Raw genomic sequence first — 55,692 nt, forward strand, 5'->3', positions numbered from 1 at the left:
GTGTTCTGTGGCCCGAACCGGGCGGCGACCGCACGTTGCGCGTCGTGCAGGTCGACGGCTCCGTCGTCGGCCTCGGTGCCGTCGACGTCGTGCTCCCGATCCTGCACGGTCAGCACGGCGAGGACGGCACGATCCAGGGGTACTTCGACACCCTCGAGGTGCCCTACGCCGGCGGCGGCGTCCTCGACTCCGCGCTGTGCATGGACAAGCACTTCATGAAGATCGCTCTGCAGGCCGCCGGCATCTCGGTGGCGCCCTGGGTGACCGTGCGCCGTGCGGACTGGGAGCGGGACGCGGCGGACGTCCGCGTACGCGCCGCCGCCCTCGGCCTGCCGCTGTTCGTGAAGCCTGCTCGTGCGGGCTCGAGCGTCGGCGTGTCCAAGGTCGAGGTCGCTGACGAACTCGACGCTGCGCTGGCTGTGGCGTTCGCCGAAGACGACAAGGTACTCATCGAGACCGGAGTGAGCGGCCGTGAGATCGAGGTCGCCGTGCTCGAGACCGCGGAAGGGGTGCGCGCCTCCCTTCCGGGAGAAGTCGTCCTCACCTCGCGGGGATTCTACGACTTCGAGGGCAAGTACCTCGGGGGCGACGGCGTCGACGTCATCTGCCCGGCCGAGTTGACCGAAGCGGAGACGGCGGCGATCCAGGAGGCGGGCCTCCGCGCGTTCGAGGCCGTCGACGGCCGGGGGCTCGCCCGCGTCGACATGTTCCTGACCCCCGAGGGCACCCTCGTCGTCAACGAGCTCAACACGATGCCGGGCTTCACCCCGATCTCGATGTTCCCGAAGTGCTGGGTGGCATCCGGCCTGAGCTACGGCGAACTGATCACCGAGCTCGTCGAGGCGGGTCTGCGGCGCTGACGCCGGCCCACCCGCCTGCGGTCAGCTCGCGGGGAACTCGACGCGGTCGGTGCACTTCGCCGTCGCCGGCGCCAGTCCGGACTGGATGCTCGTGGAGATCGAGTCCACGATGGACTGGAAGTCGATCTGCTCACCCCGACGGATGTTGACCTCGACCGCGGGCTCGCGCCCGTAGGTGACCAGGCGCTGCCGCTCGTCCTCCTGCTCGAGGACCAGCCAGTCGACGCCACCGAGCGTGGTGCAGACGAGTGCGGAGGGGGCCGGCGGCTCGACACCGCAGCGCAGCGCGACCGTGGTGGGTTCTCCCCACGCGCCGGTGGCCTGGGCATCCGTCCACACCCGGTCGAACCCGGCGACGCTGTCCGGCAGCAGCACCGAGACCGAGGCGCACGCCGGATCGTTCGCATCGTCGGCCGGTTCGAGGTGCACGGTCGTGGAGCATCCGGCGAGGACGGCGGAGAGGATCGCCGCGCCTGCGAGGGCAGCGAGGCGACGGGAACGGAGCATGCATCCAGGCTACCTTTGACAGCATGCCCTCCCGACCCGAAGCCGATGATCCGCGCCTGGGCGATGTCTCCGAAGGACGCATCCTGCAGGCGATCCTCACCCGCACCGCGCCGGCCGCGCATACCCTCGTCGGGCCGGGGGACGATGCCGCCGTGATCGCGACGCCATCGGGCAGCGTGGTGGCGACGACCGACACGCTCGTGCACGGGCCGGACTTCCGTCTCGCGTGGTCCAGCGGTTACGACCTCGGTTGGAAGGCCGCGGCCGTGAACCTCGCGGACGTCGCGGCGATGGGGGCGCGTCCGACGGCTCTTCTCGTCGCACTGGCTGTTCCCCGGGATCTGCGTCTCTCCTTCGTCGAGCGTCTCGCTGACGGCTTCCGCGAGGCATGTGCCGCATTGGCGCCGGGCTGCGCGGTGGTGGGTGGTGACCTCACGGTGTCGGATGTGCTGACCATCGCGGTGACGGCGCTCGGAGATCTCGAGGGTCGGGCTCCGGTCACCCGCGACGGCGCTCGTCCCGGGGACGTCGTCGCGGTCGCCGGTGAGCTGGGCAACGCTGCACACGGACTCGCCGTGCTGTTCGGACGTTTCCGTGACGGCGATGCGCCCGTACCGGTCGACGTCGCGAAGCTGGCGGCCGGCGAGTCCGCTGCGCTGGCCGCCCAGCTGCGCCCGTCGCCCCCGATCGGTCTCGGCGCGGTGGCGGCGACGGCCGGTGCGACCGCGATGATGGACATCTCCGACGGGCTCGCTCTCGATGCCCGCCGGATGGCGGCCGCGTCCGGGGTCACCATCGCTCTCGACCGCGCGGCGCTGGGCACTGATCCGGAGCGTGCGATCGCCGGGGGAGAAGACCACGCGCTGCTCGCCACTTTCCCCGAAGGAATGCTCCCGCCGGGGTTCCGCGTGATCGGACGGGTCATCCCGAGCGCAGACGAGGATCTGCTGTGCGACGGCCTTCCGGTCGACATCAGCGGATGGGATCCCTATCGGGACTGGGATTCGGTCTCGGGCTGATCGTCCGCTGACGAACCCTCGTCGGCCGCCGGCTCCGCCCACCAGAGCGTCGTGTCACCGTAGGACTTCTCGCGGAACAGCTCCAGACCGGCGGCACCGAAGTCGGGAGGAGTCGCGCGGCGCGCTCGTTCGACGACGACGACCGCGTCCGGAGAGAGCAGTGGGGCGAGGGCGACGAGGTCGGCTGTCATGGCCGCATCGTCGAGATCGTAGGGCGGGTCGGTGAAGACCAGGTCGAAGGGCCCGGCCGCGCGCTGCAGGTAAGTATGGACCGCGCCCTCGTGCACCCGACCGGCCGACCGGCCTGCGGCCTTGGCGACGACGGCGGCGTTGCGGCGGACGATGGCTGCCGCCTGCCGGCCACGCTCGACGAGATCCGCGCTGGCGGCGCCCCTGCTCAGCGCCTCGAGGCCCAGGGCGCCGGAACCGGCATACAGGTCGAGGACACGCGCGCCGTCGATGGCGCTCAGCGCCTCCAGCGCGCCGAAGAGCGATTCCCGCACCCGGTCGCTGGTCGGTCGCGTGCCGACACCCGGCACTTCCAGGCGTGCGCCTCTGGCGGCGCCTGCGATGATCCTCGTCACCTCTTCACGATACGACAGCCCGCGTGGCGGCGGTGTCGGTAGCGTTCCCTAGACTCGGAGCATGTCGCTCACGCTCGATTCCTCGTTGGAGGATGCGCTCGGTGCGGCGTCTGCCAAGACGCTGGGACGAGCTTTCGGCATGCAGAACGTGGGCGACCTGCTCTCGCACTATCCGCGTCGCTACGCCGATCCGGGCGAGCTGACACCGATCCGCGACCTCCCCCTCGGCGAGACGGTGACCATCGTCGCCGAGGTCCTGTCCTCGAGCTTCCGACGGATGCGCAATCGGCCGGGCGCGATGGTCGACGTGGTCATCGGCGATGGGATCGGACGCATGTCCCTCACGTTCTTCGCGAAGAACGTCGGTGCGGCGGAGTGGCGTTCCAAAGACCTGGCAGTCGGCCGCCGCGGAGTCTTCTCCGGCAAGGTGGGGGAGTTCAACGGCGTCACCCAGTTCGCGCATCCAGAGTACGAACTGTTCGACGATGAGGATTCCGCCCGGCGCAGCGCGGATGCGCGTGCGGCGGTTCCGATCCCGATCTACCCGGCGACCTCGGCGATCCAGACGTGGCAGATCGCTCGCCTCATCGGGCGGGTGCTGGACGATCTGGACGAGGTGCCCGACCCCCTCACGACCGCCATCAGGGAGCAGGAGGAGCTGCTCACGGCTGGGGAGGCGCTCGAGCGGATCCATCGACCGCGCACGCGCAACGACATCGATCCGGCCGTTCGCACCCTCCGGATGCATGAGGCGCTCACGCTGCAGACCGCGCTGCTGCAGCAGCGGGATGCGGTGCGCGCTCTCTCCGCCACCTCGCGGCCGGCTGGACCGGGAGGCCTCCTCGAGCGGTTCGACGCGGCGATGCCGTACACGCTCACTCCGGATCAGGAGACGGTCGGGGCGCAGATCGCCGCAGACCTCGTCGGATCGTGGCCGATGAACCGGCTCGTCCAGGGGGAGGTCGGTTCCGGCAAGACGCTGGTGGCGCTACGAGCGATGCTGCAGGTGGCCGAGAGTGGCGGGCAGGCGGCGCTGATCGCTCCGACAGAGGTGCTGGCCGGCCAGCATCTGCGCTCGATCGCGAAGATGCTCGGTCCCGATCTCGCCCCGCTGCTGATGCCGACGCTGCTCACCGGCCAGCTTCCGGCCGCGGAGCGACGCAAGGCTGCGCTCCGCGTCGCCTCGGGTCAGGCGCTCATCGTCGTCGGCACGCATGCGCTGCTGGGCGAGAAGACGACCTTCGCCGACCTCGGTCTCGTCGTGGTCGACGAGCAGCACCGCTTCGGGGTCGAGCAGCGGGAGGCGCTCCGCGCGAAGGGATCGAGCCCGCACGCGCTGGTGCTCACGGCGACGCCCATCCCGCGAACGGTGGCGATGACCGTGTTCGGCGACCTCGACACGTCCGTCATCCGCACGATGCCGGCCGGACGTGCGGGCATCGAGTCGTTCGTCGCGCCGTTGGCCGAGCACCCCGGATGGTTCAACCGCGTCTGGGAGCGCGCCGCAGAGGAGATCGCCCAGGGTCGGCAGGTGTTCGCGGTCTGCGCCGCGATCGACACGACGAAGAAGACCGCAGAAGCGGCTGAGCCCTCCGCGTTGGTCCCCGAGGGTGCGTCGGGTCCCCGGTGGGGCGTGGTGCAGCTCGACGAGGCTCTCGCGACCCATCCCACTCTCGGTGGGATCCGTCGCGCCGTGCTGCATGGTCGGATGCCGTCGGACGAGAAGGATGCCGTCATGCAGGCCTTTGCCCGCGGCGAGATCGATCTGCTGCTGGCCACCACCGTGATCGAGGTCGGCGTGGACGTCCCCAACGCCTCCACGATGATCGTGCTCGACGCCGATCGCTTCGGTGTCTCCCAGCTGCACCAACTGCGCGGACGCGTGGGCCGGGGTGGCGTTCCTGGACTCTGCCTCCTGGTCACCGAGGCGGAGTCCGGCTCCCTCGCTCGGGACCGTGTCGACGCTGTGGCAGCAACGCTCGACGGTTTCGCCCTCGCCGAGGTCGATCTCGAGCTGCGGGGTGAGGGCGATGTGCTCGGTGCCGCACAGGCCGGCGTTCGCTCGTCGCTCAAGCTGCTGCGTGTCGTCAAGGATGCAGCCCTCATCACGCGTGCCCGCGAGGTGGCCGAGAAGATCCTCACCGACGACCCGATGCTCCAGCAGCACCCCGGTCTTCGGGAAGCCATCGCTCGGCGCGTGACCGATGAGGATAGAGCGGCGCTCGCGAAGAACTGAGTTCGGTTCCTGCCCTAGGCTGGTGGCATGAGCAGCCGGATCGCCGTCGTCCCGGGTTCCTTCGATCCGCCGACCCTGGGTCATCTCGACGTGATCCGCCGGGCAGCAGCCCTCTATGACGAGCTGCACGTGCTGGTGGTGCACAACCCCGGTAAGGAGGCGATGCTCCCGATCGCACAGCGGCTCTCCCTCCTCGAGCGTTCGATCGCCGAAGACGGCATGCCGGGCAACATCGTGATCGGCTCGTGGAGCATGGGACTGCTCGTTGACTATGCCCGCGATGTCGGCGCCGGGGTCCTCGTGAAGGGCATCCGCTCGCAGATCGACGTCGCCTACGAGTCGCCGATGGCGATCGTCAACCGCCACCTCGCCGACATCGAGACCGTGTTCCTCCTGCCGGATCCGTCGCACGCGATGGTCTCGAGCTCGCTGGTACGTCAGGTCGCCTCGCTCGGCGGCGACGTGACACCGTTCGTTCCGCCTGCGGTGGCAGACTTCCTCGACACCGGTGGACGCGGGATCTGAGTCCTCCTCGGGGCGACGGTCAGCCCGGCCGCAGGTGCAGCCGAGTAGCATGGAACCGTGCGCTCTCGAATGAACGGCCCTTTCGTGCTCCCCGTCCGTGACATCGTCCGACGTCCGGGAGAGATGCGGGAACACGAGTTCACCGTGGCTCTCAAAGAGACCTGGGGGGAGGGCATCGTCACCTTCGAAGCGGGCTCGGACATCGATCTCGATGTGCGTCTGGAGTCGGTCCACGAGGGCATTCTGGTCTCCGGAACGGCCGACGCGGAGTACGTCGGCGTGTGCGGCAGATGCCTGATCGACATCGCCCGGCCCGTCGAAGTCGAGTTCCAGGAGCTTTTCGCGTATCCTGGTGAGGAAGAAACTGACTTCGAGGTTCAAGACGACCACGTGGATCTTGAAACTCTCGTCAGGGATGCGGCCGTATTGTCGCTTCCTTTTCAGCCGGTGTGTCAGCCGGATTGCCCGGGTCTCGACCCGAAAACGGGTGAACGACTGGCCGTGAGCACCGGAACGGAGCAGGTGGCTCCCATCGATCCTCGGTGGAGTGCGCTCCAGAACATCACAGACCAAGACGGCACGGAAGAATCTCGTGCCGCCGAGAAAGAAGAGAGCTAGTCATGGCTGGTAACCCCCCGAAGCGCAAGGTTTCCCGTTCGAACACCCGCTCGCGTCGCGCGCAGTGGAAGGCGGCTCCCGTCGCCCTCGTGAAGACCATCGAGAACGGTCAGGTCGTCTACAGCCGTCCTCACCAGGCCAAGGTCGTCACCGACTCCCAGGGCACCGAGCTCTTCCTCGAGTACAAGGGCCGCAAGGTCGCCGACGTCTGAGTCGCGTACCGTGACGGAGGTCCCCGGGGGGACGAGGCCTCTCCCAGATAAGCTCCGCGTCGATATCGACGCGGAGCTTCTGGAGTTGGCCCTCACTCACCGCTCTTACGCGTATGAGCACGGCGGGATCCCGCACAACGAGCGCCTGGAGTTCCTCGGTGATTCGGTCTTGGGTCAGGCCGTGACCGTGATGCTCTTCACCACGCACCCCGACCTCGACGAGGGCGAGCTGGCGAAGCGGCGTGCGAGCGTCGTGTCCACTGTCGCTCTTGCGGAAGTGGCTCGCGGCATCGACCTCGGCAGCCATCTGCTGCTGGGGCGCGGTGAGGAGCAGACCGGCGGTCGCGACAAGGACTCGATCCTGGCGGACACGATGGAGGCCGTGATCGGTGCCACGTACCTGTCGGCGGGTCCTGAGGCCGCCACAGCGCTCGTGCTTCGTCTGACGGAGCCTCTGCTCGCGGATCCGGAGCGCTACGGCGCGGCGATGGACCCGAAGACCAGTCTGCAGGAGCTTGCTGCCCGTGTCGGCGCGACGCCGCCGCAGTATTCGGTCGAGGCGAGCGGCCCGGATCACGACCGCCGCTTCACCGCCACGGTATCGGTCGGCGACGTCCGCATGATCGGCCACGGCAGCAGCAAGAAGACCGCAGAGATGGCGGCGGCCCTCAGCGCCTGGCGCACGCTCAGCGAGCGTGCCTGAGCTTCCCGAGGTCGAGGTCGTCCGCGCCGGTCTCGAACCGGCTGCGGTCGGATCGGTCATCACGTCGGTGAGCGTGTTCGACGAGCGTGCGCTCACGCGGCATGTCGCCGGGGCCGCGGATTTCGTCGGCAGGCTCGAAGGCCGAACCTTCACTGCCGCATCCCGCCGGGGCAAGTTCCTCTGGCTCCCTCTCGACGACGAGGATTCCGCGCTGATCGCGCACCTCGGTATGAGTGGTCAGATGCTGCTGCGGACTTCGAATGCCGACGCGGAACGTCATGAGCGCGTGCGGATCGGCATCGAGCATCCCGTGCACGGCGAGCTCGCGATCGTGTTCGCGGATCAGCGGACGTTCGGCTCGCTCGCCGTCGATGCGCTGATCGATGACGACGGATCGCGGATCCCCACCCAGGTCGCGCACATCGCTCGCGATCCTCTCGATCCCTCCTTCGATGACCGCGCCTTCCGTGTCGCGCTCGCACGGCGGGGAAGCGCGATCAAGCGTGTTCTCCTCGACCAGGGCGTCGTGAGCGGGATCGGCAACATCTACGCCGACGAGTCTCTCTGGGCTGCGCGCATCCATCCGGAGACACCTGCCGACCACCTGTCCACGCAGGCCGTGCGTCGACTGTTGGCGGAGGTGCGGCTCGTGCTCGCGAAGGCCCTCGCGGAGGGTGGAACCAGCTTCGACGCGCAGTACGTCAACGTCAACGGTCAGGCGGGCTACTTCGCCCACTCTCTCAACGCCTACGGCCGGCAGGGCAAGCCGTGTCCGCGCTGCGGAACGGCGATCGTACGGGAGAGCTTCATGAACAGGGGCTCGCACTTCTGCCCGTCCTGCCAGCGACGCCGCTGACCTGCACCGGAACGAGCAGGTCAGCGGCGTCGCGGCCGGTCATGCGGTCTGGAACGCTCCCCGCAGCAGCGGACGCGTGGCCCACGTGGTCGCCCAGACGATCCCGATCCCCACACCGACCACCGCCGCGATCGTGAGGAGCGAGAGCGGCGCCGTGATCAGTGCGATGCCGAGCAGGGGGATCACGAGGACGGCCGCGACCAGTGCCGACCCGATCGCCGTGATCAGCAGCGGGGACATGATCGCACGTCTCCGGGCACGGTCCACGGTCTCCAGCGGCATGCCCAGGTGGTGGAGGCTGCGGTGCAGTTCGCGCTGGTCGAGCACGTCGGACGCCTGGTTCACGCCGACGGATGCCGCCACCATGAGGAACGACCCGATCAGGGTGATGACGAGACCCGTGCGGATATCGGTGGCCAGGGCGATGTCGGCCTCGGCCGCCTCCGATCCGGTCATCACGTTCATCAGTGCCACGCCCGTTCCGGCGAAGACGGCCATGAAGCTCGCCATCGCGATGCCACCGACCTGCCGCCACGCGGCTTTGGGAGAATCCAGGACCACGCGCGCGGCGAGCAGCCGCTCCGGCTGTTCGGCCCGGCGAAGCTGTCGCGATGCCGACACCTTGAGGACCCACGGGCCCACGACGTTGAGCACCGCGAGCGCGGCACCGAACAGTCCGGCCAGCACGACGATGGTGGTGACCAGCCCGCCGATGGACGGGAAGACTTTGATGAGCACGACTGCGATCGCGATTGTGCCCGCGGCGATCAACGCGCGGATCCAGTGCACGTTGGTTGTCGTGGCACGGGTGCGGACCCCGAGGGGCGAGATCACCACGCGCCGGAGCCCGACGACCGCACTCGCCGAAGCGAGGACGAGCACGCCAGCGAGCACCACGGCGATCTGGGCCGGAGGTAGCACGACCGCACCGAACCCGAGAGCTTCGCCGCGGAACGGGATCAGTCCGATGAGCGGACTCAATGCGACGTGTCCGACCACGCCGGCGAGGGCTCCTGCAGCGGCGACGAGAACGGACTCGGTGACGGTGGCGACCGTGACGCCGGCAGGGGAGACCCCGAGCAGCCGAAGGGTCGAGAGGCGCTCGTCCCGGCGACGGGCGGAGAGCCGCGCCGCTGCCCCGCCGAGCGACATCAGCGGGACGACCAGGAGGACGAGCGCGATGGCGGCGAGCGCCTGATAGATGGGGGCCTCAGGGTCCGTCCAGCCCCAGAATGACTGGGCGCCTCCGATCACGGTCAGCACCAGTGTGGTCACCACGCCGAACGCCACGACAGGAAGGGCGAGCACGCTGTTCTGCTCGGGCGCGGGGCGCAGCAGCAGAGCGAGGACGTGCCGGTTCACGCGGCCACCGCCGAGGAGCCGATTCGTCCGTCGCGGACGGCGACCGTGCGGGTGCAGCGACTGGCCACCTCGGGGTCATGGGTGACCACGACGAGGGTCCGGCCCTGGGCGGTGGTCGACCACAGCAGGGCATCCATGACCTCGGACGACGTGTGCGAGTCGAGAGCACCGGTCGGCTCGTCGGCGAAGACGAGCTCCGCGCCCGTGGCCTGCGCACGCGCGATGGCGACGCGCTGGGCCTGACCGCCGGAGAGCTCGCCGATCCGGCGATCCTCCATACCCGCGAGACCGAGGGCGGCGAGCCACGACGCCGCATGCTGGATGGCATCCTGACGTCGGATGCCGTTGATCATCGACGCCAGCGCGACGTTCTCCACTGCCGTCAGCTCCGGGATGAGCAGCCCCTGCTGGAAGACGAAGCCGAACCGCTCGCGACGCAGTCGCGACCGCGCGGATTCACCGAGCGCGGTGACCTCGATGGGAGCGCCTTCAGTCGGCCGGAAGACAACGCTGCCCGCATCCGGCGTGGTGATTCCGGCCAGTACATGCAGCAGGGTCGTCTTGCCGGAACCTGAGGCGCCCATGATCGCGACGGACTCACCGCGATGGATCGCGAGATCGACTCCGGCGAGGGCGCGTGTCATCCCGAAGGTCTTGGTCAGGGCATGGGCTTCGATCACGGGGATGTTCATGTTTCCACTCTCGTCAGCAGAACACCCGATGTCGTCGATCCGGCGGATGACGGAGCGGGCCCGACCTCATCCCGGAGAATGAGATCGGGCCCGCACGTGCCTCAGAGCTTCTTCTGCCACCCGCCGGCGTACGAGACCGGCCGGAAGCCGATCTTCTCGTTGATGCTGAGCATCGGGCGGTTCTCCTCCGCGTTGAACGTGGAGACGACGGGCGACTCCGGCATCAGTGCCTGCCACCGCAGCAGGTTCGCGCACTTCACGATCGTCCCGAGCCGATGACCGCGGTGGTCCTTCGACACCAGGGTGCCGTACTGATGGGTGACGCCCGTGTGATCGGTCCCGATCAGCAGCTCGTTGTAGGCGACGATGTCGCCGGTGGGGACGTGCTGCACGGCGGCGACCGAGACGACACGTCCGGAGTCGGCGATTCGCCCATCCCGCCGTGCGACACGATCGGCGTCCCACACCTCGGCGACGAAGTCCATCTCCCCGCTCGGGGCGTCTGTCGACAGGCGTGCGAGGATGCCGGCGTATGCCGCGCGCAGTTCCGGCGGCGTCGGCAGCATCCACTCCACGATCCGGTACTCCGAACCGGCATGAGCGTTCGCCTCCGCCAGCGCCGTGCGCAGGAGCGCCGGGTCGGAGCGCAGATCGAACTCGCTGTTCCGCTCGACCTGCTCGAGCGTGTATCCGGCGGATTCGGCCAGATCGCTCAGGGGCGTGGCCGGCACGCGGCCCCACCCGGTCCTCGGCACGAGCATGCGCTCGGTCTCTTCCGGCCGGTGCAGGCTCCACAGCTGCAGAACGGTGCGACCGCGCGACCTGGCCTCCTCCTCGGCGCGCGCGAGCAGCGCGTTCTCGATGCCATGACCCCAGTGCGCCTCCGGCACGAGCATGTCGATCTCGCCGGCGTTCGCCTCCTCCTCCTGCGCGAAGGAGATCGTCACCATGCCGACGATCTCACCGTCGACACGGGCGACGAAGCCGCGGTCCAGCGAGTCGGTGTCGTCCTGCCAGCCGGGCAGAACCTGCGCCGCCTCCAGGGCGAGGCCCGGAAGTCCGACCTGCTCGTCGCAGATCTGGCGGTTGAGTTCGCCGTACGCCCGGAACTCCGCCGCCGTGTCGTCATCGATCGAGGTCGGGACGATCAACGGCGTGATCGTCGGTTCAGCGATGGTCATGTCAGGTCCTTACTGTGTGGGTTCAAGAGGGATGTGGGACTCGGCGTCCCTCGGGCGACGGAATCAGCGGATACCGCGCTGCAGGGCGAAGGCCGTGAGGACGCCCAGCTCATGTTCGGCGCGGCGACGTTGCTCGGAGATCAGCAGCTCCGCCGACTCGATGTGGACGGCGCGGCGTTGCCGACGCGGGCGCTGAGACCGTTGGAGCAGCCAGAGGCCGATCCGGAGAGAGAGGCGATCCGTGAGCGCCAAACGGCGGAGCTCATCGTCGCGGGGGATCTGGACGACCTCGCGGTCCTCGGTATCGGGCGGGTGGGTGATGTTGCGGCGCAACGTGGTATTCACGAGAGAGTCCTTCGAAAGGGAAGTGGGCGTGCGGGTGCAGGAGACGTCGCACCTCGATGGCGAGCATGGCCGCCAGAGGCGCGGACGACGGCGGCTCCTCGGACCACGGAGCGTGGGAGCCGAAGGCGGCGAGATCCATGTTCCGGTTGCGGAACAGAGGGTGGGGCGCGGATGCACCGACCGGAGAGAGGAGGCCCACTACGGGCCGTGATTCTCGGGGTGCGCTGCTACGAGAGCGCGCTGATGCGGACGCCGGCGGTCACCGAGAACGCAGGGCGCAGCGCAGAGTGCGCGGGCGCGGCATGGCCAGTGGCCTGTGCGTTGAGCTGAATCATCATCATCGGTAACCTCCTTTCGTGTGGCGATCCGGAGGAAACGGTAGCGAACACGAGCGGGCAGCGTCAAGCGTTTCCGTATCTTACGGCGTGTCGTCGAGCGGTATCGGTTCGACGAACGCCCGCGCGGGATGACGGCTGAAGCCCGTGATTCCGGTAGCGTAGCGGCGTGATTCTCCCCGGACGAGCGGTGCCCGCATGCATCTGAAGAGCCTGACGCTCAAAGGGTTCAAGTCGTTCGCGCAGCCGACGAGCTTCGTCTTCGAGCCCGGCGTGACCTGCATCGTCGGCCCCAACGGGTCGGGCAAGTCGAACGTCGTCGACGCCCTTGCCTGGGTGATGGGGGAGCAGGGCGCGAAGACGCTCCGCGGCGGGAAGATGGAGGACGTCATCTTCGCGGGCACCTCGACGCGGGGCCCGCTCGGGCGCGCTGAGGTGCAGCTCACGATCGACAACGCCGACGGTGCCCTCCCGATCGAGTTCGCCGAGGTCACGATCAGCCGCACGCTGTTCCGCAACGGGTCGAGCGAGTACGCGATCAACGGCGAAGGATGCCGGCTCCTCGATGTGCAGGAGCTTCTCAGCGACTCCGGACTGGGCCGCGAAATGCACGTGATCGTCGGGCAGGGGCGCCTCGACACGGTGCTGCAGGCTTCTCCCGAGGACCGGCGGGGCTTCATCGAAGAGGCGGCGGGAATCCTCAAGCATCGCCGCCGCAAGGAGAAGACCCTCCGCAAGCTCGATGCGATGGAGGCGAACCTCACCCGTCTCAGCGACCTGGCGGGGGAGATCCGCCGTCAGCTCAAGCCGCTCGGGCGCCAGGCGGAGATCGCGCGCGAGGCGCAGACGATCGCTGCCGTCGTGCGTGATGCGAAGGCCCGGATCTTCGCGGACGACGTCGTCGCGCTGCGTACGGCTCTCGCCGACCACACGCGTACCGAGCACGAACGCCACACCGAGCGGCTGGTCCTGTCAGACCAGGCCGAAACGGTGCGAGCGAGTATCGCTCGGCTCGAACAGGATCAGAACTCGGTCGCCGTCGATCAGGCCCGGAGCGTGGCCTTCGGTCTGGAGCAGGTGCAGGAGCGGATGCGCGGACTCTACACGCTCGCGAACCAACGCCTGGCGCTGCTCGGATCCGAAGATGACGACGCTGCCGTCACCGCCGTCACCGTGACCCAGGCCACTATCGATGAGGCGAAGGACGAGATCGACGTGATCTCGGCCGGTCTCGGCGACGCGCAGGATGCGGCGGCGTCGGCGAGCCGTGACGTCGTGCACGCCAGGGCTGAGCTCGACACGCTCGATGTGGACATCGCCGAGCAGAGTGCGCTGGTGTCGGAATACGACATGCGCCTCTCAGCGCTGCGCGGTACCGCTGACGCTGCGGCCTCGGCTCTCGCCGCCGTGCGAGGCGCGGTGCTTCGTCAGGAGAACGCGCTCGAGGCGGCGGACGCGCGCAGGCGGGAGGCTGCCGAGGCGCTCGAGGCGATCGACGATGCCGAAGCGCCCGAGGGCACCGCCGTCGAACATGCGGCCGCATACGAGAGCGCGCAGCGGGCGGCGACAGCCGCGGAGGCCGAGCGGGAGACTCTGCGTGAGCGACTGCATGCGGCCGAGCGTGAGGTCGACTCCCTGACCGCGAAGGCCGCGGCCCTGAGTAGTGCTCTGGCCCTGTCGGGCGGCGCCGCCGAGATCGTCAAAGCCGGCGGAAAGGGCATTCGCGGACTCGTCGGAGACGCCGTGCAGGTCCGTGCCGGCTTCGAAGCGGCGATCGCGGCGGTCCTCGGTCCGCTCACAGAAGGCGTTCTCATCGACACTGCGGCCGACGCTTTCGCCCAGGCGGCAGAAGCTGCCGAGAACCGCAGGGGAGTCGTCGACTTCGTCGTCGCCGACGCGCTTCGTCCAGAGCCCGTCGCCGCCCCGATCGAGGGCGTCACACCCGCGGTCGAGACTGTGACGGCACCCGACGGCGTGCTGGGCATCCTGTCGCACGTTCTGATCGCAGACGATCTGGGCGCCGCCCGTGTCGCGCGCACGGCGCTCGACGGAGCCGGGGACACTTCGACGACGATCGTGACCGTCGGGGGCGACGTGATCACCGCCCAGACGCTGCGCACCGGGTCCGGTGGCGAACGATCGCGACTGGAGCTCGCGGCGGAGCGGGATGCCGCCGCCGAGCGCCTGGCGGAGATTCAGATCGTGGTGGACTCGCTCCGCGAGGCGCGCGAGGACGCGAACGAAGCAGTCGAGACGACCAGACGCCAGGCGAAGGACGCGCTCCGTGCTCTGCGCGAGCATGATGCAGCCCTCGCCACCCATGCCGAGCAGGTGAACCGGGTCACCGTCCGCCACGAATCCGCGGTCGCCGAATGCGAGCGACTCGAAACCGGCCTGGCCCAAGCGCAGGCCGCCGTGTCCGATGCGGAGGCGAAAGCGGAAGCCGCCAAAGCTGCGCTGGACGAGGCGATCGCGGCTCCGCGTCCGGTCCTCGACGCCTCTGCGCGAGACGGGCTGCTCGAGACGCTCGAGCTGGCCCGTGAGGGCGAGGTGCGAGCGCGGCTGGAGATCGAGACGCTGCGGGAACGCGTGCGCGCGGCCCAGGCGCGGGTCACGAGTCTCGAGCGGCAGCGCGAGCAGGAGCGCGATGCCGCGGCCGAAGCGGCGCGGCGTGCGGTGATCCGTCGTGCCCAGCGCGAAGCGGCTTCGGGCGTCGCGGAGGAGCTGCCGCGGATCCTCGACTCCCTCGACCGCTCGGTCACCGAGGCGCGCCTGGCCCTGGCCGAGGCGGAGGCCGCGCGTTCGGCGCAGAACGAGGAGCTCGTCGGGCTCCGCGCCCAGGAGACGTCGCTGCGAGAGCGCCTCGCGGGTCTGACCGAGAGCGTGCACGGTCTCGAGCTGCAGATCCACGAGAAGAAACTCCATCTCAACAGCCTGCTCGAGCGGGTCTCCTCTGAGCTGGCCCTCGACGAAGATATTCTCGTCGCGGAATATGGCCCTGATCAGCTCGTACCGCGCGACCCGGGAGTCGAGCACCCCGCAGACGAGCTGCTCGATGACACGGCGATCCCCTTCGACCGCCGCATCCAGCAACGCCGTCTGGCCGATGCCGAGCGGAAGCTTGCGCAGCTCGGACGCGTCAATCCGCTGGCGCTCGAGGAGTTCGCCGCGCTGGAGCAGCGCCATGCCTTCCTCACCGAGCAGCTGGCCGATCTCACGCAGACGCGTCAGGACCTCCTGACGATCATCGCCGACCTCGACGAGCGCATGCAGACCATCTTCGCGAGCGCCTTCGAGGACACGAAGGAGGCGTTCGGTCAGGTCTTCCCGCTGCTGTTTCCCGGTGGCACGGGGAGCATCTCCCTCACCGACCCGGAGAACATGCTGACCACCGGCATCGAGGTGTCGGTGCGTCCGGTCGGGAAGAAGATCGAGCGACTCTCGCTGCTCTCCGGTGGTGAGCGTTCGCTGGCCGCGGTCGCCCTGCTCGTGGCGATCTTCAAGGCGCGGCCGAGCCCGTTCTACATTCTCGACGAGGTCGAGGCGGCGCTCGATGATGCGAACCTGGGGCGCCTGCTCACGGTGTTCGAGCAGCTGCGAGAGAGCTCCCAGCTGTTGATCATCACGCACCAGAAGCGCACGATGGAGATCGCCGACGCCCTTTACGGAGTCTCGATGCGCCAGGACGGCGTGTCGGCGGTCGTCGGTCAGCGCGTGGGAGACCGGGCCGCAGCCGCGGTGTGACCTCCCAGGCGGGGAAGCGATGAAAGGCGGATGAACTCGTGGCCGACGTGACCGAGCCCCTCGCCGCACACAGCGCTGCGGTGCTCGACTACGGCGCGGCCGGTCCATACGCTGTCGCCTTCGGCTCCAGCGGCGAGATGTGGATCACTCTCGTGAACACCGGAGAGCTCGTGCGGCGGTCCCCGGACGGGCGCGAGCACCGGTTCACCATCGGCGAGCGGCCGGGTCAGCTCGCCGTGACCTCCGAAGCGACGTGGTGCGCGGTTACCGGCGCAGATCGGATAGCCCTCATCGCGAGCGACGATCGGCTGAACTTCATCGACGTTCCGGGTGGGCCGTACGGCATCGCGGCTGTCGGCTCCGATGCGTTGGTGACCCTTATGCAGGAGAACAAGCTCGCCGTGGTCAGCCGGGACGGACTCCGCAGCGAGGTCGCCGTCCCCCTGGAAGGCGCATACCCGGCGATGGCCACCGCCCACCGGGACGGCTCTGTCTGGGTCTCGCTCAACCAGCGGGGGGTGCTCGAGCGATGGGATGCCGCAGGCGGTACCGAACTCATCACGCTGCCCGATGGCGCAGCCCCCGTCGGCATCGCGGCAGCAGGGGAGTATGTCTGGTCCGCCGACATCGCGCGGGGGAGCATCCTCCGGGTCGACGGCGATCGGCACGTCCGCGACTTCGTCCTCGCACCGGACAGCCGACCGCACGCGGTGATCGCCGACGACACCGGGTGCTGGTTCACGGAGTGGGGAGCGAACAGGCTGGGCAGGATCACCACGGAGGGCGATCTCGCCGAGTTCGATCTCTCCGGCATCGGAGAGGAACCGCACGGTCTGGCTCTCGATGGTGACGGCGTCGTGTGGGTTGCCTTCGAAAGCGGGGTCGTTGCCGGCATCGGGCTGTAGAGGGCGGTTCGAACCGCCGCGCCGCTCTGTTCGGAAGCGGAGTTCATTCCCCGGTGCTACCCGTAGGCTGGAGGGATGGCGGAGAAGTCCTGGTCTCTCGGTCGCGCACTGCGCGGCATGTTCGTCAAGCCCACCATCGACGAGACGACGTGGGAGGACCTCGAGACGGCGCTGATCACGGCCGACTTCGGGCCTGACATCAGCGAACGCGTCGTCGAGGAGCTGCGTGCCAAGGTCGACAAGTACCGCACGACCGATCCTCGGGACCTCCAGCGCATGCTGCGCGAGACCCTCGAAGAGCACTTCGCGAAGTTCGACACGACACTCAAGCTCACCGAGCGTCCGGCCGTCGTGCTGGTCGTCGGCGTGAACGGCGTTGGCAAGACGACCACCATCGGCAAGTTCACCAAGTTCCTCCGCGGCTATCAGCGCAGTGTCGTCGTCGGTGCAGCCGACACGTTCCGCGCAGCGGCAGTCGATCAGCTCGCGACCTGGGCGCAGCGCGGGGGAGCGGCGATCGTCCGTCCGCAGCAGGAGGGCCAGGACCCCGCTTCCGTCGCCTTCCAGACGGTCGAGTACGCCAAGCGGGAAGGGATCGAGATCGCGATCATCGACACCGCCGGCCGCCTGCACACCAAGGGCGGGCTCATGGATGAGCTCACCAAGGTGCGCCGTGTCATCGAGAAGCAGGCGCCCATCAGCGAGGTGCTGCTGGTCCTCGACGCCACGACGGGCCAGAACGGCGTGATGCAGGCCGAGGCGTTCCTGGAGCACGCGGGCGTCACGGGCCTCGTCCTGACCAAGCTCGACGGATCCGCGAAGGGCGGGTTCGTGCTTGCGGTGCAGGAGCGCACGGGTATCCCCGTGAAGCTGCTCGGACAGGGCGAGGGGATCGACGATCTCACCGGATTCACCCCCCATGTGTTCGTCCAGTCATTGGTCGGTTGATGACGGGACTACCGCAGTGAGCACGAGGCTGGTTTCATAGCGTTATGGCGATCGAACACGACTACTTCGGACTCCTGTCCTCGGGCCCCGACGGCTCGATCTTCTGGTCGGAGACCGTCGAGCTCGGTGACCAGAGCGTCACCGTGGATCTGACCGCACCGGACCAGGACGACGTGTCCGCGGACGCGCTGGACATCGCCGCGGGTCTCATCGCCGGACTCGAGAACGTCGACGACACCGCCCGTCGGGGCATGCTCGCCGAGGTCGATGACCGCACCAGCGAGGTGACCGAGTACATCCTCCAGCAGCAGGAGGCGTACGGCGACGATCTCCCCGAGGTCCTCGTGGACGTGTCAGGGGATGCGGCCGTGGACATCATCCGGTCGCTGCGCCTGATGAGCATGACCATCCTCGCCGACGAGCACGGCGGTTCGGAGCCCTTCGCCGTCCTCGAGTACGCCCTGGACGACAGCTCATCCGACGACGTCCTCCTCGTGAATCTCGGCTCGGACGGCACAGTGCAGTCGGTGATGAGCGCCGACTGAACCACCGCCCGGGCATATACCCGGGGCGGCGGTCGTTCAGACGGCCTGCGCGAAACCGAGGTCGGCGCTCTCGGCGATGTGCGACAGGTGGTCGGGGATATCGCGTCCCTTGGACACCATTGACTGCGCCCACAGACGTCCCGCACGGTACGATGACCGCACCAGGGGACCTGCGAGCACGCCCAGGAAGCCGATCCGCTCGGCCTCTTCCTTGAACTCGACGAATTCCGCCGGCTTCACCCATCGCGCGACCGGCAGGTGACGGGGCGTGGGCCGGAGGTACTGCGTGATCGTGATGATGTCGCAGCCGGCCTCGTGCAGGTCGTTCAGGGCTTGCACGACCTCTTCCGGCTCCTCGCCCATGCCGAGGATCAGGTTCGACTTCGTGATCAGGCCGGCATCGCGTGCCTGGGTGAGGACGTTCAGCGAGCGCTCATAGCGGAACGCGGGGCGGATGCGCTTGAAGATGCGGGGCACCGTCTCTACGTTATGGGCGAACACCTCGGGCCGGGCGTCGAAGATCTGGCCCAGGAAGGCCGGGTCGGCGTTGTGCTCGTTCGCGAGCAGCTCGACTCCGGTGTTCGGGTTGAGCTCATGGATCTTCCGTACGGTCTCCGCGTTGAGCCACGCGCCGGTGTCGGGCAGATCGTCGCGGGCGACGCTCGTCACCGTGGCGTAGCGGAGGTTCATCCGTGCCACGCTCTCGGCGACGCGCCGGGGCTCGTCGGTGTCGTACGCATCGGGCTTTCCCGTGTCGATCTGGCAGAAGTCGCATCGACGGGTGCACTGGGAGCCGCCGATGAGGAACGTCGCCTCGCGATCCTCCCAGCACTCGTAGATGTTCGGACAGCCCGCCTCCTGGCACACCGTGTGCAGGTCCTCGCTCTTGACGAGGGAATGGAGTGCCGTGTACTCCGGGCCCATCTTCGCCTTGGTCTTGATCCACTCCGGCTTGCGCTCGATCGGCGTCTCCGCGTTCCGGATCTCGAGACGGAGGAGCTTGCGGCCATCGGGGGCGGCGGTCATGCGGGGACTCCTGTCAGTTCGGTGCGACCGTATTCGGTGACGAAGGCCTGGGTCACCGCTTCGACGAGATCGAGCGGGGAGACGGCGGCGCCGACGACCTCGCTCGCGGTCGTGACGCCGGCGTCTGTGATGCCGCACGGGACGATGTCGCGGAATCCGGCGAGCGTGTTGTCGCAGTTGATCGCGAAGCCGTGCATCGTCACCCCCTGCTGCACCCGCACGCCGATCGCAGCGACCTTGTCCTCGGAGAGCGGGCGTCGCACCCACACTCCGCTTCGACCGTCGACCTGATAGCCGTCGATCCCGAACGGTTTCAGGACTTCGATGAGGAGGCGCTCCAGACGACGCACATGCGCGACGACGTCGATGGGCTCGATCAGCCGCACGATCGGATACCCCACCAGCTGCCCCGGGCCGTGCCAGGTGATCTTGCCCCCGCGGTCGACATCGATCACCGGGGTGCCGTCTTGCGGACGCTCGTGCGGCTCGGTGCGCTTCCCCGCCGTGTAGACGGCCTCGTGTTCGAGGAGGATCAGCGTGTCAGGGCGGAGGCCCGCGACCACGTCGGCATGGACACGTCTCTGCAACTCCCACCCTTCGATGTACGGCACAGGCGTCGGAGCGAACCCCGGAGTGAGGATCTCGAGCATCACGCTCTCCTTCTCTGGTTAATTGGACTGAGGGCAACAATACTCCTCCTGTGGTTGCCGGGTGCCGGCGCTTCGCGTCGCGGTAGCGTGAGGGCATGAGTTCCACCGGCAGGGCAGGGCGCCCGAAGGCGTCTTCGCGAGAGACTCTCGCGGAGGCGGCATGCGAGCTCTTCCTGGAGCGCGGGTACGACGCGACGTCGGTGGCGGACATCACCCAGCGAGCCGGCGTGAGCAGATCGAGCTTCTTCAACTACTTCACGTCGAAGAGCGACGTGCTGTGGTCGGGCATGGACGAGCGCATCGGTGAAGCGATCCGATCGCTCGGCGGGCTGGGGAGCGGGGCATCCGGAGAGGCGGTTCGCCGGATCCTGCTGCTCGTCGTGCACGGATTCGAACCGGATCCGCTCGCCCTCGCACTCCGCAACGCCGCGGCGATGGGATTGCAGGATGAGCTCGTGAGGGACACGGGCCTCCGTCTGGCGCGGCTTTCCGATGCCGTTGCTGTCGCGGCGCGGAGTGCCGGAATCGACGTCGTCCGTGCCGACATCGTCGGAGCCGCCTACGCCGCTGCCGTGCTTTCGGCGCTGCGTGTCTGGACTGAGCAGGGGGCGGGGCGAGGAACGCCGGAGGCCGTGTTGCACGAGGCGCTCGGCGTGATCAACGACCTCCCCTGGAAAGAATGATCGCCGCGGACGAAACGTCGTGAACCGGACAGGTCATGAGTGAACCCACCCCTGAGGAGGAACTCATGATTCGAGACCAGTTGGACGAGCTGCTGGACGCGTCGGCACCGCCGCCGCGCGTGACGATCGAGTCGGCGGAACTGCGCGCGATGCTCGCCGCGGCGAAGACCGTCGTGCAGCCGCCACGGAAGAAGCGTCGCACCGTGGTGCTGAGCGGAGCGCTGGGGCTTCTTCTCGCCGGCGGTGCCGGCATCGCGACCGCGTCGTCGGATTGGCTCTGGGTCCCGGGGCTGGAGAACCCCGACCGCAGCTACTCCTACACGTCGCCCACCTGGGGTGAGTGTGAGATCCGTTACAGCGGCTGGGATACGCACGACCCGCTGACGCAGGGACAGGTCGATCGGATCATCGACGAGTGGTTCGCGAACACGGATGTCGAAGTGGCCGCAGAACCGTATGTGGCGGAGCAGCTCGCTGCCGTCGAGGCTGATCTGGCTGCGTCGGAGGAGACAGCCACGGATCCGCGGCAGCCTGACCTGAACGCGTGGCGAGCGCACGATCAGGCCCTCTCCATGGCGCTGTACGAGGAGCTGAAGGCCAACGGCTTCGACACTGGACGCGGCGACCTGGCGGGCTCGGACGCGCACAGCCAGCTGCACTGCGAGGACGAGGACTGGGGCGGCGAGGGTGGCACTCCGTGAGCCGGCACCCGGAGGATGCGGCGCTCATCGTGGTCTTCGAGGCGAGTGCTTCGGACCTGCTCGCCTACCTGTCTCGCCGAGTCGGCCCCGACGACGCCGCAGATCTCCTGGGGGAGACCATGGTCGTCGCGTGGCGACGGGTTCGTCAGCTTCCGACCGACCCGGAGCGCGCACGCATGTGGCTCTTCGGCGTCGCGCGTGGAACGCTGCTCAACCATGCGCGAGGGGAGCGGCGGCGGTGGGCACTGGCCGACCGCATCCGCTCTCACGCCGCGGAGGAGCTCTCCACGGCACCGGCCGATACCGGCAGCGAGGTCCGCGACGCCATCGCACGGTTGGGCCCCGACCTGTCCGAACTCGTCCGTCTGGTGCACTGGGACGGCTTCTCGCTGACGGATGCGGCGGAGCTGCTGGGCATTCCTGCCTCCACGGCGCGGGGGCGCTACCAGAGGGCGAAGGTCGAGCTCCGCGCCGCGCTGAGCGTGGAGGCTCCACTCGCGTAGAATCGACAGCACCATGGCTACCTTTGGCACGCTCTCCGATCGACTCACCGAGACCTTCCGCAATCTGCGCACGAAGGGAAAGCTCACTGCTGCCGACGTCGACGGCACCGTGCGCGAGATCCGCCGCGCACTGCTCGACGCCGACGTCGCACTCGTCGTCGTCAAGGAGTTCACCGCGAAAGTACGCGAACGCGCCCTCGGCGACGAGGTCAACAAGGCGCTGAACCCCGCACAGCAGGTCGTCCAGATCGTCAACGAGGAACTCGTGCAGATCCTCGGCGGCGAACAGCGACGTCTGCAGTTCGCGAAGACCGCACCGACCGTCATCATGCTCGCGGGCCTGCAGGGTTCCGGTAAGACGACCTTCGCGGGCAAGCTCGCGAAGCAGCTCGAGGGGGAGGGGCACACCCCTCTCCTGGTGGCCGCCGACCTCCAGCGCCCGAACGCCGTCAACCAGCTGCAGGTGGTGGCCGAGCAGGCGGGTGCCGCGGTCTACGCGCCCGAGCCCGGCAACGGTGTCGGCGATCCCGTGAAGGTCTCGCGCGAGGGCGTCGAGTACGCGCGTCGTCAGCAGCACGACGTCGTGATCATCGACACCGCGGGTCGTCTCGGCGTCGATGCCGAGCTCATGAAGCAGGCCGCCGACATCCGCAAGGCCGTCGACCCCGATGAGGTCCTGTTCGTCATCGACGCGATGATCGGTCAGGATGCCGTCAACACGGCGAAGGCGTTCCAGGAGGGTGTCGACTTCACCGGCGTCGTCCTGTCCAAGCTCGACGGCGATGCCCGCGGTGGGGCGGCGCTGTCGGTGGCCTCGGTCACCGGTCGTCCGATCATCTTCGCCTCCACAGGAGAGCGTCTCGAAGACCTCGAGCCGTTCCACCCCGACCGCATGGCGAGCCGCATCCTCGACCTCGGCGACATCCTGACCCTCATCGAGCAGGCCCAGCAGGCCTTCGATGAGGAAGAGGCCATGAAGATGGCCGAGAAGCTCGCGACCGAGGCCTTCACCCTCGAGGACTTCCTCGACCAGCTTCAGCAGATGAAGAAGATGGGTTCGATGAAGAAGATGCTCGGGATGCTCCCGGGCATGGGGCAGATGAAGCAGCAGCTCGAAGACTTCGACGAGCGTGAGATCGACCGCACCGAGGCCATCATCCGCTCGATGACCCCGGGGGAGCGTCGCAACCCCAAGGTGCTCAACGGCTCGCGTCGTCTGCGCATCGCGCGTGGTTCCGGCATGACCGTCACGGACGTGAATCAGCTGGTGCAGCGCTTCGAGCAGGCCGCGAAGATGATGAAGACCGTGGCCCGCGGCGGCACGCCGAACATTCCCGGTATGGGTGCTGTCCCCGGAATGGGGCGCCCCGGCGCGTCGTCGAAGCGGGGCAAGAAGGGCAAGTCGTCGAAGGGATCCCGCTCGGGGAACCCCGCCAAGCGCGCGGCGGAGAACGCCGGAATCACCGCGACCTCGACGCCGACCGGTTCGGGCTTCGGCCTCGGTGGTGCTGCAGGCCAAGCGCCGAGCGAGGCCGACCTCGCCGAGATCCAGAAGCTGTTCGGCAAGGGCTGAACCGCGCTCAGCGCGGAGCGGCCAGGGCGGCGGCGGATGAGGTCTCCCGCGATCTCCCGATGTCTGCGGTTGGCCGCCGGGCGACGATCTGTCCCAGGACGAGCGCGCCGATCGTCAGGACGAGGCCGATCGCTTGGACACCGGTGAACCGCTCGCCCGCGACCAGCACCCCCAGGATTGTCGCGACGATGGGGGAGAGCAGTGCGAGCAGGCCCGGCGCGATCACCGGGAGTTGCTGGACGCCGCGGAACCACAGGGTGTACGCGACGATCCCGCCGGCGGTGCCGAGCCAGAGATAGCCGAGCGCGGCTCCACCGTCGATCGCGGCGGGCACGCCCTCGACCGCGAGTGTGAGCGGGAGCAGCAGCAATCCGCCAGCCGACAGCTGCCATCCGGCGTACGCGATCGGGCCGACCCCCTCAGGTCGCCCCCAGCGCTTGGTGAGGATCATCCCTGCTCCGGTGGCGGTGACGCCTCCGATCGCGGCCAGCACGCCCCAGAAGTCGAGTTCCGCGGCCGGCCCCAGGACGACGAGCGCCACGCCGCCGGCTCCGATGACTGCCGCCGCTGCGGTGAGGGGTCTGATCCTCTCCTGCAGGACGAGGGCGCCGAGCATCAGCACGATGAGCGGTTGAGCTCCCGCAACAGCAGCGGCGACTCCGCCGGGAAGCCGCTCGGCCGCCAGGAACAGGAGGGGGAAGAAGGCGCCGATGTTGAGTGCGCCGAGCACGAAGGACTTCCACCACCACGACCCGTGGGGCAGTCGTCGGCTGATGAGCACGGCCAGCAGCCCGGCCGGGAGGGCGCGGAGCAGGCCGGCGAAGAGCGGATGACCCGGCGGAAGCAGCTCCGTGGTGACGAGGTATGTGGTCCCCCAGGCGATGGGGGCGAGTGCGGTCAACAGCACGAGCGTCAGGCGGTTCATATCTCCAGCGTGCCCCCCGCGATCATATGAGTCCAACGCATGCTTGTCACGCCACCCATGAGGTGAAATCATCGACGGATGGAACTCCAACAGCTCCGGTATGTCGTCGAGGTGGCCGCGGCCTCCAGCTTCACTCGTGCGGCCGAACGGTGCTTCGTCACGCAGTCCGCGTTGAGTCATCAGATCGCCGCTCTCGAGCGTGAGCTCGGTCAGCGACTGTTCGTGAGATCGAGTCGCAGCGTTCGTCTGAGCGAGGCGGGGGAGGCGTTCCTGGAGCACGCGCGGACGGCGCTCCGGGCGGCAGAGCAGGCGCGGGAGAGCGTAGCCGCAGCGGTGGGCGTGGTGACCGGCACGCTCCGGATCGGCGTCATCCCGACGGTGACCGCCGTCGACATCCCGGAGGTGCTGGTCGCGTACCGGGCCGCGCATCCGCTCGCGCGAGTCGAGCTGCAGGTGGGGAACAGCGACGTGCTGATGACGCGCCTGCGTCACGGGGAACTCGATGTCGCTCTGCTCGGCCTGCGCGAAGGAGCGGAACCACTCGGGGTGGCTTCGCGTGTACTCTCTCGTGACCGGCTGATGGCGGCATTCCCTCGTGGGCATGAGCTCTGCGAGACAGGCGCGCTGACGCTCCATGACCTCGCCGGTGCGACGTTCGCCGACTTCCCGGCGGGCACCTCGGGGCGCGCGCAGAGCGATGCCGCCTTCGCATCCGCGGAACTGTCGCGGGATGTCGCCTTCGAGGCGGACTCCGCCACCCTCCTCCTCGGTCTGGTCGCCGCCGGGCTGGCGGTGACTCTGCTCGCACCGGGGACGATCGAACGATCTGCGGCAGATGTCGCGACCGCCGAGGTCCGCGACGGTCCCGTACGCGTGGAGCACCTGGCGTGGGACCTCGCGGCACCACGGAATGTGGCGAAGGCCTTCCTCGCCGTCATTGACGACGTCGTTCCCGGGAACGCGAAAGCGGGCCCGGAGGAGCACTCCGGACCCGCTTTCCTGTGACGTCAGGTCACTTCACGTCGTCGTCGACCCAGTCCATCGACTTGGTGACGGCCTTGCGCCACAGGCGCAGCTGACGGTCGCGCTCCGCGTCCTCCATGGAGGGCTCCCAGCGCTTGTCTTCCTGCCAGTTCGCGGACAGGTCATCCAAGCCGTTCCAGAATCCGACGGCGAGGCCGGCTGCGTACGCTGCGCCGAGTGCCGTCGTCTCTGCGACGACCGGGCGCACCACCGGCACGCCGAGCACGTCGGCCTGGAACTGCATGAGCGCATCGTTGGCGACCATGCCGCCATCGACCTTGAGCTCGGTCAGGTCCACTCCGGCGTCGGCGTTGACCGCATCGAGCACGTCGCGAGTCTGGAAGGCCACGGCCTCCAGCGCAGCGCGCGCGATGTGGTTCTTGTTGGCGTAGCGGGTGAGGCCCACGATCGCGCCACGGGCGTCCGAGCGCCAGTACGGCGCGAACAGACCCGAGAACGCCGGGACGATGTACACGCCGCCGTTGTCCTCGACCTGCTCGGCCAGCTTCTCGACCTCGGGGGCCGAGGAGATGATGCCGAGCTGGTCACGCAGCCACTGGATGAGGGACCCGGTGACGGCGATGGAGCCCTCCAGCGCGTAGTGCGTCGGGCCGTCGCCGAGCTTGTACCCCACAGTGGTGAGCAGCCCGTTCTTCGAGTGGACGATCTCCTCGCCCGTGTTGAAGATCAGGAAGCAACCCGTTCCGTAGGTGTTCTTGCTCTCGCCGGTCTGGAACGCGGCCTGCCCGAACGTCGCCGCCTGCTGGTCGCCCAGGATGCCGGCGATCGGCGTCTCGCGCAGCAGCGACGAGCTCTCGGCGGTGCCGTATACCTCGGACGAGGAGCGGATCTCCGGCATCATCGAGCGCGGCACGCCGAACGCCTCGAGGATGTCGTCGCGCCACTCGAGCGTCTCGAGGTCCATGAACATCGTGCGGGAGGCATTCGTGACATCCGTGACGTGCACGCCGCCATCGGCTCCACCGGTGAGGTTCCAGAGGACCCAGCTGTCGGTGGTGCCGAAGATCAGGTCGCCCGCCTCCGCCTTCTCGCGCGCACCCTCGACGTTCTCGAGGATCCAGGCGATCTTGGTGCCGGAGAAGTACGTCGCCAGCGGGAGGCCGACGACCGGCTTGAACCGCTCGACGCCGCCGTCAGCCGCCAGGCGGTCGACGATGTCCTGCGTGCGGGTGTCCTGCCAGACGATCGCGTTGTAGGCCGGCTTCCCGGTCTTCTTGTCCCACACGACGGCGGTCTCGCGCTGGTTCGTGATGCCGACGGCGGCGATGTCGTGACGCGTCAGATCGGCCCGGCCGAGGGCCAGCCCGATGACCTCCTGCACGTTGCGCCAGATCTCGGCCGCGTCGTGCTCGACCCAACCGGCCTTCGGAAGGATCTGTTCGTGCTCCTTCTGGCCGGTCGCGACGATGCTGCCCTTCTTGTCGAAGATGATCGCGCGACTCGACGTCGTTCCCTGGTCGATGGCGATGATGTAGTCAGCCACTTGTGCTCTCCTTTGAATTCAGTGCGATGGGGTGTGCGTCAGGCGGCGAGGCCGAGCAGCACGGGTGCAGCAAGGGCGGCGATCACACCACCGATGAGGGGGCCGACGACGGGGACCCACGAGTAGGACCAGTCGCTGGCGCCCTTGCCCTTGATCGGCAGGATCGCGTGAGCGATGCGCGGACCGAGGTCACGGGCGGGGTTGATCGCGTAGCCGGTCGGGCCACCGAGAGAGGCGCCGATGCCGACCACGAGCAGAGCCACCGGAAGCGCGGTGAGCGGGCCGAGGCCCCCGGGAACGCCGACCTCGATGTCGCCGTAGTCGGCGAACGCGAAGATGCCGAACACGAGCACGAAGGTGCCGATGATCTCCGTCACGAGGTTCCAGCCGTAGGAACGGATGGCGGGGCCGGTGGAGAAGACGCCGAGCTTGTTGGCAGCCTCCGGCTCCTCGTCGAAGTGCTGCTTGTAGGCGAGCCAGACGACGATCGCACCGAGGACGGCTCCGACGAGTTCCGCCGCCGTGGCGGTGAGGAACATCACGACGCTGATCTTGCCGGCGACCATGAGGCCGATACCGACTGCAGGGTTGAGGATCGCACCGGAGTACGCGGAGACGAGCACACCGGCGAAGACCGCGAGGCCCCATCCCCAGTTGACCATCAGGAAGCCTCCGCCGAAGCCCTTGTTCTTCGCAAGTGCCACGTTGGCGACCACACCACAACCGAGGAGGACCAGCATCGCTGTGCCGACCAACTCCGAGAGGAAGTAGAGACCGAGATTCACATCAGCCATGTCTTCTTTGACCTTTCTTGTGTGTCGGGGCCCCTCTGCCCCGACACGTTATGAGGGGTTGCGCCGCGAGGAGGGCGGCAGTTCGAAGTCCGATCAGCCGCGGGTGCGGGATCGGATATCGAGTCCGTGTCGATCGTTCAGCAGCTGGCGCGTCTGGTCGAGCTCGGCGTCGTGGCGCGAGCGGTCCCAGCCGAGCATCGGTGCGAGCGCATCGGCGATCTCATCGAGCACCTCGGCGTCGGCGTTGCCGGTGAAGGCGATGCTCGTGCGGCGGAGCACGATGTCCTCCAGGCGCGCCACCATCTCGTTGTGCACCATCCACTCGAGTTCGCGGGTGGAGAGGTCGCCGCCGGCAAGGGGGGAGTCCGGTCCCTGCTCGACGTACGCCCACACGTCCGCCGCGCGGGTTCCGTATCTCGCGAGCAGCTGGTCGGCACGTGCCCCGGCGCCGGGGAGGTTCTCCTGGATCCAGATCCGTCGTGCCTTCTCAGTGCGCGGGAACTCGCGGCCGCCGCCGATCGCGCGTCCGGCGGTGGAGACTGTCCTGGTGCGGTCGATCAGGCTCAGCACGGTGTCGGAGAGCGACTCGCCGAGCGCGCGGAACGTGGTCCACTTGCCGCCGACGAGGCTGACGAGCGGGACGGCACCCTTCTCATCGACTTCGATGCGGTAGTCGCGTGACACGAACCCGGGGGCGGTGTCCTCGTGACGCGGCAGCGGACGGATACCGGAGAACTTGTAGACGATCTGATCGCGGGAGACCGGAATCGTCGGGAAGACGTGGTGGATCAGTTCGAAGAAGTAGTCGACCTCTTCCTCCGTGCACACCGGGACCTCGCGCGGGTCGGCGTCGATGTCGGTGGTGCCGACGAGCACTCGTCCCTTGAGCGGGTAGATGAGGACGATGCGGCCGTCGGAGTGTTCGAAGAAGATCTCCCGGCCCTGCGTCGCCTCGAGAAGCTCCGGGTGGTCCAGCACGATGTGCGAACCCTTGGTGCCTCCCATGAACCGGGTGTCCTCGCCGAGTGCGTCGTTCGTGAGGTCCGTCCAGGGGCCGGAGGCGTTCACCACCACGTCGGCGTGCACGCGGAATTCGGTTCCGCTCTCGCGATCGCGGAGGACGACCTCATCGCCCTCGCGCGCGATCGCCTCGACGTAGTTGAGTGCATGCGCTTCGGGGTGCGCTGCGCGACCATCCTGGAGCACGTCGAGCGCGAGACGCTCGGGGTCGTGCATCGAGGCGTCGTAGTAGGTCGCCGTGTACTTGATGTTCGGGTCTAGCGAGGGCAGCTCTGCGAGTGACTTCTTCCGACCGAGGAAGCGGTGTCGGGGCACCATCCCGCCGTCACGCGAGAACGTGTCGTAGATCGTCAGACCGACCTTGATCAGGAACGCGCCGCGCTCCTGGGGCTTGCCGCTCTTGTGCGTCAGGAACCTCAGAGGCGCGGAGAGGATACCCGAGAACGTGGAGTAGATCGGGATGGTCGTCTGCAGTGGCTTCACGTAGTGAGGGGCGATCTTGAGCAGTCCGTTGCGCTCCTCGACGGACTCGCGCACGAGCCGGAACTCGCCGTTCTCGAGATAGCGGATGCCGCCGTGGATCATGTGGCTCGATGCGGAGGATGCGCCGGAGGCGAAGTCTCCTCGTTCGACGAGCAGCACGTCGACTCCCTGGAGTGCCAAGTCACGGAACGTGGAGATCCCGTTGATCCCGCCGCCGATGACGAGGACGCTCGTGCGTCCGGATTCGCGCACGGCGCGAACCTCCGCGCGCTCCGCTGACGAGTGTGTGGAATCGATCATCGTCGACCCTCTCTTCCTTACTTGCCAACCAGCATCGACCTGTGTGGCATCCCGCGCAAGCCCACTGCACATATGTGCAAGGATCGAGGGTGAGGAGGTCACGATGGCCGGTCAGAGTGCGGAAACCCGCGACAGCAAGCTGATCGCGGCGCTCACGGCCGCGCAGCTCTACTACATGCAGGACAAGACGATGGAGGTGATCGCGCAGGAGCTCGGTACCTCCCGTTCCTCGGTCTCACGCCTCTTGAGCTTCGCGCGGGAGAGCGGCCTCGTCGACATCCGCATCAACTCGCCGCTGGAGCGGCTCGGCATGCTCGAACAGCGCATCCGCGACCGGCACCGCGTGGCCGCACACGTCGTTCCCATGCCCGAGATCCTCAGCGAGGTGGAACGACTCGAGCGCGTCGCGCTCACGGCCGGCCGCCTGCTGTCCCAGTTCGTCGACTCCAACATGATCATCGGTGTGGCCTGGGGATCGACGATCAGTGCGGTGAGCCGCGGCCTCACGCAGAAGGAGACGCACAATACGACCTTCGTGCAGCTCAACGGGGCGGGCAACACCCAGACCACCGGCGTCGAGTACTCCAGCGACATCCTGCAACGGTTCGGCAGTGCCTTCGGCGCGCAGGTGCAGCAGTTCCCCGTTCCTGCCTTCTTCGACGACCCTGCGACCCGGGAGGCGATGTGGCGCGAACGCAGCACCCGTCGAGTCCTCGATCTGCAGGCGAAGATGGACGTCGCGGTCTTCAGTCTCGGGTCTCCGGCTGCCGAGGTCCCGAGTCGTGTGTACGTCGGCGGATATCTCGGGCGCGACGACTACCGCAGCCTGCGCGAGGATCACGCGATCGGTGACGTCGCCACGGTGTTCTTCCGGTCAGACGGCTCCTGGCGGGATATCCGTGTGAACGCCAGGGCGACCGGGCCGGGGCTCGACCGCCTGCGTCGCGTTCCGCGACGGATATGCGTCGTTTCGGGCATCCCGAAGCTGGTGAGCCTCCGGGCCGCCCTCTCCGCCGGGCTCATCACCGACGTCGTCCTGGATGAGGGACTCGCCCGGCGTCTCGTCGAGGACTGAGTCGCCGCCGGCAGAGTCCGGGGCTACGCGCCTTCCGTCGAGGACTCGGGTCCGGAACGGAACTCGCGGATGAGGTGCTGCACGACGGCGGTGAGATCTCCGGCGGTGGCGTTCGCGATCACGAGCTGACGCTCGTAGCTGGCTCCGTTCTCGAGAGTGACGGCGTTGTTCCCGAACTCTCTGACGCAGCCGAGTTCCACGGCCACGGGTGCGAGCTCTTCCAGGACTTCGGCGAGGTGTTCACGCACGGGACGCTGCGTTCCGGCGGCATCGACGATGACGCGCGCGTCGAGTCCGTATCGCGCCGCGCGCCATTTGTTCTCCCGATGGAACCAGGCAGGGAGCTCCGGAAGGGTCCGTCCTTCGTCGAGCTGACGGGAGAAGTGCTCGACGAGCACTTGCACGAGCGCCGCGACCGACGCGAGCTCCGGCAGCGTCGACAGGCCGTCGCAGGCTCGCACCTCGATGGTTCCCCATCGCGGAGCGGGACGGATGTCCCAGCGCACCTCCGTGGCGTCCGCCATCACGCCGGTGCGGACCATGTCGTCGAGATAAGACTCGTATTGTGCCCAGTCGCGCAACGGCCAGGGGAGTCCGGCCGTCGGAAGCTGTTGGAACACCAGCGCGCGGTTCGAGGCGTAGCCGGTGCGCTCGCCCGCCCAGAACGGACTCGACGCCGACAGGGCCTGGAGATGGGGGAGGTATGCCGAGAGCGCGTTGATGATGGGGAAGACCTTGCGCTGGTCTTCCACCCCGATGTGCACGTGGATCCCCCAGATCATCATGTTGCGACCCCACCACTGGGTGCGCTCGATGAGGGTGTGATACCGCGACTTGTCGGTGACCTCCTGATCGAACCACTGCGCGAACGGGTGGCTGCCCGCCGACAGCAGTTCGATGCCCGCCGGGTCGGTCGCGGTGCGCACGGCGGTGATGGCGTTCGCGATGTCGTCGACGGCGTGCGCGACGGAATCGCCGATCCCGCTCGTGACTTCGATCGTGTTCGTGAGCAGCTCGCCCGTGACGGTATGGCGCTCATCCTCGCTCTCGGCTTCGAGCGCCGCGAGAAGTTCCGGGGCGCGTCCGACGAGGTCACCGCTCACGGGGTCCGCGAGCATGATCTCCCATTCGAGGCCGACGGTGGATCGGGCGGAAGAGGCGAACTCGAGCTTCACCCGCACAGTCTGACATGCGGGCGACACGACACGACAACGGCCGTTTCGCCACGTTTCGCGCCGGGCGCGAGGATCTGGCAGAATAGAGGGTCGGACGACCTGCTCGACCCTCTATCCAGCAGGTGTCCACACTCATTTGAGCTTCCGCCGGGTGTGCACCCCACTCTCCAGGCGATCAGTTCGTTTCCTTCCACACAATTCAGGAGAATCGTGGCTGTCAAGATTCGTCTCAAGCGCCTGGGCAAGATCCGTGCGCCGTACTACCGCATCGTCGTCGCCGACTCGAAGACCAAGCGCGATGGTCGCGTGATCGAGGAGATCGGCAAGTACCACCCCACCGAGGAGCCCTCGTTCATCGAGGTCGACTCCGAGCGTGCGCAGTACTGGCTCTCCGTCGGCGCGCAGCCGACCGAGCAGGTCGCCGCCATCCTCAAGATCACGGGCGACTGGGGCAAGTTCAAGGGCGACGCCGACGCGAAGTCCACCCTCAAGGTCAAGGAGCCCAAGGCTCCCTTCGAGATCGACGCATCCAAGAAGTCCGTCGTCAAGCCCAAGGCCGAGAAGAAGGTGGAGGCCCCCGCTGAGGAGGCTCCCGCCGCGGCCGACGCGGAGGCCGCTGAGGCCCCCGCCGCCGACGCAGAGTAATCCGCCGTGCTCGCCGCCGCGCTCGAACACATCGTCAAGGGGATCGTCGATCACCCGGAAGATGTCCGCATCAATGAATCCACATCGCCGCGAGGCGACCTCCTCGAGGTGCGCGTGCACCCCGATGACCGTGGACGCGTGATCGGGCGCGGCGGCCGCACAGCCAAGGCCCTTCGCACCCTCGTCAGCGCGCTCGCTGACGGGCGTCGGGTCCGCGTCGATGTCGCGGACGACTGACGTGGTGCCGAAGGACCGCAACCAGGGCAAGAATCAGCTGCGCGTCGGGCGTCTCGTGAAGGCGCACGGTCTCAAAGGCGGCCTCAAGCTCGAGCTGTACACCGACAACCCGGCGGGTCGTTTCACCCCCGGTGCCGGCTTCACGGTGCAGGTGCCCGAGGCATCGCCGTGGCACGGCAAGGACATCACCGTTCGCGAATACCGCTTGATGAACGGGAATCCGGTTGTCTTCTTCGAAGATGTCGATGACCGAGAAGCCGCCGAGAGCCTCGTCAAGGCGATCCTCTGGATCGATCAGGACGTCGATGAGGTCGAGGACGACGCCTGGTTCGATCACCAGCTCGTGGGGCTTGACGTCGTTCGCGACGATGCGATCATCGGCCGGGTCATCCGCGTCGAGCACTTCCCGGCGCAGGATCTGCTCATCGTGAAGTCCGGCGACACCGAGGTCATGGTGCCCTTCGTGGCCGCCATCGTCCCCACCGTCGACGTCTCGGCCGGTCGTCTGATCGTGACGCCGCCGCCCGGACTCTTCGAGGAGCTCCCCGACGCCGCGGATGCCGAGCAGCCGTCGGGCTCGGATGCCGAAGCCCCTGAGTGACCGCTGATACGGTTCCCCCGTGCGCATCGACGTCCTCTCCATCTTTCCGTCCTACTTCGACGGCCTGACGCTCTCCCTCCTCGGGAAGGCGCAGCACGCCGGCATCATCGACCTTCGCGTGCATGACCTCCGCGACTGGACGTCCGATCGTCACAACACGGTCGACGACACCCCGTACGGCGGTGGCGCCGGCATGGTCATGAAGCCGGAGCCATGGGGTCTTGCTCTCGATGACGTCGCCGGTCCGTCCGATACGGCGGGGGCCGAGCGACCGACCATCATCTTCCCGTCACCTGCCGGTGAGGTCTTCACGCAGAAGACCGCACGGGCGCTGGCCACCCATGAGCACCTCGTCTTCGGGTGCGGACGTTACGAGGGCATCGACGAACGCGTCTTCGAGTACGCAGCCGACCTCGGCGAGGTGCGCCTCATCAGCCTCGGGGACTACGTCTTAAACGGGGGAGAGGTCGCCACGATGGCGATGATCGAGGCGATCGGGAGGCTCATCCCCGGCGTCGTCGGCAATCCGGAAAGCCTCGTCGAGGAGTCGCACGAGGACGGGCTCCTGGAGTACCCCTCGTACACGAAGCCCGCTTCATGGCGCGAGCGGGCGGTGCCGGACATCCTGCTGAGCGGCAACCACGGGGCGATCGCCACCTGGCGCCGCGAGCAGCAGTTCGAGCGCACCAGGCTGCGTCGCCCTGATCTCCTCCCGGACGACGAGACCTCGCAGTCCTGACCGGGATCGACGCCGAATCCGCTCGGATGCGCCTGTCAGAGCATCCGCTCCGAGGTGCCATCGATCTCGAAGACCACGCCATGCGGATGTCTCAGTCCGAGCGCGTTCGACGCATCGAGACGTCGTAGCTCGGCACGCAGCATCCGTCCGATCATCTCGTGGCTCACGAGCAGCGGTGTCCCCTCGGACGCCCATCCGCAGCTGCTGAGGGCCTTTCGCGCTCGGGAACGGGCTTGCGCGTAACTCTCACCGCCGGGGAATGCCCATCCGTAGCGATTGGCGGCGCGCTCCTCTCTGGCCATCGGATACGCCGCGTCGATCTCGTCCCAAGTCATACCCGCCAGCGCACCGTGATCGAGATCGGCGAGTTCCGGCACCTCAATGACCTCGGCCCCGAGCCGGTCAGCGATGATGACCGCGGTCTGCATGGCTCTACCGAGCGGGCTGGAGCACACGGTGAGCACGCCGGCGTCACCGAGGCGGGAGGCGATCGCGCGGGCTTGGGCGATGCCTTCGTCGGTGAGGGGCGAGTCGAGCTGACCCTGCAAGCGGTGTTCGACGTTCCACACGGTCTGACCATGCCGAGCGAGGAGAAGACGCTCCGGCACATGGCGATCCTGCGGAATCATGGACTCAGGATGGCATACGCCCTCGCGTTTCGGCTCGTGGCGCGGGTCAGTCCACGCCGAGGAACGATCGGTCGGTCAGGATGATGGGGCCGTCTTCCGTGATCGCGATGGTGTGCTCGGAGTGGGCGCCGCGTGAACCGTCAGCGCTGCGCAGGGTCCATCCGTCGGGGTCGGTCACCAGCTCGTCTGTCGTCGCGAGGAGCCAGGGCTCGAGTGCGAGGACCAGGCCGGCCCTCAAGGGAAAGCCCCGGCCGGCGCGCCCGTCGTTCGGGACGTGCGGGTCGCCGTGCATCGTGCGTCCCACCCCGTGCCCACCGAAATCGGTGTTGATCGAGTAGCCCTCGCCGTGCGCGACGGCGGCGACGGCCGCAGAGATGTCGCCGATGCGGTTTCCGACCGTCGCGGAGTCGATCGCGGCGGTCAGGGCGCGTTCGGTGGTGTCGATGAGCCGAAGATCGTCTTCACGAGCCGCGCCGACGACGAACGACACCGCCGAGTCGGCGACCCAACCGTCGACCGACACTGCGAAGTCGAGGGTGACGAGGTCGCCGTCACGCAGTGTGTAGTCATGGGGGAGGCCGTGCAGCACGGCGTCGTTGACCGAGGTGCAGATCACCTTGCCGAACGGACTCGCTCCGAACGAGGGGTGATAGTCGATGTAACACGACTCTGCCCCGGCCTTGCGGATCATGTCGTGTGCGCGGCGATCGATCGAGAGGAGGTTCGTCCCGACCTTCGTCTCGTCGCGCAGGGTCGCGAGCGTCTCGGCCACGAAACGTCCTGCGGCGCGCATCTCGTCGATCTCGGCAGGGGTGCGCAGTTCGATCATCGGGTTTCCTCTCGTCGTCTCCATTCTCCCTGATCCGGCGCGGGCGGTTCCCCGACCGCTCTCAGCGAACACCGGGCCGCAGGGGCGGGTGTCGTCGTACGATCTGATCATGTGGTTGCGACAGGCCTTCTTCCGCTGGCTCCTCCCGGCGGCGTTCCTCCTGCCGCTCTGGCTGCTGATCGGCTGGGGGGTCTTCCAGGGTGGCTGGTCCATCCTCTGGGTGCTGCTCATCGCGATGCCGTCCGTCTTCGTCGGACAGCTCCTGCTCACGCTCCTGACGCGCTCGCGCCCGTCCGTTCGCATCGAGCGGGCCGTGTCGTGGTGGGACGTCATCGGCTTCACGACCTGGAACGGGCTGACCATCGCCGTCGGCTTCTTCATCGACGGGGCTTTCCCGTGGTTGCTGACCGGCGCGATCGTCGCGGGCATCGCACTGATCTGGTTGCAGCTCTGGCAGCTGTGGAACGAGGCGAAGGGGAGCGGGACCCGACTGCGTGAGACCATCACCTGGTCCACGATCCCGCCCGTCAACGAACCTGCCCCTCCCACGCGCGCACACGAGATCATCGTGGTGCGGGAGACCGACGGCCGCGACTGAGGTCAGCGTTTTGGCCGGGCGCGGCATCCATGGCAGAATGAGTGTTTGTGCTGTGACCGGCTCTGCCACAGGGGAGCCCGCGGACGTTCGCCGTTCCGTACAGCTCACTCCCTTCTTGTTCCTTTGAATACATGCATGCGACCTGTGGCGGGTGCAGAGAGAGATGATCATGCAGATCCTCGACGCCGTCGACGCGGCTTCCCTTCGTTCGGACATCCCGGACTTCTTCCCCGGTGACACCGTCAAGGTTCACGTCAACATCACCGAGGGCAGCCGCTCTCGTATCCAGGTCTTCCAGGGTGTCGTCATCGGCCGTCAGGGCGACAGCGTGCGCGAGACCTTCACGGTCCGCAAGATCAGCTTCCAGGTGGGCGTCGAGCGTACCTTCCCGGTGCACTCCCCGGTGATCGACCACATCGAGGTCGTCACCCGCGGTGACGTGCGTCGCGCGAAGCTCTACTACCTCCGCCAGCTCCGTGGCAAGAAGGCCAAGATCAAGGAGAAGCGCGACCGCTGAGTCGCAGGTTCTCCACAGCACCCCAGGACACGATGTCCTGGGGTGCTGTGTTCTGTCCCCGGTGTGCGAACCTTGATACCGTCGCGCCAGAGCGGTGTATGACTCGAGAAGGATCCTGATGACTGATTCGCCGGCCGCGCGCACTTCCAGACGACGCGGGTTCCTGGTCTTCCTCCGCGACGTGCTGGTGATCATCGTGATCGCCGCCCTCGTGTCCTTCGTGGTCAAGAGCTTCGTCGTGAGGTCGTTCTACATTCCGTCGGCCTCGATGGAGCGCACCCTTCTCGTGAAGGATCGGATTCTCGTCGACGAGCTGACCCCTCGGTGGACCGACTATGCACGTGGCGATGTCGTCGTCTTCAAGGATCCGGGCGGCTGGCTCGATCCACAGCCGCAGACGCCCGCTCAGCCTCCGCTCGTTCAGGCGGTCGACTGGGTCCTCAACTTCGTCGGCATCTCCGCGACGGACTCGCAGGACCACCTCGTGAAGCGCGTGATCGGTTTGCCCGGCGATCATGTCGTGTGCTGCAACGCACTCGGCCAGATCACGATCAACGGCGCCCCGATCGACGAACTCAGCTACCTGAACCTCCCCGAGGGCGACACGGCCGCCTCGAACGAGCCGTTCGACGTGGTCGTTCCCGATGACTCGGTCTGGCTGCTGGGCGACAATCGCGATCGATCGCGCGACGCGCGCGCACATCAGGACCTCCCCAGCGGGGGCTTCGTCCCGATGGAGAACATCGTCGGCAAGGCCTTCCTGACAACCTGGCCTCTGGATCGCATGGGACCGATCGACGGCCACCACGACACGTTCAACGGAGTTCCGGACCCCGAATGACCGTGATCACCCCGAAGCTGACCCTGGAACGCAAACTCCTGGGGGAGTGCGGCGTGATCATCGCGCTGGATGAGGTGGGTCGAGGCGCACTCGCCGGTCCCGTCGCCGTCGGCGCCGCGATGATGGATGCGGCAGGCGTGCGACGTCGCGTGCCGGATGGTCTGCGTGATTCCAAGCTCGTGACGGAGAAGCGTCGGCCCGATGTCGCGGCACGCGCAGCGGCGTGGGTGCAGGCCTCTGCCGTCGGCTGGGCGAGCGCCGAAGAAGTCGACCAGGTCGGCATCATGCGGGCCCTCGGACTCGCCGCATCGCGCGCTGTGTCGGCGATCGCTGCGCAGGGGGCTTCGATGGACGAGGCGCTCGTTCTGCTCGACGGGAACCACGATTACGTCTCCCGAGTGCATTCGTCGCCGCTGCGCGTGCGACCCGTCATCAAAGCCGACCGCGACTGCGCCTCCGTGTCTGCGGCCTCCGTGATCGCGAAGGTGGCCCGCGACCTGTACATGGCCGAACTTCACGAGAGCCATCCTGCGTATCAGTGGAATCGCAACAAGGGCTACGCGAGCCCCGAACACCGCGAGGCCATCCGGCGCAACGGGCTGTCTCCTTTCCACCGTGCGTCGTGGGCCATCGCCGACGCCCCGACCCTGTTCTGATCCAGACCTGCATCGGCCGGCGATGCCGCGCCTCGTGCGCCGCGACTCTAGGATGGAGTCATCATGGATGAGGAAGCCTTCGACGACTACGACCGCGAGCTCGAGCTGGCACTGTTCCGGGAGTACCGGGATGTGGTGTCGCAGTTCCAGTACGTCGTCGAGACCGAACGCCGCTTCTACCTCGCGAACGAGGTCAACGTCGTCCGCCGCGACACCGAACACGATTTCTATTTCGAGATCTCGATGAGCGATGTGTGGGTGTGGGACATCTACCGAGCGGATCGCTTCGTGAAGGCCGTGCGCGTGCTCACGTTCAAGGACGTGAATGTCGAGGAGCTCCAGCGTCGGGAGTTCGAACTCCCGCAGGAACTCTCGCTCGACGGGGAGTGACCTTCGTCGCCACTGCCGACCTTGATGCTGGTCCTCCACACCATGCGGAATCCCTGAGTAATCCCCACTTCAGCGCCAGGGCGTGAGGGCACCTCTCAGGCTACGAGTCTGACCGCGATGCTGAGGGCATGGCAGCAAAAGACGACCTCGGCCGAGCCGGGGAAGAGCGCGCGGCGCAGCACCTGATAGGCAGCGGATACACCGTGCTCGACAGGAACTGGCGGTGTTCGCAAGGGGAGATCGACATTGTCGCCGCGGTAGGCGATCAGCTGGCGATGATCGAGGTGAAGACGAGACGCACGGCAGCATTCGGGCACCCGTTCGAGGCGGTCGATCAACGAAAGCGCCGCCGGCTCTGGCAACTCGCGCAGGCGTGGCTCGCCGCTCATCCCGAGGTGGCTCGTGGGCGCACCGTGAGGCTCGAGGCAATCGGGATCATCGGGCCGGACCCGTTCCTGGGGTCGCTCGAGCATCTCGTGGACATCGCATGAGTACGGCCCGCACGTGGGCTGTCGCACTGAGCGGGGTCGATGGTCATCTCGTCGAAGTCGAAGCCGACCTGTCGAACCAGACGCCCGAGTTCCGGATCATCGGTCTACCCGACAAGTCGCTCGCGGAGGCGGTGCAACGGGTGCACAATGCTTGCAAAAATGCCGGGCTCGACCTACCTCGGCGCCGCCTCACGGTCAACCTGTCGCCAGCCAGCCTTCCCAAGCACGGAGCAGGGTTCGACCTCGGAATCGCCGTGGCTGCTCTGGCTGCCGGCGGCTCGATCGAACCGCGCTCGATCGCAGCGACCGTACATGTCGGAGAACTCGGGCTCGACGGTAGGATTCGCCCTGTCCCGGGTGTGCTCCCTGCCGTGTTCGCTGCTGCACGTGCCGGGTTCGAAAGGGTGATCGTTCCTCACGCCAACGAAGCAGAGGCGAGACTGGTCCCCGGAGTCCATGTCCGTGCTGCCACCTCTCTCGCCGAAGTCGCGGTGTGGCACGGTGCCGATGTCGAAGCGCCCGAGGTCGAGACCGTCGACATGGCGTCGGCGTCGGTCGACGCACCTTCAGATCTGGATCTGTCCGACGTCGTCGGCCAGGAAGACGCGATCGAGGCGCTCATCGTCGCCGCTGCAGGTGGACATCATCTGCTGCTGAGCGGGCCTCCGGGCGCAGGCAAGACGATGCTCGCCCGACGACTCCCCGGAATCATGCCGCCGCTCGGGGACCAGGAGGCACTCGAGGTCGCCTCCATACTCTCGCTCAACGGGGATCGGGTCGTGACGCTCGGCCGCACGCCGCCACTGGAAGCCCCGCACCACAGTGCGTCCGTCGCAGCGTTGGTCGGCGGTGGGTCGCGCGCTGCTCGGCCCGGAGCTATCGTGCGGGCCCACTGCGGCGTGCTGTTCCTCGACGAGGCGGCGGAGTTCTCTCGCGCGGCTCTCGACGCGCTGCGCCAGCCGCTCGAATCGGGAGTCATCGAGGTGCATCGAGCGGGGTTTACAGCGCGCTTTCCCGCGAGGTTCCAGCTGCTGCTCGCGATGAATCCGTGTCCGTGCGGAAATCATGGCGTCAGGGGTGCCGAATGCGTGTGTCCGCCCATGGCGATCCGGCGGTACTCGACGCGATTGTCGGGACCGCTCCGCGATCGGATCGATATCGACCTGCACGTCGCCCGGGTGGCCGCGTCGTGCGCGACGGACGAGCGGAGGGCGAGAACCACGACGGCGCGGGCGAGGGCCCGGGTCCTCGCGGCGAGCGAGCGTGCGGCGGAACGGTGGAAGAGCACGCCGTGGCGGCGCAATGCCGATGTCCCGGGAACCTGGCTCCGGCAGGGGGCGCTGCGACTCTCCGTCGCGACTCGATCGCCACTCGATCGCGCGCTGGAGCGCGGGTCGTTGACACTGCGGGGCTATGACCGAGTGCTCAGAGTCGCGTGGACCATGGCCGACCTGGCAGACATCGACCGGCCCGGCGCCGAGGAGATCGGCAGGGCGCTGCTCCTGCGGAGAGGACTGTCATGAGGATCGACGAACTACAGGACGACCCCGAGACCATCGCAGCGGTCCGTCGCATCCACGAGGGTGATGCCGTCGCGGAGTGCGTGGCTCGCGCAGCGTGGAGCGTGATCGCCGAACCCGGTGATGCCGTCGCAGGTGCACTGATCGAGGCCCTGGGCGCTGGCGATGCATTGTCGGCGGCGCTGGGAGATGGCGCGTCGCTGATACCCTCCGGTGCTGCGAGCGGGCGGGCATCTCGGGCGCTGTCAGAGGCCAGAGCACGATGGCGTCTTCGGGCGGATCCCCGCGCGGTGCGGCAGGCTCTCCGCAGCGCGTTCGATGTCGGCGCGCAACTGGTAGTCCCCGGCGACGCGAACTGGCCCGTGAGCCTCGATGATCTCGGTCCCCACGCGCCGAACGCACTGTGGGTGCGTGGGCATGCCGATCTGCTCGTGCGCGAGCCACGCGTGTCGATGGTCGGAGCACGGGCCGCCAGCAGTTACGGCGAACACGTTGCGGCGGAACTCAGCGGGGATCTCGCCGCCAGGGGAGCGGTGGTCGTCTCCGGCGGTGCATACGGGATCGATGGTGCTGTACACCGGGCTGCTCTCGGTGTGGGTGGCGCGACCGTCGCCTTCCTCGCCGGCGGAGTCGACCGCGCCTATCCGGTGGGTCATCAGAGGCTCCTGCAGCAGATCGCGGTGGAGGGGGCCGTGGTGAGTGAACCGCCGTGCGGCGCAGCCCCGACCAAGTGGCGCTTCCTGGCGAGGAACCGACTTATTGCTGCGCTCGGGCAGGCTACCGTCGTGGTCGAAGCGGGGTGGCGCAGCGGCTCGTTGAACACCGCCGGTCATGCGGCGACGCTGGGTCGTCCGCTCGGAGCCGTTCCCGGGCCGGTGACATCGGCATCTTCCGCGGGGTGCCACCGGCTGCTCCGGGAGTACGACGCGCAGTGCGTCACGTCGGCACATGAGGTACGAGAGCTATGGGGGTCGATCGAACAACGAGCGGGCGAGGGTGATGAGCACGATCCGAATCGCACTCGGGTCCTCGATGCCCTGAGCGCGAGGTCCAGGCTCTCGGTCGAGGAGATCGCCCGCAGGTCGGGCCTGTCGCCGGAACGCGTGCGCTCATGCCTCGGGTTGCTGCATCTGGACGGGGATGTCTCCGTCGACGAACGGGGGTGGCACCGGGCGCGCGCGTCGCGGACCGAGTGAGAGGCATCCGCAGAGACATCGGCGAGGCTGAAGAGACGACGCGGCGCGCGGCGGCAAGCTGAACCCATGGATCTCGCGGTCGCCACTGAGGCGTTCGTCGGTCACCTGGAGCGGGTGCGTCGACTCTCGCCGGCGACCGTGAAGGCGTACCGGTCGGACCTTCGAGACCTCCAGACGTCGGCAGTCGGTGTCACGCTCGAGGAAGTCGACCTCGAGGTGCTCAGAAATTGGCTCTGGCGTGCCACCCAGCGCGGCGATGCGAGATCCACGCTTGCACGGCGAGCTGCGGCGGCCCGGTCATTCTTCAGGTGGGCGCACGAGCAGGAGCTCGTATCCCACGACCCGAGCCTGCGGCTGATCGCGCCGAAGAAGGGACGCACATTGCCCACGGTGGCATCCCGCGAAGCCATGTCGGGCCTGCTCGATGCGCATCGCGATGCGGCCGAGACGGGGGATCCGATCGCTTTGCGGGATCACGCCATCCTCGAGCTGCTCTACGGTTCCGGCATCCGTGTCGCCGAACTGTGCGGGCTGGATGTCGATGACCTCGACCTCGACAGAGGAACGGCCCGCGTGCTCGGGAAGGGAGCCAAAGAGCGGGTGGTGCCGTACGGCGCTCCGGCGAGGGCTGCGCTCGAGGCGTACCTCCATCGTGGCCGGCCCGTCCTGGTGGCGAGGGCGCGTAACTTCTCACCGGCGGTGATGCTGGGTAGCCGTGGTGCCCGGATCGGCCCTCGAGCGGTATACGAACTCGTCGCCAGGGTGCTGGCACCGATCGTCGGCGCGGAGACCATCGGCCCGCACGCTCTCCGACACACGGCGGCCACGCACCTTCTCGACGGTGGCGCAGACCTGCGGGCCGTCCAGGAAATACTCGGCCACGCCAGCCTCGGCACGACCCAGATATACACGCACGTCTCGGCCGAACGTCTGACTGCGACCTACCGGCTGGCACATCCTCGGGCGTGACGTCGGGAGCGACCTGCTTGAGCCGCTTGGGCTGCGGGAGCCATGGTGGGGCGGGATCACAGCGGGTCGCAGCAGGGGAGCAGGATGGCCCGAGGGGGGTCGCCGAAGAGCAGCATCGGATTGATGTACGTGCCGTCTCGTCGTATGCCGAGGTGCAGCGCACCCGCCGGGGTATGACCGCCAACGTCGACGAATCCGATCTCCTGCCCGACCGACACCGCGTCCCCAGGGTCGAGCGTCGTCCGGAGTGCTTCGAAGGTGCTGACGAGGCCGCCGTCGTGCTCGATGGTCAGGAGCGGCCGGTCCACGACGGTCCCGCGGAAAGCCACAGTGCCATCTGCGGGGGCCGTGACCACCGCGTCGATCGAGGCGTCCATGTCGACTCCACGATGACCGGCGCCGTACTCGTGCGCCGGAGCGCGAAACGGCTCGACGACCTCTCGATTCCCGGCGAGCGGCCAGCGCCAGCGCGGTAGGTCTGCTGTGCCGCCCGAGGCCGCCGAGGTATCGGGTGCGCACAGGGCGAGCGCAACGAGCACGGCGATGGCCGTGCCGGACGTCGTTCGGAGCAGAATGCGCATGAGGGGAGTGTGACGGCTCCTCGGAGCGGTCAGATGGACAACTCGGCCCGTTCGATGGAGCGCGTGGATGACTCCGGCGGGGCCTTGTCGGTGCAGGGTGAGTGACGTCGCTGCGTCCTGTATGCTGGGGGAGCACCTCGATATCGGGGTGACTACGCGTGCCCAAAGCGATTCAGATCGCGGCATCCACTCCCACAGGTCCTGTTCCTCGAACAGGCGGGCGTGGGCCGGGCACCAGGAAGTCCGATCATCCGATCGGCTTGCAACCTCAACGGCGCAGGAACGCGCCAGAACCAGGAGACGACCATGGCTGTGGTCACCATCCGCCAGCTGCTCGACAGCGGCGTGCACTTCGGACACCAGACCCGTCGGTGGAACCCGAAGGTCAAGCGCTTCATCCTCACCGAGCGCAGCGGCATCCACATCATCGACCTCCAGCAGTCGCTCGGCTACATCGACAAGGCCTACGACTTCGTCAAGGAGACCGTCGCCCACGGTGGCACGATCCTCTTCGTCGGCACCAAGAAGCAGGCGCAGGAGATCCTCGCCGAGCAGGCGACGCGTGTCGGCCAGCCCTTCGTGAACCAGCGGTGGCTCGGTGGACTCCTCACCAACTTCCAGACGATCTCCAAGCGTCTCGCACGTATGAAGGAGCTCGAGGAGCTCGACTACGAGACCCCGGCCAACAGCGGTTTCACGAAGAAGGAGCTCCTGCTCAAGAAGCGTGAGCTCGACAAGCTGCACAAGTCGCTCGGCGGTATCCGCAACCTCACCAAGACGCCGTCGGCCATCTGGGTCGTCGACGCCAAGCGCGAGCACCTCGCGATCGATGAGGCCAAGAAGCTCGGCATCCCGGTGATCGGCATCCTCGACACCAACGCCGACCCGGACGACTTCCAGTACCCGATCCCCGGCAACGACGACGCGATCCGCTCCGTCTCGCTGCTGACGCGCATCATCGCCGACGCCGCGGCCGAGGGCCTGCAGCAGAAGCACAACCCGGAGACGGGTGACGCCGAGCCGCTCGCCGACTGGGAGAAGGAGCTCCTCGAGACTCCCGCCCAGGAGGTGCAGGAGTCCGCTGACGCCGCCGAGGTCGTGACCTCCGACGATGAGGCCGCCGTCGTCGAGACGCCTGCTGCTGACGAGACCGCTGCCGACGAGGCCGGTGCGGAGGCACATGACGAGGCGATCGCCGCCGCTTCCGGTGAGGAGACCGCTGAGGTCGCCGCCGCCGAGGCTGCCGACGCCAAGTAATCCCCTCGTTCACACACACCTAACGAAGCAAGGAGCCACCACACATGGCCAACTTCACCATCGCTGACCTCAAGGCGCTGCGTGAGCAGCTCGGCACCGGAATGGTCGACACCAAGAAGGCGCTCGAGGAGGCTGACGGAGACGTCGCGAAGGCCACCGAGATCCTGCGTCTCAAGGGTGCGAAGGGCAACGCGAAGCGCGCTGACCGTTCGACCAGCGAGGGACTGATCGTCGCTCGCGAGCAGGATGGCGCTGTGACGCTCATCGAGCTCGCCTGCGAGACCGACTTCGTCGCGAAGAACGAGCGCTTCATCGCGCTGGCCGACAAGGTCGCCGACGCCGCAGCAGCGGTCAAGGCCGACTCGGTCGAGGCCGCCCTCGCCGCCTCCGCCGGCGACAAGAGCGTCGAGCAGGTCATCTCCGAAGAGGCCGCGATCATCGGCGAGAAGGTCGAACTGCGCCGCGTGCGCACGATCTCGGGCGACAAGGTCGAGGTCTACCTCCACCGCACGAGCAAGGACCTGCCGCCGCAGATCGGTGTCGTCGTCGCCTACTCGGGTGAGGATGCCGAGACCGCGCGCAGCATCGCCCAGCACATCTCCTTCGCGAACCCGTCGTACCTGTCCCGCGAGGACGTGCCGGCGGACGCGGTCGAGAAGGAGCGCGAGATCGTCACCGAGATCTCTCGCAACGAGGGCAAGCCGGAAGCGGCTCTCCCGAAGATCGTCGAAGGCCGCGTGTCTGCGTTCATCAAGCAGGTCGCCCTGCTCGAGCAGGACTACGCCAAGGACAACAAGCTCTCTGTCGCCCAGGTGGCGAAGGACGCCGGTATCACCGTGACGGACTTCGCGCGCTTCAAGGTCGGCGCGTAGCAAGGTCGAAGGGGTTCGGATCGCATGATCCGAACCCCTTCTTCATGCCCACGAGGCACTATCTTGAATCGGGACGAGAGGACACCCACCCATGAATGAACGCACCGGACGCCGACGCGTCCTTCTCAAGCTCTCCGGCGAGGCTTTCGGAGCGGGGCAGCTGGGTGTCAGCCCCGATGTGGTCTCGCAGATCGCCCGCGACATCGCCGCGGCCGTCGATCGGGTCGAGGTGGCGATCGTCGTCGGTGGAGGCAACTTCTTCCGCGGTGCCGAGCTCAGCCAGCGCGGCATGGACAGGGGGCGCGCCGACTACATGGGCATGCTGGGCACGGTCATGAACGCCCTCGCCCTCCAGGACTTCCTCGAGCAGGCCGGAGCCGCCACCCGCGTGCAGTCGGCCATCTCGATGACTCAGGTCGCCGAGCCGTACATCCCGCGTCGCGCCGAGCGTCACCTCGAGAAAGGCCGCGTCGTCATCTTCGGTGCCGGCGCAGGCCTCCCGTACTTCTCCACCGACACCGTCGCAGCGCAGCGCGCGCTCGAGATCGGCGCGGACGAGGTCCTCGTCGCCAAGAACGGCGTCGACGCGATCTACACCGCCGACCCGAACAAGCACGCCGACGCGGAGCGCATCGAGCGCGTCACGTATCGTGATGCGCTGCAGCGTGGCCTCAAGGTCGTCGACTCGACCGCCTTCAGCCTGTGTATGGACAACAGCATGGACATGCGCGTGTTCGGCATGGAGCCCGCAGGCAACGTGACCCGCGCGTTGCTCGGCGAGCCGATCGGAACCCTCGTCACCGCCTGAGCGTGTGACACGGCGGAGACGACTTCGCCCGATAGAATTTGCAGAACACCCCGACGATAGGAGCCACCGTGATCGCGGACGTCCTCGCTGAAACCACCACTCGTATGAACCGGGCGGTCGAAGCTGCCAAGGAGGACTTCTCCACGGTGCGCACCGGTCGTGCGAACCCGCAGATGTTCCAGAAGGTCCTCGTGGACTACTACGGCACGCCGACCCCGATCGCCCAGCTCGCATCGCTGGCGAACCAGGAAGCCCGAACGCTCATCATCACGCCGTACGACAAGTCGGCGCTGAAGGCGATCGAGCAGGCGATCCGCGACATGCCGAACCTCGGAGTCAACCCCACGAACGACGGCAACCTCGTGCGCGTGACGATGCCCGAGCTCACGGCTGAGCGTCGCAAGGAGTACGTCAAGCTCGTCAAGACCAAGGCTGAAGACGCGAAGGTCCATGTCCGTGGCATCCGTCGCAAGGCGAAGGACGAGCTCGACGCGCTGAAGAGCGAGCTCGGTGAGGATGAGATCGCTCGGGGCGAGAAGGAGCTGGACGGCCTGACGCGTCAGCACGTCGACCTCATCGACGACGCGCTGAAGCGCAAAGAGGCCGAACTCCTCGAGGTGTAGTCCGGATGTCTGACGAAACGCGAGACGCCGAGGAGGGCATGCCGCCGACGCGTAGAGACGCGCGTGATGGCACGCCGCTCGACGGCGTCCCGCTCGCGGACGCCGCCTTCCCGACGTTCGATGCGGAGACCATTCCGCCTCGTCCACCGCTGCCGGCGTCATCCGCCGGTGCGGCGCCCGTCGTGGCCGGGCCGCTCGACACAGCCGACCACAATGCGATCCGGGAGCAGTGGCGGGCCGCGCGGGACGAACTCGAGAACCATGTCTCCCATGCACGCGATCAGATCGATCAGGCGAATGAACGGATAAAACAGCGCACGGGGCGGGACCTCGTTCTGGCGATTCTGATCGGTCTCGCGTTCGGTGCGGCGCTGCTCGGATCGCTGCTCTTCGTCAAAGCGCTGTTCGTGCCATTCGCTCTGGCCGCGGCACTGCTGGGGGTGTACGAACTCTCTCGGGCTCTGCGGGCCTCCGGCCGCCGGGTCGATGTCGTTCCCCAGCTGGTCGCGGGCGCCTTCCTGGTGCTCTCCGCGTACTTCGCAGAACCGTGGCTGTCCTGGGTCATGCTCTTCGTGGCGGTCGCGTTCGTGATCGTGTGGCGACTCATCGCCCAGATGATGGTGAAAGACGGCCGTACCTACGGTGACGTCCTCGCGGATGCGGTCATCGGCGGTTTCGTCCAGGTCTACGTCCCGTTCCTCGCCGGCGTCGCTCTCATCCTCCTCGAACAGGAGGGTGGCCAGTGGTGGGTGCTCAGCTTCATCGCCGTCGCGGTCGCCGCCGACACGGGGGCGTACGCGGCGGGTCTCGCTTTCGGACGTCACCCGATGGCCCCGAAGATCAGCCCCAAGAAGACCTGGGAGGGATTCGGCGGCGCTGTCCTCGCTTCCCTGGTTGCCGGCGTGCTGCTCGCCATCTTCCTTCTCGAACTGCCCTGGTGGGCGGGCCTGATCTTCGGCGCGTCGATCCTGCTGTCGGCGACGCTGGGCGATCTCGGGGAATCCATGCTCAAGCGCGATCTCGGCATCAAGGACATGAGTTCTTGGCTTCCCGGGCACGGCGGTCTTCTTGATCGGCTCGACAGCATCCTGCCCTCGACGATCCCGGCGCTCTGCCTCTACTTCCTCCTCTCTCCCTGGGTGGTGCTGTGATGAACGAAGACCAGGTCGCCGAGCGAGCTGCCGATGCCTCGCCGGCGTTCGCGCTGACGTCCGGGCGCGAGCGTGGATACCACCGTGCCGCTGTCGACACCTTTCTCGCGTCTGCGCGACGAGCGTTCGAGACCGGTACCGACGACCTGGGCGCCGACGATGTGCGCGCGGCATCCTTTCCGCTCGTCAAGGGCGGCTACGTGGTGGCCGACGTCGATGCGGCTCTCGGTCGCGTGGAAGACGCTTTCGCCGCGCGCGAGCGGGAGCGTGTGGTGCGAGCGCAGGGCGCCGAGGTCTGGGTCGAACAGGCGAGAGCAGACGCGCAGACGATCCTGGATCACCTGGCCCGGCCTCGCCGCCGACGCTTCGCCCGCACCGGTGTCCTCACGTTCGGCTATCGCGTCGACGAGGTCGATCATGTCTCGACAAGAATCGTCCGCTACCTCCGCGACGGAGACCCGCTCTCCGCCGAGCAGCTGCGTTCTGCCGCGTTTCGCATGCAGCGTGGCGGCTACCGTGAAGAGCAGGTCGACGCACTCCTCGACGCCACGATCGACGTGATTCTCGCCGTTCGCTGAGTTCCTGATGGTCGACTCAGGCGCCTTTGCGTAGACTGTCCTTCATCGTGAACTCCCGAAACGACATGAACCCCGAACGACGCGACCTTTCGCTGGTGCCCGCAGCGACGGTCAGATCCGCGCGCACGGGCACTCGCCGATGGTCTCGCCGTCGTGGTGTCGTGAGCGTGTTCAGCGCTCTCGCTGTGGTCGGATTCGCGGGAGCACTCGTGGCACCGACCGGCGTCGCGTTGGCGGAGCCCGTGCAGTCCGATGCTCCGGACTCGGCCTATTCGCTCGCTCTCGCCGACACGCAGAATCTCACGGTCACGGTCAGCGGTGCAGCGATCACGCCGGTCGAACGCGGCACGTTCGAGGTGTACGTGAAGCCGAAACCGAAGCCCAAGCCCAAGCCGGCAGCGACTGCCGCAACAGGTTCGCAGGGCGGGTCCTCCGGTGGCACCCTGCCTCCTTACTCGGGAGGTGGAGCGCCCGCCGACTGGATGGCCGCCGCCGGCATCGCGCAGAGCGATTGGCAGTACGTCGACTACATCGTGTCTCGCGAGAGCGGTTGGAACCCGAACGCCACGAACTCGTCTTCGGGCGCGTGCGGGCTGGTCCAGGCGCTTCCGTGCAGCAAGGTTCCCGGCAACGGCTACGATCCCGTGGACAACCTGCGTTGGGCCACCGGCTACGCCACGGGGCGGTACGGCAGCTGGGCCGGGGCGTACAGCTTCTGGACCAACAACCACTGGTGGTGAACAGGAGCGATGCCTCGCTCACGCCGGCGCTCTCCTGCGCGCCCTGAACCGGACGACTCCTTCGATCGGATGCTCGCCGGATGGAAGCGCTCGGAGACCCGCCGGGGCAGCGAGTGGACCGTGCAGCCGGTGTCATCCGCTCAGGCGCAGAAGGAATACGTCTGCCCGGGATGTGCGCGGCCGATCGTCGCGGGAACCGCGCACCTGGTCGCCTGGCGTGCCGACGGCGTCTTAGGCGATGCGGCAGATCTCGCCGCGCGTCGGCATTGGCATACACACTGTTGGAGGATGGCGTGAACATGGAGATTCGAGGGCCGCTGGAGCTCCCCGCGCAGCGCGAGGATGTCGAGCTGACCACCGCGGACGGTCTCACACTGGTCGGCGAACTGGCCATCCCGCAGGATGCTCCGCCCGTGGCGACGCTCGTGACGCTTCATCCCCTGCCGACAGCGGGCGGATTCATGGACTCCCACATCATCCGCAAAGCCGCAGCGAGGCTTCCTGCGCTGGCTGACCTGGCAGTCCTGAGGTTCAACACGCGGGGGACCACGTCGCCGCGCGGCACGAGCGACGGTGCGTTCGACGGGGGCGCGGCGGAGCAGTTCGATGTGGCGGCGGCAATGGACTTCGTCCACGCACGGGCGCTTCCGCGTCCATGGCTCCTCGGGTGGTCTTTCGGCACCGAACTGGCGCTCAAGTACGGGCGCGACCACGACATCGCCGGCGTGATCCTCTTGTCTCCGCCGTTGCATCGCGCCACGGAATCGGAGGTCGCTGCCTGGGCCGACAGCGAAGTCCCGCTCGTCGTGTTGGTGCCGGAGCTGGACGACTACCTGCGCCCGGATGAGGCTCGCGAACGCTTCGCCTCGATTCCGCATGCCCAGTTGATCGCGGTCGAGGGCGGTAAGCACCTGTGGGTCGGCGAGACCCAGACGCGGCGCGTGCTCACGGAGATCGTGGCGGCAGTGAACCCGTCGGCTCTTCCCCTGGCCACTCAGTGGCCGCCGACGGACTGATCGAGCCCGAGGCTCCGGTGCCTCAGAGTTCGTTCATCCGCGGGATGAGAACCTGCCGGTAGATGATCAGGATGCTCGCAGCGACGGGGATCGCGATGAGTGCCCCCAGCAGGCCGAGCAGGCTACCGCCCGCGAGCGCCGCCACGACGACGACTGCTCCGGGGACGGCGACCGCGCGGCTCATGATGCGCGGAGAGATCACGTACGCCTCGACCTGCATGTAGACGAGGTAGTAGATCGCCGCGGCGATCGCGATCCCTGGAGACCCGAGACCCGGGATGAGGCACACGAGGACGATGATCGTGGAGCCGGTCAGGGTCCCGACGAGCGGGATCAGTGAGAAGAAGAAGGCGATGATCGCGAGGACCGCCGGGAACGGCGCATCGATGATCGAGAGGTAGATCGCGCTGAGGACGCCGTTGATCACGCCCTGTGTCACCTGCCCCATGACGTAGTACCCCACGGAGTCGGTGATCTGCTCCGACAGGTCGATGAAGCGGTCGCGCTTCGACGACGGGGCGAGCTGGTACACGGCGCGCTTGAGCGATGGCGTCGAGGCGGTGAGGTAGATCGTCAGGATGAGGATGATGAACGCGCCGAACAGTCCGCTGACGACGGCGCCGCTGGCGACGAGGACGCCCTGACCGATGGATCCGCCGATCTCGGCGAGGTTCGTCGTCAGCCAGTCGGTGACGTACGTGAAGACGACATCGACCTGCAGATTCGGGAAGGTGTCCTGCATCCACTCCTTGAGATCGGGGATCATGTTCCCTCGCGAAACGATGGCCGTGATCTGCGCGATCAGCTGGGAGATCTGATCCACGAGTACGGGGAGGATGATCAGCACGATCCCGCTGAAGATCGCGAGGACCGCGAGGATCGTCACCAGCACGGCGAGCCAGCGGGGGAGCCTACGACGTTCCAGGAAGGAGACGAGCGGATCGAGGCCCAGGCTGAGGAAGAGCGCTGTGCCGACGTAGAGCAGGACGCTCGAAAGTGTCTCCACGCTGTTGATCAGGAGGATCCCCAGTCCCACGCCGAGCGTCGCCACGAGGGCGGTGCGGAACGGATTGTGGATCTTCATGCGACGACTCCTCGAAACGACTGCAGCAAGGGTATCCAGACGCCGAGCCACGTGGCGCGCGACGTGCCGGTCCAGCCGGCACTGCATGTGTACGTGGGCAACACACAGCTGATTTCGCTAGTCTGAAATGTCGAGTGTTGCGTCGCGGGCAGGTGCCGGTGATGCGTGAGGAGACTATTCGTGCGTTTCGTATGGGCCGTGGTGGCCTTCGTGCTTGCCGCCGTGCTGATCGGGGCGGGGATCGCCCAGCGCACCTTCGTGGGCCCCGACTCGCAGCAGACGCAAGTCAAGATCGATGAGCCTGCACCGTTCGTCCTGCTGGACGGGGACGTGCTCCGGACGAACCCCGGAGTGCAGACCTTGATCGTGCGCGGTCAGGGTGACATCTTCGGCAGCTACGGCAGGACAGCCGACATGGAAGCCTGGCTCGCAGACTCCGACTACAACCACGTCACGGTGGACGACGACAGCAGCTTCGCCGTCGAGCACGTGTCGCCGGACGCGTCGGCCGGTGGCGACGAGGGCGAAGAGGGCGAAGCCGACACTGGCCGTGATCCCCGTGGCTCCGACCTGTGGCTCGACTCCTTCGAGAAGGAGAACACGCTCGTCGCCGACAACATGCAACTCCCCGAGGGAACGAGCATGCTGGTCGCGTACGACGGCACGGAGGATGCTCCCGACGACATCGTCGTCTCCTGGCCGCTCGACACCTCGACCCCCCTGGCAGGGCCCCTCATGGTCGCCGGCGGCATCGTCCTGCTGATCGGACTCGTCCTGTACGTCCTCGGAATCCGCCACCAGCGTCGTGGACGGGGTCCGCGCCGCAAGGGCCCCGGCCCCCTTCCTGTGACCGAGCCGATCGACGTCGCGGTGCTTCCCCCGGAAGAGCGCGCAGCGATCGAAGGTTCAACGGATACACCGGCCTCCGCCGACCCGGCGCCCTCCGCAGATACCCCGGACACCGAGATCGAAGATGGGGAGATCGTGGACCCCAAGGAGAACGACTCGAAGACGTCGATGCGCGCGAAGAGCCCCGCTCGTCGTCGCCGGCTGCTGGCGATCCCGGCCCTCGGGCTCACTGCCCTTCTCGCTGCCGGGTGTTCCGCCGATTCCTGGCCGCAGTTCGGCGATGCTTCTGCGTCACCCTCGCCCAGCCCGACCGTCATCGCGCCGGAGAATCAGAAGCCCCCCGCCGTGACCGAGGCGCAGGCCAAGCGCATCCTGAAGTCGGTATCCGACACGGTGGTGGAGGCAGACGCCGCACTCGATCTCGACCTGGCCGCCACGCGTCTGGACGGACCGGCTCTCGCCGCCCGCACGACCGAGTACGCGCTGCGGACCAAGCTCACGGACATGGCTGTTCCTGCGGCGATCCCGACGGATGATGTCGAGGTCGTGCTTCCGGAGGCGACCGATGTGTGGCCGCGCACCGTGCTCATGCTCGCGAAGAGCAAGGGCGACGACACCGAGCCGCCCGTTGTGCTCATGATGACGCAGTCAGACCCGTGGTCGAACTACAAGGTCAGCAATATGGCCGAGATGTCCGCGGATGCGGTTTTCCCCGATGTCGCGGCCAGCTGGCTCGGCACGTCGCTCGTCCCGTCGGACTCCGCGTTCCTCACGCTCCCGCCCGCGGAACTCGCCCCGGCGTTCGCCGACGTCGTCGACTCGGGGGAGAAGAGCGAGTTCTACGGCCTGTTCGATGACCTCGCGTTGAATCTCGCGACGTCGATCACCGACAGCCGGCAGGCCGTGGTCAAGGGGCTCGCCGACAAGGGTGCCGCCAAGACGTCCAAGGCGGCATTCGACATGGCGCCGACGACGGATGAGCCCATCTCGATGACCACGCTCGACAGTGGTGCGATCGTCGCGGTTTCTCTGACCGATACCGAGACGGTGACGCCGACGTCTTCCGACGTGGTGATCCGGTTCGGCGACAACGCAGAGGCCAAGGCCCTGACGGGCGCGACGGAATCCGCGAAGGGCGTCGAGACGACGTACGAGTTCCAGCTGTTCTTCTCGGTCCCCGCTCAGGGATCGACGGAGCAGATCAGGCTCCTGGCAGTCCACCAGGACCTCCTTTCCGTGAAGGTGATCAAGTGAGTGAAATCTCTCCTACCGCGCTGCGTGGCGCGGTGGACCTGTCGACCCTCCGCAACCGACCGGCGGCTCCGCCCGAGGGGGCTCCAGCCCCCGGCGTGGTCGATGTCGTCGTCGATGCGACCGATGAGACATTCGGGCAGATCCTCGAACTCTCGCGCACGGTTCCCGTCGTCGTGGATCTGTGGGCCGAGTGGTGCGGGCCGTGCAAACAGCTGAGTCCGATCATCGAGAAGGTGACGCGTGAACTCGGCGGCCGCGTGCTGCTCGCCAAGGTCGACGTCGATGCGAACCCGCAGCTCGCGCAGAGCTTCCGCGCGCAGTCGATCCCGATGGTCGTCGCGTTGATCGCCGGTCAGCCCGTGCCGATGTTCACCGGAGCGGTGCCGGAGCAGCAGGTGCGCGATGTCTTCGCGCAGCTGCTGCAGGTGGCAGCGCAGAACGGTGTCACCGGATCGCTTGCGGTCGACGCCGATGCCGAGGCGCCGTCGACGCCGGAGGAGCCGGAGCTTCCCCCGCTGCACGCCGAGGCGTTCGCCGCGATCGAGGCAGGCGACTACACCGCCGCGATCCGCGCCTACGAGAAGGCCCTCGCCGAGAACCCTCGTGATGAGGAGGCGATCGCTGGTCTCGGCCAGGTGAGTCTGCTCGACCGCGTGCAGGGGCTCGACCTGCAGGCAGCGCGTGCGGCGGCTGCCGAGGGACCGCTCGACGTCCAGGCGCAGTTCGACGTGGCAGACCTCGATCTGGCCGGCGGTCACGTCGACGACGCTTTCTCGCGACTGCTCGACCTGTTCGCCCAACTGCCGTCCGATCAGCGCACCCCGGTGCGGGAGCGGCTGATCGAGCTGTTCGGCCTCATCGGGACGGGCGACCCGCGGGTGGTAGCCGCCCGGAACCGGCTTTCTTCGCTGTTGTTCTAGCCGTCGGAGGATCCGGCGCGCGCCCCCGTCATCCGTGGCTCACGGTAGGCACGTGTGGGTCCGACTGGTGCCGCAGCCACAGCGTCGACAGCGCAGGAAGGGTCATCGTCGCCGTGGGGGCGCTTCCGTCCTCACCGGTGGCGAAGACCATGCCCAGGTTTCCGGACCCTCGTCCGCCGTAATCGGCGGCGTCGGTGTTGAGAACCTCCTGCCAGACGCCGTCCTGCGGGAGTGCGAGTCGATATCCCGCGCGCTCCACCCCGGCGAAGTTGCTCACGACGACGAGACGTCCGCCGTGGGCATCCCGCCGCTCGAAGGCGATCACGGTCGGGTCCCAGCTGGGTGCGCCGAGGCGCTGGAACGATGATCCGTCGTTGTCCCGTGCCCACAGCGGGGACTGGGATCTGTACGCACGGTTCATCGCGCCGACGAAGCCCTGCAGCTGCGCGTGCGACGGCTGGTCGAGGAGCCACCAATCCAGCTCACGCCCTTCGGACCACTCGGCGAGCTGACCGAACTCCTGGCCCATGAACAGGAGCTTCTTCCCGGGATGCCCCCACATGTAGGCGAGGTACGCGCGGACGTTCGCGAGCTTGTGCCAGTGGTCGCCGGGCATCTTCGCCATCAGGCTGCCCTTTCCGTGCACGACTTCGTCGTGGCTGATCGGCAGCAGGTAGTTCTCCCCGAATGCATACACGAAGGAGAAGGTCATCTCGCCTTCGTGATGCGCGCGGTACATGGGATCGCGCGAGATGTACTGGAGAGAGTCGTTCATCCAGCCCATGTTCCATTTGAACCCGAACCCCAGGCCGGCGTGGTCGGTGGGTGCGGTGACGCCCGGGAAGCTGGTCGACTCCTCGGCGATCATCATGATCCCCGGGTGCAGTCGGTAGGCCGTGGCGTTCACCTCCTGCAGGAACCGGATCGCCTCGAGATTCTCCCGGCCACCGTGGATGTTCGGTTCCCATTCGCCGGCTTCGCGGGAGTAGTCGAGATAGAGCATCGAGGCGACGGCATCGACCCGCAGCCCGTCGACGTGGAACTCCCTGAACCAGTACAGCGCGTTGGCTACGAGGAAGCCGCGCACCTCCGGTCGGCCGTAGTCGAAGATGAGCGTGCCCCAGTCCTGGTGCTCGCCGCGGCGAGGATCGGGGTGTTCGTACAGGGGCTGGCCGTCGAAGCGCGCGAGGGCGAAGGCGTCTTTCGGGAAGTGCCCGGGAACCCAGTCCATGATCACGCCGATGCCGGCCTGGTGCAGCCGATCGATCAGGTATCTCAGGTCGTCCGGGGTGCCGAAACGGCTCGTGGGCGCGTAATAGCCGCTGACCTGGTAGCCCCAGGAGCCCCCGAAGGGGTGTTCCGCCAACGGCATGAACTCGACGTGGGTGAATCCGGTATCCGTCACGTGCTGGATCAGCGGCTCGGCGATGTCCCGGTACCCGAGGCCCTCACGCCAGGAGCCGACGTGGATCTCGTAGACCGACAGCGG

60 protein-coding genes (2 of these 60 cut by a window edge) are annotated in these 55,692 nt (G+C 67.6%); 42 read left to right on the top strand and 18 right to left on the bottom strand.

All coding sequences use genetic code 11. From position 1 onward, the window contains the following. Positions 1-860: the 3' portion of a D-alanine--D-alanine ligase family protein gene (locus tag CQ034_RS02680; RefSeq protein WP_105709837.1), read on the top strand. The gene continues 223 nt to the left of window position 1, outside the view; the window shows 860 of its 1,083 coding nt (coding positions 224-1,083); its start codon lies off the left edge, out of view; its stop codon occupies positions 858-860. A 21-nt stretch (positions 861-881) separates the two neighbouring features. Here the strand turns inward: CQ034_RS02680 and CQ034_RS02685 are convergent, their stop codons facing one another. Further along, positions 882-1,367, bottom strand: coding sequence for a DUF3515 family protein (locus tag CQ034_RS02685; RefSeq protein ID WP_105709838.1), 486 nt, complete (start codon positions 1,365-1,367; stop codon positions 882-884). 23 nt (positions 1,368-1,390) lie between these two features. Between CQ034_RS02685 and thiL the strand changes: the two genes are divergently transcribed. Further along, positions 1,391-2,386, top strand: coding sequence for a thiamine-phosphate kinase (thiL, locus tag CQ034_RS02690; protein ID WP_105709839.1), 996 nt, complete (start codon positions 1,391-1,393; stop codon positions 2,384-2,386). Here the strand turns inward: thiL and rsmD are convergent. Beyond that, positions 2,356-2,970: a 16S rRNA (guanine(966)-N(2))-methyltransferase RsmD gene (rsmD, locus tag CQ034_RS02695; RefSeq protein WP_105709840.1), complete on the bottom strand. Its 615-nt coding sequence runs from the start codon at positions 2,968-2,970 to the stop codon at positions 2,356-2,358. The genes thiL and rsmD overlap by 31 nt on opposite strands. Positions 2,971-3,031: 61 nt before the next feature. Between rsmD and CQ034_RS02700 the strand changes: the two genes are divergently transcribed. The 6 genes from CQ034_RS02700 (at position 3,032) to mutM (ending at position 8,120) form a co-directional block, all read left to right on the top strand. Continuing rightward, complete coding sequence (locus CQ034_RS02700) at positions 3,032-5,206, top strand: ATP-dependent DNA helicase RecG (protein WP_105709841.1); 2,175 nt, start codon at positions 3,032-3,034, stop codon at positions 5,204-5,206. Positions 5,207-5,233: 27 nt separating this feature from the next. Continuing rightward, positions 5,234-5,731, top strand: coding sequence for a pantetheine-phosphate adenylyltransferase (gene coaD, locus CQ034_RS02705; RefSeq protein WP_029263537.1), 498 nt, complete (start codon positions 5,234-5,236; stop codon positions 5,729-5,731). Between the two features lie 69 nt (positions 5,732-5,800). Continuing rightward, entirely contained in the window at positions 5,801-6,349 is a 549-nt protein-coding gene (locus CQ034_RS02710; protein WP_029263536.1) for a DUF177 domain-containing protein, read from the top strand. Positions 6,350-6,351: 2 nt separating this feature from the next. After that, positions 6,352-6,561 (top strand): 50S ribosomal protein L32, encoded by a 210-nt coding sequence (rpmF, locus tag CQ034_RS02715; RefSeq protein ID WP_017830754.1) that lies wholly within the window; start codon positions 6,352-6,354, stop codon positions 6,559-6,561. A 10-nt stretch (positions 6,562-6,571) separates the two neighbouring features. Beyond that, positions 6,572-7,264, top strand: coding sequence for a ribonuclease III (gene rnc, locus CQ034_RS02720; protein WP_029263534.1), 693 nt, complete (start codon positions 6,572-6,574; stop codon positions 7,262-7,264). Continuing rightward, positions 7,257-8,120 carry a bifunctional DNA-formamidopyrimidine glycosylase/DNA-(apurinic or apyrimidinic site) lyase gene (mutM, locus tag CQ034_RS02725; RefSeq protein ID WP_105709842.1) on the top strand — a complete coding sequence of 288 codons (864 nt, stop codon included), beginning with the start codon at positions 7,257-7,259 and terminating at the stop codon, positions 8,118-8,120. The genes rnc and mutM overlap by 8 nt, the downstream gene beginning before the upstream one ends. A 39-nt stretch (positions 8,121-8,159) precedes the next feature. On the opposite strand, the gene CQ034_RS02730 is transcribed toward mutM, so the two are convergent. From CQ034_RS02730 to CQ034_RS02745, 4 genes are all read right to left on the bottom strand, one after another. Beyond that, on the bottom strand, positions 8,160-9,482 hold the full coding sequence (locus CQ034_RS02730; RefSeq protein WP_105709843.1) for an FtsX-like permease family protein: 1,323 nt from the start codon (positions 9,480-9,482) through the stop codon (positions 8,160-8,162). Beyond that, positions 9,479-10,174: an ABC transporter ATP-binding protein gene (locus CQ034_RS02735; protein ID WP_105709844.1), complete on the bottom strand. Its 696-nt coding sequence runs from the start codon at positions 10,172-10,174 to the stop codon at positions 9,479-9,481. The genes CQ034_RS02730 and CQ034_RS02735 overlap by 4 nt, the downstream gene beginning before the upstream one ends. Positions 10,175-10,275: 101 nt before the next feature. Further along, positions 10,276-11,355, bottom strand: a complete 1,080-nt coding sequence (locus CQ034_RS02740) for a GNAT family N-acetyltransferase (RefSeq protein ID WP_105709845.1) — start codon at positions 11,353-11,355, stop codon at positions 10,276-10,278. 63 nt (positions 11,356-11,418) lie between these two features. Continuing rightward, a complete protein-coding gene (locus CQ034_RS02745) occupies positions 11,419-11,700 on the bottom strand; it encodes a hypothetical protein (RefSeq protein WP_105709846.1) in 282 nt (93 codons plus the stop codon). A gap of 533 nt (positions 11,701-12,233) precedes the next feature. On the opposite strand from CQ034_RS02745, the gene smc reads away from it, so the two are divergent. The 4 genes from smc to CQ034_RS02765 all read left to right on the top strand — a co-directional run bounded on the left by smc (position 12,234) and on the right by CQ034_RS02765 (position 18,177). Continuing rightward, entirely contained in the window at positions 12,234-15,779 is a 3,546-nt protein-coding gene (smc, locus tag CQ034_RS02750) for a chromosome segregation protein SMC (protein WP_105709847.1), read from the top strand. A gap of 38 nt (positions 15,780-15,817) precedes the next feature. After that, positions 15,818-16,684, top strand: a complete 867-nt coding sequence (locus tag CQ034_RS02755; protein ID WP_105709848.1) for a virginiamycin B lyase — start codon at positions 15,818-15,820, stop codon at positions 16,682-16,684. A gap of 75 nt (positions 16,685-16,759) precedes the next feature. Further along, entirely contained in the window at positions 16,760-17,632 is an 873-nt protein-coding gene (gene ftsY / locus CQ034_RS02760) for a signal recognition particle-docking protein FtsY (RefSeq protein ID WP_105709849.1), read from the top strand. A 44-nt stretch (positions 17,633-17,676) separates the two neighbouring features. Next, positions 17,677-18,177: a DUF2004 domain-containing protein gene (locus CQ034_RS02765; RefSeq protein ID WP_029263525.1), complete on the top strand. Its 501-nt coding sequence runs from the start codon at positions 17,677-17,679 to the stop codon at positions 18,175-18,177. A gap of 36 nt (positions 18,178-18,213) precedes the next feature. Here CQ034_RS02765 and lipA read toward each other — a convergent pair whose 3' ends face one another. After that, positions 18,214-19,203 (bottom strand): lipoyl synthase, encoded by a 990-nt coding sequence (lipA, locus tag CQ034_RS02770; protein ID WP_105709850.1) that lies wholly within the window; start codon positions 19,201-19,203, stop codon positions 18,214-18,216. Next, positions 19,200-19,853 (bottom strand): lipoyl(octanoyl) transferase LipB, encoded by a 654-nt coding sequence (gene lipB / locus CQ034_RS02775; protein WP_105709851.1) that lies wholly within the window; start codon positions 19,851-19,853, stop codon positions 19,200-19,202. The genes lipA and lipB overlap by 4 nt, the downstream gene beginning before the upstream one ends. Before the next feature lie 95 nt (positions 19,854-19,948). On the opposite strand from lipB, the gene CQ034_RS02780 reads away from it, so the two are divergent. The 4 genes from CQ034_RS02780 to ffh all read left to right on the top strand — a co-directional run bounded on the left by CQ034_RS02780 (position 19,949) and on the right by ffh (position 23,313). Beyond that, positions 19,949-20,536 (top strand): TetR/AcrR family transcriptional regulator, encoded by a 588-nt coding sequence (locus CQ034_RS02780; protein WP_105709852.1) that lies wholly within the window; start codon positions 19,949-19,951, stop codon positions 20,534-20,536. A gap of 65 nt (positions 20,537-20,601) precedes the next feature. Further along, positions 20,602-21,237, top strand: coding sequence for a hypothetical protein (locus CQ034_RS02785; protein ID WP_105709853.1), 636 nt, complete (start codon positions 20,602-20,604; stop codon positions 21,235-21,237). After that, positions 21,234-21,740: an RNA polymerase sigma factor gene (locus CQ034_RS02790; protein WP_051662443.1), complete on the top strand. Its 507-nt coding sequence runs from the start codon at positions 21,234-21,236 to the stop codon at positions 21,738-21,740. The genes CQ034_RS02785 and CQ034_RS02790 overlap by 4 nt, the downstream gene beginning before the upstream one ends. Before the next feature lie 13 nt (positions 21,741-21,753). Continuing rightward, positions 21,754-23,313, top strand: a complete 1,560-nt coding sequence (gene ffh / locus CQ034_RS02795; protein ID WP_029263519.1) for a signal recognition particle protein — start codon at positions 21,754-21,756, stop codon at positions 23,311-23,313. 7 nt (positions 23,314-23,320) lie between these two features. Here ffh and CQ034_RS02800 read toward each other — a convergent pair whose 3' ends face one another. Continuing rightward, entirely contained in the window at positions 23,321-24,238 is a 918-nt protein-coding gene (locus CQ034_RS02800) for an EamA family transporter (protein WP_105709854.1), read from the bottom strand. A 78-nt stretch (positions 24,239-24,316) separates the two neighbouring features. Between CQ034_RS02800 and CQ034_RS02805 the strand changes: the two genes are divergently transcribed. After that, complete coding sequence (locus tag CQ034_RS02805) at positions 24,317-25,243, top strand: LysR substrate-binding domain-containing protein (RefSeq protein ID WP_105709855.1); 927 nt, start codon at positions 24,317-24,319, stop codon at positions 25,241-25,243. Positions 25,244-25,250: 7 nt separating this feature from the next. Here CQ034_RS02805 and glpK read toward each other — a convergent pair whose 3' ends face one another. The 3 genes from glpK to CQ034_RS02820 all read right to left on the bottom strand — a co-directional run bounded on the left by glpK (position 25,251) and on the right by CQ034_RS02820 (position 29,362). After that, positions 25,251-26,765 carry a glycerol kinase GlpK gene (gene glpK, locus CQ034_RS02810; RefSeq protein ID WP_105709856.1) on the bottom strand — a complete coding sequence of 505 codons (1,515 nt, stop codon included), beginning with the start codon at positions 26,763-26,765 and terminating at the stop codon, positions 25,251-25,253. A 38-nt stretch (positions 26,766-26,803) separates the two neighbouring features. Then, positions 26,804-27,559: an MIP/aquaporin family protein gene (locus CQ034_RS02815; RefSeq protein ID WP_105709857.1), complete on the bottom strand. Its 756-nt coding sequence runs from the start codon at positions 27,557-27,559 to the stop codon at positions 26,804-26,806. A gap of 93 nt (positions 27,560-27,652) precedes the next feature. After that, complete coding sequence (locus tag CQ034_RS02820; RefSeq protein WP_105709858.1) at positions 27,653-29,362, bottom strand: glycerol-3-phosphate dehydrogenase/oxidase; 1,710 nt, start codon at positions 29,360-29,362, stop codon at positions 27,653-27,655. Positions 29,363-29,465: 103 nt separating this feature from the next. Here CQ034_RS02820 and CQ034_RS02825 point away from each other — a divergent pair, with 103 nt between their 5' ends. Beyond that, positions 29,466-30,437: a sugar-binding transcriptional regulator gene (locus CQ034_RS02825; protein WP_105709859.1), complete on the top strand. Its 972-nt coding sequence runs from the start codon at positions 29,466-29,468 to the stop codon at positions 30,435-30,437. A 23-nt stretch (positions 30,438-30,460) separates the two neighbouring features. Here CQ034_RS02825 and CQ034_RS02830 read toward each other — a convergent pair whose 3' ends face one another. Next, positions 30,461-31,612 carry a glutamate--cysteine ligase gene (locus tag CQ034_RS02830; RefSeq protein WP_105709860.1) on the bottom strand — a complete coding sequence of 384 codons (1,152 nt, stop codon included), beginning with the start codon at positions 31,610-31,612 and terminating at the stop codon, positions 30,461-30,463. Positions 31,613-31,822: 210 nt separating this feature from the next. Between CQ034_RS02830 and rpsP the strand changes: the two genes are divergently transcribed. From rpsP to trmD, 4 genes are read left to right on the top strand one after another with little or no spacing between them, the layout of a single operon-like run. Next, a complete protein-coding gene (gene rpsP, locus CQ034_RS02835) occupies positions 31,823-32,257 on the top strand; it encodes a 30S ribosomal protein S16 (protein ID WP_029263511.1) in 435 nt (144 codons plus the stop codon). 6 nt (positions 32,258-32,263) lie between these two features. Continuing rightward, positions 32,264-32,494, top strand: coding sequence for an RNA-binding protein (locus tag CQ034_RS02840; RefSeq protein ID WP_017830729.1), 231 nt, complete (start codon positions 32,264-32,266; stop codon positions 32,492-32,494). After that, positions 32,478-33,095, top strand: a complete 618-nt coding sequence (rimM, locus tag CQ034_RS02845) for a ribosome maturation factor RimM (RefSeq protein WP_051662444.1) — start codon at positions 32,478-32,480, stop codon at positions 33,093-33,095. Before CQ034_RS02840 ends, rimM begins: the two co-directional genes overlap by 17 nt. A gap of 19 nt (positions 33,096-33,114) precedes the next feature. After that, positions 33,115-33,834 (top strand): tRNA (guanosine(37)-N1)-methyltransferase TrmD, encoded by a 720-nt coding sequence (trmD, locus tag CQ034_RS02850; protein WP_105709861.1) that lies wholly within the window; start codon positions 33,115-33,117, stop codon positions 33,832-33,834. Between the two features lie 35 nt (positions 33,835-33,869). On the opposite strand, the gene CQ034_RS02855 is transcribed toward trmD, so the two are convergent. Next, the gene (locus CQ034_RS02855) at positions 33,870-34,463 is read right to left on the bottom strand and encodes a histidine phosphatase family protein (RefSeq protein ID WP_231481751.1); all 594 of its coding nucleotides are present in this window, start codon (positions 34,461-34,463) and stop codon (positions 33,870-33,872) included. 46 nt (positions 34,464-34,509) lie between these two features. Beyond that, positions 34,510-35,292 (bottom strand): type I methionyl aminopeptidase, encoded by a 783-nt coding sequence (gene map / locus CQ034_RS02860; RefSeq protein WP_105709862.1) that lies wholly within the window; start codon positions 35,290-35,292, stop codon positions 34,510-34,512. Between the two features lie 109 nt (positions 35,293-35,401). On the opposite strand from map, the gene CQ034_RS02865 reads away from it, so the two are divergent. From CQ034_RS02865 to CQ034_RS02905, 9 genes are all read left to right on the top strand, one after another. Next, entirely contained in the window at positions 35,402-35,890 is a 489-nt protein-coding gene (locus CQ034_RS02865; RefSeq protein ID WP_105710338.1) for an MFS transporter permease, read from the top strand. A gap of 169 nt (positions 35,891-36,059) precedes the next feature. Continuing rightward, complete coding sequence (rplS, locus tag CQ034_RS02870; RefSeq protein WP_017830722.1) at positions 36,060-36,407, top strand: 50S ribosomal protein L19; 348 nt, start codon at positions 36,060-36,062, stop codon at positions 36,405-36,407. A 118-nt stretch (positions 36,408-36,525) separates the two neighbouring features. After that, a complete protein-coding gene (gene lepB / locus CQ034_RS02875) occupies positions 36,526-37,248 on the top strand; it encodes a signal peptidase I (protein WP_029263505.1) in 723 nt (240 codons plus the stop codon). After that, complete coding sequence (locus CQ034_RS02880) at positions 37,245-37,904, top strand: ribonuclease HII (RefSeq protein ID WP_029263504.1); 660 nt, start codon at positions 37,245-37,247, stop codon at positions 37,902-37,904. The genes lepB and CQ034_RS02880 overlap by 4 nt, the downstream gene beginning before the upstream one ends. Before the next feature lie 63 nt (positions 37,905-37,967). After that, positions 37,968-38,294, top strand: a complete 327-nt coding sequence (locus CQ034_RS02885) for a DUF2469 family protein (protein WP_017204525.1) — start codon at positions 37,968-37,970, stop codon at positions 38,292-38,294. A 128-nt stretch (positions 38,295-38,422) separates the two neighbouring features. Beyond that, on the top strand, positions 38,423-38,785 hold the full coding sequence (locus CQ034_RS02890) for a YraN family protein (RefSeq protein WP_105709863.1): 363 nt from the start codon (positions 38,423-38,425) through the stop codon (positions 38,783-38,785). After that, positions 38,782-40,308, top strand: a complete 1,527-nt coding sequence (locus CQ034_RS02895) for a YifB family Mg chelatase-like AAA ATPase (protein WP_105709864.1) — start codon at positions 38,782-38,784, stop codon at positions 40,306-40,308. The genes CQ034_RS02890 and CQ034_RS02895 overlap by 4 nt, the downstream gene beginning before the upstream one ends. Then, positions 40,305-41,501 carry a DNA-processing protein DprA gene (gene dprA / locus CQ034_RS02900; RefSeq protein ID WP_105709865.1) on the top strand — a complete coding sequence of 399 codons (1,197 nt, stop codon included), beginning with the start codon at positions 40,305-40,307 and terminating at the stop codon, positions 41,499-41,501. The genes CQ034_RS02895 and dprA overlap by 4 nt, the downstream gene beginning before the upstream one ends. A 66-nt stretch (positions 41,502-41,567) precedes the next feature. Then, positions 41,568-42,470, top strand: a complete 903-nt coding sequence (locus tag CQ034_RS02905) for a tyrosine-type recombinase/integrase (protein ID WP_105709866.1) — start codon at positions 41,568-41,570, stop codon at positions 42,468-42,470. 56 nt (positions 42,471-42,526) lie between these two features. Here CQ034_RS02905 and CQ034_RS02910 read toward each other — a convergent pair whose 3' ends face one another. Beyond that, on the bottom strand, positions 42,527-43,051 hold the full coding sequence (locus CQ034_RS02910) for a murein hydrolase activator EnvC (protein WP_105709867.1): 525 nt from the start codon (positions 43,049-43,051) through the stop codon (positions 42,527-42,529). A gap of 306 nt (positions 43,052-43,357) precedes the next feature. Here CQ034_RS02910 and rpsB point away from each other — a divergent pair, with 306 nt between their 5' ends. From rpsB to CQ034_RS02955, 9 genes are all read left to right on the top strand, one after another. Continuing rightward, entirely contained in the window at positions 43,358-44,308 is a 951-nt protein-coding gene (gene rpsB, locus CQ034_RS02915; protein WP_029263483.1) for a 30S ribosomal protein S2, read from the top strand. A gap of 44 nt (positions 44,309-44,352) precedes the next feature. Continuing rightward, positions 44,353-45,180, top strand: coding sequence for a translation elongation factor Ts (tsf, locus tag CQ034_RS02920; protein WP_105709868.1), 828 nt, complete (start codon positions 44,353-44,355; stop codon positions 45,178-45,180). 91 nt (positions 45,181-45,271) lie between these two features. Then, positions 45,272-45,988: a UMP kinase gene (gene pyrH / locus CQ034_RS02925; protein WP_105709869.1), complete on the top strand. Its 717-nt coding sequence runs from the start codon at positions 45,272-45,274 to the stop codon at positions 45,986-45,988. Between the two features lie 68 nt (positions 45,989-46,056). Further along, positions 46,057-46,611: a ribosome recycling factor gene (gene frr / locus CQ034_RS02930; RefSeq protein WP_029263480.1), complete on the top strand. Its 555-nt coding sequence runs from the start codon at positions 46,057-46,059 to the stop codon at positions 46,609-46,611. Positions 46,612-46,616: 5 nt separating this feature from the next. Beyond that, positions 46,617-47,762 carry a phosphatidate cytidylyltransferase gene (locus CQ034_RS02935; RefSeq protein ID WP_029263479.1) on the top strand — a complete coding sequence of 382 codons (1,146 nt, stop codon included), beginning with the start codon at positions 46,617-46,619 and terminating at the stop codon, positions 47,760-47,762. Next, positions 47,762-48,340: a DivIVA domain-containing protein gene (locus CQ034_RS02940; RefSeq protein ID WP_029263478.1), complete on the top strand. Its 579-nt coding sequence runs from the start codon at positions 47,762-47,764 to the stop codon at positions 48,338-48,340. The genes CQ034_RS02935 and CQ034_RS02940 overlap by 1 nt, the downstream gene beginning before the upstream one ends. 47 nt (positions 48,341-48,387) lie before the next feature. Then, entirely contained in the window at positions 48,388-49,080 is a 693-nt protein-coding gene (locus CQ034_RS02945; RefSeq protein ID WP_231481753.1) for a transglycosylase SLT domain-containing protein, read from the top strand. 9 nt (positions 49,081-49,089) lie between these two features. Beyond that, positions 49,090-49,377, top strand: coding sequence for a hypothetical protein (locus CQ034_RS19705; protein WP_105709870.1), 288 nt, complete (start codon positions 49,090-49,092; stop codon positions 49,375-49,377). Between the two features lie 2 nt (positions 49,378-49,379). After that, on the top strand, positions 49,380-50,096 hold the full coding sequence (locus tag CQ034_RS02955) for an alpha/beta hydrolase (RefSeq protein WP_105709871.1): 717 nt from the start codon (positions 49,380-49,382) through the stop codon (positions 50,094-50,096). Between the two features lie 22 nt (positions 50,097-50,118). Here the strand turns inward: CQ034_RS02955 and CQ034_RS02960 are convergent, their stop codons facing one another. After that, positions 50,119-51,180 (bottom strand): AI-2E family transporter, encoded by a 1,062-nt coding sequence (locus CQ034_RS02960; RefSeq protein ID WP_105709872.1) that lies wholly within the window; start codon positions 51,178-51,180, stop codon positions 50,119-50,121. Between the two features lie 180 nt (positions 51,181-51,360). Here CQ034_RS02960 and CQ034_RS02965 point away from each other — a divergent pair, with 180 nt between their 5' ends. Both CQ034_RS02965 and CQ034_RS02970 read left to right on the top strand, forming a co-directional pair. Next, entirely contained in the window at positions 51,361-53,283 is a 1,923-nt protein-coding gene (locus CQ034_RS02965; protein WP_146114788.1) for a glycosyl transferase, read from the top strand. Then, positions 53,280-54,203 carry a tetratricopeptide repeat protein gene (locus CQ034_RS02970; protein WP_105709874.1) on the top strand — a complete coding sequence of 308 codons (924 nt, stop codon included), beginning with the start codon at positions 53,280-53,282 and terminating at the stop codon, positions 54,201-54,203. Before CQ034_RS02965 ends, CQ034_RS02970 begins: the two co-directional genes overlap by 4 nt. A 28-nt stretch (positions 54,204-54,231) precedes the next feature. Here CQ034_RS02970 and glgB read toward each other — a convergent pair whose 3' ends face one another. Then, positions 54,232-55,692, bottom strand: the 3' portion of a protein-coding gene (gene glgB, locus CQ034_RS02975) for a 1,4-alpha-glucan branching protein GlgB (protein ID WP_029263472.1). 744 nt of this gene lie beyond the right edge of the window; 1,461 of the gene's 2,205 nt are visible here — the last part of the coding sequence; its start codon lies beyond the right edge, outside the window; the stop codon is at positions 54,232-54,234.

Origin of the sequence: Microbacterium sp. MYb45 (genome assembly GCF_002979655.1) — a bacterium.
In the GTDB taxonomy this organism is placed as follows: Bacteria; Actinomycetota; Actinomycetes; order Actinomycetales; family Microbacteriaceae; genus Microbacterium.

Bases quoted from the DNA above. Each gene is read 5' to 3' on its own strand.
- CQ034_RS19705 (WP_105709870.1), top strand. From the start codon at position 49,090: ATGCCTCGCTCACGCCGGCGCTCTCCTGCGCGCCCTGAACCGGACGAC.
- CQ034_RS02910 (WP_105709867.1), bottom strand. From the start codon at position 43,051: ATGCGCATTCTGCTCCGAACGACGTCCGGCACGGCCATCGCCGTGCTC.
- rpsB (WP_029263483.1), top strand. From the start codon at position 43,358: ATGGCTGTGGTCACCATCCGCCAGCTGCTCGACAGCGGCGTGCACTTC.
- CQ034_RS02935 (WP_029263479.1), top strand. From the start codon at position 46,617: ATGTCTGACGAAACGCGAGACGCCGAGGAGGGCATGCCGCCGACGCGT.
- lipA (WP_105709850.1), bottom strand. From the start codon at position 19,203: ATGACCGCCGCCCCCGATGGCCGCAAGCTCCTCCGTCTCGAGATCCGG.
- CQ034_RS02700 (WP_105709841.1), top strand. From the start codon at position 3,032: ATGTCGCTCACGCTCGATTCCTCGTTGGAGGATGCGCTCGGTGCGGCG.
- CQ034_RS02765 (WP_029263525.1), top strand. From the start codon at position 17,677: ATGGCGATCGAACACGACTACTTCGGACTCCTGTCCTCGGGCCCCGAC.
- pyrH (WP_105709869.1), top strand. From the start codon at position 45,272: ATGAATGAACGCACCGGACGCCGACGCGTCCTTCTCAAGCTCTCCGGC.
- dprA (WP_105709865.1), top strand. From the start codon at position 40,305: ATGAGGATCGACGAACTACAGGACGACCCCGAGACCATCGCAGCGGTC.
- CQ034_RS02895 (WP_105709864.1), top strand. From the start codon at position 38,782: ATGAGTACGGCCCGCACGTGGGCTGTCGCACTGAGCGGGGTCGATGGT.
- CQ034_RS02820 (WP_105709858.1), bottom strand. From the start codon at position 29,362: ATGATCGATTCCACACACTCGTCAGCGGAGCGCGCGGAGGTTCGCGCC.
- ftsY (WP_105709849.1), top strand. From the start codon at position 16,760: ATGGCGGAGAAGTCCTGGTCTCTCGGTCGCGCACTGCGCGGCATGTTC.
- CQ034_RS02780 (WP_105709852.1), top strand. From the start codon at position 19,949: ATGAGTTCCACCGGCAGGGCAGGGCGCCCGAAGGCGTCTTCGCGAGAG.
- CQ034_RS02685 (WP_105709838.1), bottom strand. From the start codon at position 1,367: ATGCTCCGTTCCCGTCGCCTCGCTGCCCTCGCAGGCGCGGCGATCCTC.
- CQ034_RS02735 (WP_105709844.1), bottom strand. From the start codon at position 10,174: ATGAACATCCCCGTGATCGAAGCCCATGCCCTGACCAAGACCTTCGGG.
- CQ034_RS02805 (WP_105709855.1), top strand. From the start codon at position 24,317: ATGGAACTCCAACAGCTCCGGTATGTCGTCGAGGTGGCCGCGGCCTCC.
- CQ034_RS02940 (WP_029263478.1), top strand. From the start codon at position 47,762: ATGAACGAAGACCAGGTCGCCGAGCGAGCTGCCGATGCCTCGCCGGCG.
- CQ034_RS02890 (WP_105709863.1), top strand. From the start codon at position 38,423: ATGGCAGCAAAAGACGACCTCGGCCGAGCCGGGGAAGAGCGCGCGGCG.
- CQ034_RS02960 (WP_105709872.1), bottom strand. From the start codon at position 51,180: ATGAAGATCCACAATCCGTTCCGCACCGCCCTCGTGGCGACGCTCGGC.
- CQ034_RS02855 (WP_231481751.1), bottom strand. From the start codon at position 34,463: ATGATTCCGCAGGATCGCCATGTGCCGGAGCGTCTTCTCCTCGCTCGG.
- CQ034_RS02825 (WP_105709859.1), top strand. From the start codon at position 29,466: ATGGCCGGTCAGAGTGCGGAAACCCGCGACAGCAAGCTGATCGCGGCG.
- CQ034_RS02785 (WP_105709853.1), top strand. From the start codon at position 20,602: ATGATTCGAGACCAGTTGGACGAGCTGCTGGACGCGTCGGCACCGCCG.
- CQ034_RS02800 (WP_105709854.1), bottom strand. From the start codon at position 24,238: ATGAACCGCCTGACGCTCGTGCTGTTGACCGCACTCGCCCCCATCGCC.
- CQ034_RS02815 (WP_105709857.1), bottom strand. From the start codon at position 27,559: ATGGCTGATGTGAATCTCGGTCTCTACTTCCTCTCGGAGTTGGTCGGC.
- coaD (WP_029263537.1), top strand. From the start codon at position 5,234: ATGAGCAGCCGGATCGCCGTCGTCCCGGGTTCCTTCGATCCGCCGACC.
- map (WP_105709862.1), bottom strand. From the start codon at position 35,292: ATGATCGAACTGCGCACCCCTGCCGAGATCGACGAGATGCGCGCCGCA.
- lepB (WP_029263505.1), top strand. From the start codon at position 36,526: ATGACTGATTCGCCGGCCGCGCGCACTTCCAGACGACGCGGGTTCCTG.
- CQ034_RS02955 (WP_105709871.1), top strand. From the start codon at position 49,380: ATGGAGATTCGAGGGCCGCTGGAGCTCCCCGCGCAGCGCGAGGATGTC.
- rpmF (WP_017830754.1), top strand. From the start codon at position 6,352: ATGGCTGGTAACCCCCCGAAGCGCAAGGTTTCCCGTTCGAACACCCGC.
- rplS (WP_017830722.1), top strand. From the start codon at position 36,060: ATGCAGATCCTCGACGCCGTCGACGCGGCTTCCCTTCGTTCGGACATC.
- smc (WP_105709847.1), top strand. From the start codon at position 12,234: ATGCATCTGAAGAGCCTGACGCTCAAAGGGTTCAAGTCGTTCGCGCAG.
- CQ034_RS02905 (WP_105709866.1), top strand. From the start codon at position 41,568: ATGGATCTCGCGGTCGCCACTGAGGCGTTCGTCGGTCACCTGGAGCGG.
- CQ034_RS02865 (WP_105710338.1), top strand. From the start codon at position 35,402: ATGTGGTTGCGACAGGCCTTCTTCCGCTGGCTCCTCCCGGCGGCGTTC.
- ffh (WP_029263519.1), top strand. From the start codon at position 21,754: ATGGCTACCTTTGGCACGCTCTCCGATCGACTCACCGAGACCTTCCGC.
- CQ034_RS02880 (WP_029263504.1), top strand. From the start codon at position 37,245: ATGACCGTGATCACCCCGAAGCTGACCCTGGAACGCAAACTCCTGGGG.
- thiL (WP_105709839.1), top strand. From the start codon at position 1,391: ATGCCCTCCCGACCCGAAGCCGATGATCCGCGCCTGGGCGATGTCTCC.
- CQ034_RS02885 (WP_017204525.1), top strand. From the start codon at position 37,968: ATGGATGAGGAAGCCTTCGACGACTACGACCGCGAGCTCGAGCTGGCA.
- CQ034_RS02740 (WP_105709845.1), bottom strand. From the start codon at position 11,355: ATGACCATCGCTGAACCGACGATCACGCCGTTGATCGTCCCGACCTCG.
- lipB (WP_105709851.1), bottom strand. From the start codon at position 19,853: ATGCTCGAGATCCTCACTCCGGGGTTCGCTCCGACGCCTGTGCCGTAC.
- CQ034_RS02710 (WP_029263536.1), top strand. From the start codon at position 5,801: ATGAACGGCCCTTTCGTGCTCCCCGTCCGTGACATCGTCCGACGTCCG.
- tsf (WP_105709868.1), top strand. From the start codon at position 44,353: ATGGCCAACTTCACCATCGCTGACCTCAAGGCGCTGCGTGAGCAGCTC.
- rimM (WP_051662444.1), top strand. From the start codon at position 32,478: ATGTCGCGGACGACTGACGTGGTGCCGAAGGACCGCAACCAGGGCAAG.